This window comes from Mesorhizobium sp. C268A (genome assembly GCF_040324475.1).
Classification (GTDB): Bacteria; Pseudomonadota; Alphaproteobacteria; order Rhizobiales; family Rhizobiaceae; genus Mesorhizobium.
In genome coordinates this window covers 2441352-2499022 of the sequence record NZ_JAMYVX010000001.1, presented here as the reverse complement: position 1 = coordinate 2499022, position 57671 = coordinate 2441352, and the positions used below count along the sequence as shown (strand labels likewise).

The window sequence follows — 57671 nt, the reverse complement described above, 5'->3', positions numbered from 1 at the left end:
CGAGCCCGGCTATGCCGGGCGTATTCTCGGTGCCAGCACGCCGGTTGTGCTCTTGGTGACCCCCCTTGATCAGCGAATGGAAATCGACGCCACGTTTTACGAAAAGCGCACCGATCCCTTTCGGCCCGTGCAGCTTGTGGCCGGAGAGCGACAGCATGTCGATTGCGGTCGACTTCAGGTCCATCGGAAGCTTGCCGACCGCCTGCACAGCATCGGTATGGAATAGGGCGCCCACTTCCTTGGCCAACTCGGAAAGCCTTGCCACGGGGAAGATCACACCAGTCTCGTTGTTCGCCCACATTATTGACACGATTGCAACCTGTGGGGTGAGGGCGGCCATATAGGCGTCGAGATCGAGCCGACCACGGCAATCCACCGGGATCCTGTGCACCTTGAGGCGGCGGGTCTTCTCAAGATGCGCGCAGAGCGTCAGCACGGCGGGATGCTCGACCGCGGACGTCACGATCTCGGTTCGGTTGGGCGCCGCCTCGAGCGCTGAAAGAAGCGCTGCATTGTCGCTTTCTGTCCCACCCGAGGTGAAAGTGATCTCATCCTCGAACTCCGCGCCGATCAGAGCTTGCAACTGCCTCCGCGCCTTTCTCACCGCCGCACTGACTGAGGCGCCAAGAGCGTGTGCCGACGAAGGGTTGCCGAATTGATCCCTAAAGAACGGCAACATCGCTTGCACGACCTCAGGATCGACCCGTGTGGTTGCGTTGTTGTCGAGGTAGACAGGCTTCATAGGTGCGATCCTCAGTTAAACAGAATGACGCGAGCGCTAGACCGACTCGTTGAGCCTCTGGCGCATGCCGTTGATGACCATTTGAACTGGCAGCGCGCGCAGGCGCCCGGAGTGTTTGACGTAAACCGGATCTCCGTCGATATGGACATGTTCGCAGTGGCCGTAGGTCAGCCCGCAGGTAAGGACGCCCGAACGCGATAACGCTACCGATGAGCCGAATTTGGCGCAGCGGCGCGATTTGTCCGCAAGCAGCTCGGGTGCCACCAGGAACCGAGCTGCTTCGGGAGGCGACGTTCTTTGAATCCTACTGGGAGCGAATGGCGGTCCCGAGATCGGCTTTGACCTTGTCTTGTTTTTTAGGACGGGGACATCTGTTGTGCCGGCCATATAAGTCTCCTCTGCCGCAAAATCACTCTGTCGGCCGCACAGGCGCTTCGGGCGTTTAACTGAAGGACTTGCCGCAGCCGCACTTTTCGCGCGCATTGGGGTTATCGAAGACAAAACCGGAAGATTGGAGCCCGGTGAGGAAGTCGACGGTCATGCCGGCTACATGGGGTTGGGAGCCCGCGTCCACGAACAGCTTGACCCCATCTGTGTCAGTGATCGCGTCGCCCTCGCGCGACACGCTCTCCAGGCCCATTAAGTATTTGAAGCCTGCGCAGCCGCCGGCCTCGACCATAATGCGAAAGCCGTCCGCCGGCTCGCTGGCACGGCAAAGAGCAGTCTTGAAGGCGGCAACAGCGTTGTCGGTGAGCGTAATCATGGCTCCATTCTCCTCAGTCCGCGACCTGCTTGCCCATCACGTTGCATGCACCGTGCCAAAGCCAAAAAACGTTTCAACACAGCGCGGCATCTCTCGCACTGGTGCCTCTTGATTGCTGATAAGGTGTCGGCCAATCGACACGTGCTGTCGGGTTTGTCGGGTCCGGCACGAGGGATGTTGGCCTGAGTTCTTGGGTGAACTCACATCACCAAGGACAGAACTTCTTCTGAGCTTGCCTCGGCGCAATTGGCACGGTTTTTGAAGCTCCGTTTGGCGAGACGGCAAGAGCATGCCGATCCACAACCATGCCGTGGGTGCCATCGCGATGGATGGGCGAAGCAAGGGAGTAACATGTCAGGACGGTGGTCAGATACGCGTTGTTGGCAAAGCAGCGCCGCTCGTGGCATCCGAATGCCCGCTTGGCCGATTGCGACAACATCCATACTGGCTCACCACCGCCCAGTAGCCGCCGACCGGCTCGATGGGATGCCATCGGCATATGGCTGCTCGCCGGTTTTCGCATCGGTGCGACGCCGTGCGCACGCTGTCCAGCGACACCTTGTTCATGGGCCAGCAGCAGATCAGGATCGAGCATTTCGGCGCGCCTTATCGGCTGAAGATTCCCGGGCAGGGCAGATGATCCTCACACGTCGTAGAAACAGGGGTAAGCATGGACCAACGCGAGAAACCGTCGCCCGACGAAATACGGCGGGCGTGCAAAGACAATCCGAAAATCCGGGAGCATGATCTCGCCGCTCGATTGGGCATTTCGGAAGCCGAATTGGTCGCGGCGCATTGTGGTCACGGCGCGGTGCGCATCGAGCCGCGCGTCGATGATCTGCTGACGGGCCTCGAAGCGGTCGGCGAGGTGATGGCGCTCACCCGCAACGAAAGTGCCGTGCACCAAAAGATCGGCGTCTACGACAAAGTGGTCACCGGCAACCAGCATGCCATGGTGCTCGGCGACGACATCGACCTGCGCATCTTCCCGGAAGCGTGGGCGTATGGCTTCGCCGTCGAGAAGCGCGAGGGAGCCGAGATCCGCCGCAGCCTGCAATTCTTTGATGCCGCCGGTGAGGCGATGCACAAAGTACATCTCAGGCCCGCCTCGAACCTGCACGCCTATCAGGATCTGACGGCAGAGCTCGTATCCTACGACCAGGAGCCGATCATATCGGTCGAAGCGGGCGGTGCGCGCGATAACGCAGTGAGTCCAGACCAAGCCGCCACGGCCGACGACCTACGCGAGCACTGGAGCCGGCTGAGCGACGTGCATCAGTTCTACCATATGTTGAAGACACTGAAGCTCAGCCGCTGCCAGGCAATGCGTATGGCCGACGAAGATTACGCTTGGCTGCTCGACAATGATGCCGTTGGCGCCCTGTTCCAACAGGCGGCCGAAGACGAGATGCCTATCATGTGCTTTGTCGGCAATCGTGGTTGCATCCAGATCCATTCCGGCCCGATCAAGTCGGTCAAGCAGATCGGGCCGCGGATCAATGTGCTCGACGAGACCTTCCATCTGCATCTGAGGACCCATCACATCCGCGAGGTCTGGGCCGTGCGCAAGCCGACGAGGGACGGTCACGTCACGTCCATTGAAGCCTATGGCGCCGACGGCAAGATGATCATCCAGTTCTTCGGCACGCGCAAGGAAGGCGAACGCGAGCGCAGCGACTGGCGGTTTCTGGCCGAGAGTCTGCCACGCATTCCCGGTCCGAGCGACAGGGATGTATAGGGTGTGCCGACAGGCCCTCGGATTGAACCGGCCGCTATAGGACTCGGCACCACGTTCCGACAGCGGCTCGCGAGGAAATTTAGGTCCATGTGCGATAGTGCTTGCCGTCGTAGCGCATACGCACGCGCGCCGGAATTGACCGCGTCGATACAGGCAGGCTCGTCGTCGTCCGGACCGGTGCGCACGACTGCATCGCCGTCTGACGGAAATCCTTGCAGCGGCTACAACAACGCATATGCCATCAGCGCCGAACCGAAGCGGAAGCGCCGGGTCTTATCGGACCGCACCCGAACCGTGCACTGGATTGCGTCGTTGCTCAATCCAGGCCGTGCGAGCGATCTTCTCGCCCGTCACCGGAAGGCAGTGCAGCAGCAGCCAGGCCGAACAGGCCGATGTCGCGGACTCGAAACCGACCGTGGATGTCGGTTGTCGGACGTTGTCCTGAGAATGGTGGACAGGTGATCATCAACTTAGTGGCGGCGGGCCCAGTGCTGGCTGGCGTCGCTTGGCGCAGGCTAGCGGTACGCCTTTCCGGCACGCGACTTGCTTCGATAATTTGGTCAGCGGGGCGTCAGCAGTGCGTCACGGAGCTCAGCGGTGATTGACCACCTCTCAACCCTATCGGGGGTAAGCGGCGGCTTTGCTTCATGACCGCAGCGCGGCGGAGATGCCTTTTGATTGACTTCGCAACCGACCTCATCCGCGCTGGCAGTGGGCTGATCGGGCGACAGAATCTCGAAGGCGCCCGACACGAGACGCACCCATGCTGGATATCGACTAATGAACAGCGGTGCAATCTCGATCGAGCCATGAACGCCAATGTAGAGAAAGCAAAATGGCAACCAACCCCGTTCCAGATCATGTCCCGCCCGAAATGGTGAGGGACTTCAGCCTGTTTACATCACCAGGGATGCCACCAACACCCAACGGGGATCCACACGCAGCTGTCGCTTGCGTACATGACGGGCCTCCGATCTTTTACTCCCGCTACAACACGCAAGATGGCCGGGGTACCTGGGTCATCACCCGTGCCGCGGACCAGCGGAGGGTGCTGCAGGACGCAGAGACTTTTTCCAGCCATCGCAGCATCTTCTCCTCCATACTGGGTGAAAACTGGCCCACGATCCCGCTTGAGCTCGATCCACCGGCCCATGGCGTCTTTCGCTCACTGCTCAATCCGCTGCTTTCGCCAAAGCGGGTGTTGGCTTTGGAACCGGCTGTCCGCGAACGGGCGGTCGAGCTGATCGAAAGGATCGCCGCGTCGGGCACAAGCTGCGACGTGATGAAGGATTTTGCATTTCCTTTCGCGGTGAGCACCTTTCTTCGCTTTCTGGGGTTGCCTGATGACCGACTCGATACATTCGTCGGCTGGGGGAAAGATCTGCTCCACGGCGACGATAAGGAACGACCTGTGGCTGCCCGGACGATCGTGGCATTCATCGACGAACTTGCAGCCATGCGCCGCGATGAGGCGGTTGACGATTTCATGACCTTTATCGTGCAGGCACAGGTCGAGGGCCGCCGGCTGACGGACACCCAAGTCCGCGGCATCGGCGTGCTTGTCTTCGTCGCTGGGCTCGACACGGTCGCAGCAGCTATAGGCTTTGACTTGGCGTACCTCGCACGCAACCTCAAAGATCAGCAATTGCTGCGGAGCGAACCGGACCGCATCCCGCTCGCAACCGAAGAATTGCTGCGGGCCTATCCGCCCATTCAGTTGATCCGCGTGGCCACGAAAGATATCGACTTCGAAGGCGCGCCGATCCGGAAGGGGGACTATGTTTCCTGCGCCACTATGATTGCCAATCGTGACCCGGCGGAATTCGCATGCCCCAACACGATTGATTTGGAGCGGGAGGACAACCGCCACGCAGCGTTTGGCTATGGTCCCCACCGTTGCCTTGGCTCACACCTTGCCCGGCGGGAGATTGTCATTGGCCTGGAGGAGTGGCTGGCGCGCATCCCGGCTTTCAGGATCAAGCAGGGTACGGCGCCGATAACTTCTGGCGGCCATGTGTTCGGGATCGAAAATTTGATCCTGGACTGGTCTTAGGCCCGCCCCGAGCCGGGCACAAACAATGGAGGCAGTGCCATGCGCATCATCGTCCAAAAGGCCAAATGCCAGGGCCACGCGCGATGCGCGGCGCAAGCGCCTGACATCTTCAAACTCGATGATGACGGTTACATCCTGCTTGGTGACATTGAAGTTGCGGAAGGGGATGAACTGCCTGCATCACGAGGCGTGCGATCCTGTCCTGAACGTGCGCTGGAACTCACCCGCTGCGCGCTTTGAGGACTCATTCAACCGAGAGTCTGGCGGGCTTGAACCATGTGGCCGCACTCAGCACGCGACCTCTGTCCCGCACGGTTCACGTCCAACTCTGCAGGGGCATTTCCGGCGCCTGTGTTCCCCGTGAGGCGCAAACGGCAGGGCCCCGCGGTTCGCGAAACGCCTCCTTCCAATCGCAGAATTTACGACAGAGCCGAGTGGACCAGACGAGAATTGCCGAACTACTCGACCGCGAGGCGATCCGCGACTGCGTACACCCGAAGAACTGCCCGACCCATGTTGCGGCAGGCCGGGTCTCTGCAGAATTGATAGGACGAAACCAGGAGAACGCACCATATTTGCCCAACATTATGCCCGGCTCAGCACCGGCCAATGGCCGCACATTGAGCTGGAGAGGAGGTTCGACCAGCATGTGCTTGCCTGTGTGCTTTCACGTGCGCTCGAGGAGATCGAGGCCGGCGAGGCAACGGCGACGGAGGCAACCGGACTTTCGCGCGCCGAGCTGCGCGATGTCCTGGTCCGCTGTTTCCCTGCTTTTCCTATCAACGCGTTTGCCTTGAAAGAGGTGAGCGAGCCCGAGCCGGATCTGGAAGAAGAACTTCTGAATGGACTGCTGCTGGCGCATGCCCGACATGGCGACCCGGCGAGCGCCCGCTTCGCCAAGATCATCGCCCGGCGTGCCATGCGCAATGACCACCTCTGGCAGGACCTTGGCCTTTTCAATCGAACCGACCTCGGCCGCCTGCTCGCCTGGCATTTTCCGACGCTGGCGGCCGGCAACACCCATAACATGAAATGGAAAAAATACTTTTATCGCAAGCTCTGCGAGGCCGAAGGCTTTTCGCTGTGCAGCTCCCCCAGTTGCCGGGACTGCAATGATTTCGAAAGCTGCTTCGGCCCGGAGGAAGGCGAAAGCCGCCTCACACGGACCAAGGACAACGCCCAGGATTGAGAGCCGCTTGCGTCAGTCGTACAGCCGCAGCGCTCGCGCCGCGCCATATGTCTCTTGTCGAATGTCGACTGACGCCTTTGGGGATTGAAATGCTGTGCCTGCTGTCCGATACTCGCCATGCTCGCTTCGGCGGGCGCTGTCATCATGGCGGTGCAGGATCTAGATCCTCATCGACTTGGACGACCTCGCCCTCGAACCTAATCTTGTCGCCGGGACGGCTCCTATAGCGTATCCGCCGCGTGAACAGATTGATACGCCACTGTCCCAACTCCCGCCTCCAATCAGTTGCCGATGATTCCCCAGAGCGTCGTCGTCCAGGTCGAAGATGTTGTCGTGCACCAGCAGGCCAGGATGGCGAACCTTGGCGAATCGACCCCGCCTCACCGAGCGTTGAGAGCGTTTTCAATGTTGTGCTGAGCGGCCACCACTATGGATCGCAGCAAAACCAGCATTAGAACGTATTTGTCCATTGCGCTTAGTTCCCGGAACGTCACCTTTGGCGATCTCGACATTTTGTCGAGGAACGCCGGAATGTTCTGCCGTTCCCTAGGCGATAGCACGCTATATAAGTTCTTTGCATCCTCTGGGGTTAGATGTCTTTCGGGCTGGTGCGCGAGTTTATTTCGTAAATTGCCCACCGCACTCAACGCTGGTTTGATCTCTCCATCCAGCCCGAGGGCGAAAGCCAACGCGCAACGCTTGGCGAAGTCGAGGTTCATCGCCTTTAACTCGCTTGGCACCTTCACGCAGAGCCCGAGCAGCTTATCGAGCTCAAAATCGAGGTACGCGACACCGCGTATAATCACGGTGAAGGCGTCATCCCCGCTCATCGTAGCGTAGTATTGCTGTTCGGACGCGAGATTGATTACTGCCATGCACGTCCTTCACAAACCAAGAGCCTTGGCAACCAGCGAAATCGCGGTAAATCCGGCGGTTGATGCGGCAGTACGGGCAGCATTCGAATTGAGCCGCGATTGCAACGCGAATGTCGCGTGGAAGTCGACCCGCTCACCGTCAATCCTGGTGATTATGTAGCCGCCGAAAAGGGCGCCCATTCCGGCGGTGTTAGCCGGTGCCGGAACAGATTCTCGACTTGCCCTAAGCCAATACCAGGCAGATACGCAAGCACTCGCCGCTGCGGCCCAGGTTGCTAATGTCTCGACCAAATTCAGCCCCCCAGCAAAGCACCGCGCCGTTGTCGCCGCAAGCAATGAAAGCCACCCAGCCGGTAGCGATGCGGGATGGCCACCTGCATTATCGGCCAAGGCGGCGAACTTCATCAGCTAGCCGCTTGAGCTTTCGCATCGCGTCATCGACTTCGCTCAGGGCGCGCGTCTTGTTGTCGCTCTTAATCGCACGCTCGCAGTCATCCAGTTCATTGCGAACGACCCGTTCAATCTCCGATGCAACAGATGAAGCGCTCGACATCAGTAGCCCTCCCAATGGCTGAAACCAATCAAAGCTAATCAGACGTGGGACGTGGCGGCAAGAGAACGGCCGGGGCGACGAGGGTAAATCGCCATGCTATTCGGCTCAGGAAGCGGCGTTGCTTCAGAAGGACGTGGAGAGGCCGAGGCACCGGGTGACGGATTGTGAGGAAGCGGCTATTGTCCTGAGACGGGATTGGTAATGACGCGGTCTAGGAAAGATAACAAAAAAAAGGACGCTAGCAACAGGCGGGGGCAATGCAACCGCCGCTGGGGTGAGTTTTCAGGCTTCAGTGGCTTCGCTGATTGCCGTGCAGGGAATAGCTGGCCATTCCAGCGGACGGTCGACTCGGCCTCGGCGCTGCGTCGCCTGTGGCGCTTCGCTTCGAGACGGAGGCGCGCGTCGACGATGTGTTGGTATTCTGGAGGCTGGGTCTTTGTTCAAGCAAAGAACTCACTCAACAACTCATCCTCACTGGCCAGTGAAGTCGGGAAAACGTGCGATGAATTCGTTCGGCTATGGGAACTTGCCACTAGCGGGACTGGCAAGCGCGGCTGGGATCGACCGCTAAAAAGTGGGCAGGACGTACTCGTCATCGCGGTGGGATCAGGCACCTCTGGTAAAGTCAAAAATGATCTAGCCCAAGCGCTGGATATGTATCGCTCCGGCTCGACCGACACAATGAACGACGACCAGAAATCGACGCTCAACAAGCTTCGAACACTGCTGACGGCCGCTATCGATGCACGCGGTGCGAAGGCTGCATTTATTAGCGCCGACGAGATTCTAAGATTTGTCCACATCTTGCCGTTTGATTTTGGGGGACCGGATCGCTCCACCGGCGAGGCTTGGCTGGCGAATACTCTTGAAGCACTCTCAACCGCTCCTTCCGCCCTTGCCGTCTTAGAAAGAGAATGCGAGCGCCGGACGGCGATGCGCGACGGAATCTCGGTGCGGGGCTTTCGCGCGGGTTCTCGCAAGGGGCGGTGTAGCCGTAAAGGCACCGCCAGACTTTCACGGCGATGTTGCCACACTTCGTGAAAGAAGCACCAAGGTAGCCGGAGCCCTCTCGGATTTCGAGTGCACCCAGATGAGGGGCGCCAACCGTCACGATTGAGCGGGCCTGCACGGCCGCCTCTGTGGCTGCCGCCGCGGGAGGCTCGTTTGTCGTGTTGGGCGATCCGGGCAGTGGAAAGAGTGCCGTGATCAACGAGACTGCGCGCCTCCTTCAAGCACAGGGGAGCGAAGTCGTTCTCCTCGCAGTCGACCGCCTCCAGGTTGAAACGCTTGAGGGTCTTTCGGCGGTCCTTGGGCTAAAGCACTCTATCGACAGGGTGCTTGATAACTGGCCAGGTTCAGGCCCCGCGTTTCTGGTGCTCGATGCGCTCGACGCATGCCGATTCGGCAAAAGCGAAGCGCTCTTTCGGGCCGTCATGCAAGACGTGTCACAACACGATGGAGGCCGGTGGCATGTGATTGCATCCATACGTACCTTCGACCTTCTGGTTGGACAGGAGTTCGCGACCTTGTTCCGGGGGGTCCCTCCTGCCCCTGGATTTGTCGATCGCCAATTTCCGGCGGTTCGACATATCAAAGTGGCTGAGTGGTCGGACACAGAATTCGACGACCTTCTGAACCAGCTTCCCGCACTCCGTGTAGCCTTGAACACGGGAGGTCAGAAACTCGCCGACTTAGCACGCATGCCGTTCAACACACGGCTGTTGGCGGACCTGTTGACGGCAGGAGCAACCCCCGAAGATTTCAAAAACCTAGGCTCTCAAGTACAGCTGCTTGACCTGTATTGGAACAAGCGTGTTCGACCAATCGGCGCCGCTGCCGAACAGTGCCTTCGCAACACCGTCACTTCAATGATTGACCGCGGGCGCATGGAGGCAACTCGGGTGTCTGCAGGCGCGAGCACCGGCGCGGCGAGCGCAGAACCCGAGCGCATCGGGCACTTCTGAAGGCCGGCAAGCTTCACGGCTACCAGTTTGAATCTCTCGGAGCCGACCTTTTTGCGAAGATGATCGGCAGGGCGATTGCAGACCATCGCGAGATATTCGACGACCCTGGGCGACGGCTTTCTCTGGTCAGGGTCCTTGAGGTGTTTGTCGATGCCGGATGGCCCGCGGCGAGGCGGCTGCTCTATCGGCTGCCGGAGGCGCTCCGTTAGCGCATCAGCGGAATCATGGAAAGGATGATCATGGCTTTCAGCTAGCGCCGGAACCGCCGCGCCCTGTCCGGCATGTCACCGCGAGCCTTCAGGTGTGTCCCGGAAGTCTCTTGTGGTTGATTGACGTCCGGAATTGTCAGCACCGTCTGTGCTGCTTCTGGCAAGCTCGCGTGGTCTGTGACTACATGTCCAGAACCAGCGAAGTGTCTGCTCGGGTTACTGGCGAGAATCAGATCAAATTTGGAAGGCACGCTAGCGGGATTGTCACGGGCATCGGACCTATTGGCGGTTCCAATGCGACTCAGTTCTATTCCTGCATGGAGGGGCGAATATGACTGCTGAAATGATTGAACAAGGTGGCTTTGGCGACCGACAGCGCGGTACCTTGATCGGAGGGACCCTGAGGATGAGCCATGTTTGGCCAGAGGTCGACGAGCGTCGAAGCCGCCTCATGGCGCGCGTGCGGCAGCGTGACACAAAACCAGAAATGGTCGTGCGTCGCGTTGCGCATTCAATGGGGTCTCGATTTCGCCTTCAGCGACGGGATCTCCCAGGTCGGCCGGACCTTGTATTTCCGCGACACAGAAAGGTTATCTTTGTTCACGGGTGTTTCTGGCACTCCCACCCAGGATGCAAATTTGCAACCGTGCCTAAGACGCGAACCGACTACTGGCTTGCAAAGCTAGCGGCCAACCGAGCGCGTGACTCGCGGGTCCAAAGCGAACTCCTCGAACTGGGCTGGGCGGTGGGCATCGTCTGGGAATGTGAGACACGAAACGAGGCATTCCTCGCAGGTTTCTTGGCGAAGTTCCTTCGCGGACGTTGGACAATACCGAAGAACCCGTAGACAGTCCCGACTCAGTGGTTACGAAAAGCGAGACATGATGAAGGTTGCAGGACTGTTTGCAGGCATAGGGGGGTTGGAGATTGGCCTTGCACAATCTGGGCATCAGACTGTGCTACTTAGCGAGATTTTGCCGGGGGCTCGGGCAGTGCTATCCGCGCGCCTGCCCGGCGTGGACCTACAGGGCGACGTTTGCAAAATTTCGAGCTTGCCTGCCGACGTGGAGATCGTCGCAGCGGGATTTCCATGCCAGGATCTCAGTCAAGCAGGCTTGGCTCGTGGTCTCGATGGAGATCGTAGCGGCCTAGTGGGCGAGGTGTTCCGGCTCGCCAAGGACGCTGCACCGCGCTGGATCGTCTTGGAGAACGTCCCCTTCATGCTCCAGCTTAGACGCGGAGATGCCATGCGTCGAATCGTCGACGAACTTGAGGCGCTGGGCTATCGCTGGGCGTGGCGGGTGGTTGACACCTTCGGATTTGGACTGCCGCAACGGCGGGAGCGCGTCATTCTGGTCGCTTCCAAGACCGAAGACCCCGCTAACGTTCTATTCGCCGACGCTGCACCACTATCGAGACCTGCCACCGCCATTGGCCAGATCGCTCACGGCTTCTACTGGACGGAAGGACGCGGCGGGTTAGGATGGGCGGCTGACGCCATCCCGACGCTTAAGAACGGTTCGGCAGTGGGGATTCCATCGCCGCCTGCGATCTTGCTGCCAGAGGGCCGGATCATTAAGCCGGATATTCGGGACGCCGAACGGCTACAAGGCTTCCCTTCAGATTGGACCGTGCCTGCCGAGACAGTCGGGCGGACGTCGGCACGATGGGGGCTGATCGGGAGCGCCGTCAGCGTCCCAGTCGCCAAATGGTTAGGTTCTCGTTTGGCCCAACCCGGCCACCACGAGACCGAGCGCGACAGATCTTTCGCGGCCCAGGCGCGCTTACCTCGTGCGGCGCGTTTCGACGGCCGCGATCGCCACGCGGTTGACATCGGGCCCGATCCGCTCGGCCTCCGCCCGCCCAATCTGGTCGATTTCCTCAGACACGATGGCGCTCTGCTGAGCCCGCGGGCGACGGCCGGATTCTTGGGCCGGACGTATGTAGCCAAACTGCGGTTCGCTCCCGGCTTTATCGACGCGGTGCAGGCGCATCTGCGATTCGTCGAAGGCATTCAGATCGAGGAGAAGCGCGTCGCATAGAGATGCGCAAGGCGGCCTATGGTCTGAGCGTAGTCGTAGATCTCTGGACAATATTCCCCCGCCGCGCCGCGCTTGACCTTCACTGGCCGCCCGTCGTTGGCGCACTATATCAGGTCGATTGCAAACGCGTCGAAGCCGCTGTCCCCGGGACGGGCTCGGCGCGGCAACTCGGCCAGCTTGGCCGCCACCGAACGCCTGTCCTTAGGTTGATTGTGGTGGGAGACTACCGTCGGTTGCGAGTTGAGGGGCCATGGATTACGGATGGGCGAGACGAAACTCTCGGCCGCATTAACCAGCGCGAAGCCGGGAGCGATTGCGCCGTCGGTGTCGCGTGGATCGTGAGTTGAGACCTGTTGAGCTCGTCGTAGAGACGCGGCCTCGCTTTTGCCGAACTCTGTCATGCACGCTTTCGCCTCTAGAGCCACGAGCACCGTGGCCGGCTGGGCCAGCGGCGCGACAGGAAACTCGGCCAGGCGCCGTGTCTCTCGCTCCGACAAACGATGGTATAGGGCACGATTAAGTCCGCAAAGTTCTTGGATTTGCGGATACCTATGGCGTTGCCAGCTGCTCGACAGATGACGAGGTCGAGGTTCTTGGCGCGGTTGCGGCGAAATCCCGCATCTCATGATTGATGCCGATCGCCACCTTGCCCGTAGCGACATGGTGTCTGAGCAGTTCGGATTCCAATAGGAGATCGTACATTAGGGCCCAGCAGGCGATCTTCGAGTGACGATCACTGCGGGGGTGGTACTGCCAAGTGTTGCCGTTCTGGAACGGCTTTCTACCAGGACTCCCGCTGGTTGCGACGCTCATCGAGCGGGCGACGATGTCCAAACCGTTCATGCGGGTACCATCGTCGTGCGGAGGGTGGCAGCCGCGAGCGCCTTACGATAGCCGACGCCGCGAACGCCGTAGAGGTCGGCGATTAGATCCGGCGCGGGCTTCGGGGTAGTGACATCCATATCGACGAGCAACTTCTTGAGGGCAGCATCGACCTTCGACCATAGCGGGATTCGAACCTGCCCTAGCACGTTGCCGTCGAATCTCTTCGAACCACCGGAGAATCGGGGTGCGAGCACCTCCGCAAAAACGTCCAAGAGGCCAGACCGGAAGAGCGCAAACAGCGCGTTCAACGGCCAATCAGTGCTCGTTAGAGAGTAGAGCGCGTTCGATGGCTGCGCGCCGCCTGGCGACAAAGCGACTCGCGAGATCTTGGCCATACCAGCGACTAGGATCTTGGGAGCGGCGACTCGGGCAAGGTCGATGCGATCGATCGTCCGATACCAGTACTCGGGCCGTGTCGCGCAAGCCCGGCTTTCGAGGCTCTCGCGGTGCGCCTCCAGGTGCGCCTTCAGCTTTGGATAGCCTGCGAGGTCGACCAGTTCACCGGCGGCCGTCCAGACGTTAGCTAGATATGTAGCTGGGACCGCGCGTCCATCGTCGCTTAGGTCTCTCGTGCGTACGTAAGGCAGAAGGCGATCGGCCTCGATATCGGCATTCTCGAAGATGAAGACTGGAGCCGACCCTAAAGCCAGTCCGCAACGCACCTCGACGCCGGCGTCGCCAAGGCGGACACTCTTGTCCGCGATCTTCTGGAAGACGGCCGAAAGACTTGCTCCCGCGAGCACGGCCCCACCTCGTGCCCCCAGCGCGCGCCCCAAGGAGGCTTTGAGGGCCGGAGCGTGATTTCCCAGGCGGTGCATCAGTTGCGCTAGCGACGGAATTTCCACGACGGTCGTTCCCCCCGCTAGGTTGCGATCTAACACCGTGATGGCTGCGTAGGCACCCACCTTTCGCGTCCCGAGGAATACGGGGACTTTGTGAACTTCGAGATGCGTCGCCAGACGAACTGACTTCGCCAATTCGCCCCGAGCGGCTTCACCGTAGGCGCAGCGGAGCCAGCGATCGGCGCAGAGAAATGCCACCCTGCCGCCGTTTGGCGCGGAGAGCTCGACGGCACGCCAGACGAAGGCCAGGCAAAGGTCGCCGCGTGCCGCGTGCGACGGCAGCTTACCCTGATAAGCAATGCGTAGCACAGCCGGGAGTTTCGACCACCTCATGTAGGGCGGATTCCCTACTACGTGGGTGAAGGTCCCAAGGTCCGCCGCCAGCAAAAAGTCTTCGGAGCGAACCCAACGAAGGGCGATGCGTCCCGCGGTATCTGGGGCGAGACCAGCAGCCTCAAGCAGGTCACGCAGGCGGTTTCGTGCGCGCTCCGCTGTCTCGGCGTCGAATTCGAAAGCGAGGATAGAGTCGGACAGTTCCGCTTCGTGGAGCGCACAGCGACGACGTGCGCTCTCCAGCAGTCGCTCAGCCGCGGGCACCAAAAACGATCCATCGCCGCAGGACGGCTCAAGCAGCCTTCGGCCAGCGAGGTCAGCGTCAGCCGTCCAGCCGATCAGATCAAGGATGCCGCATGCAACCTCGGGTCGGGTGAAGACGCCGCAGTGTTCGTGGATCGCTGCGACAGCGATTCGCCGCGCCTCCTCAACCGTCGCCTCGGTTTCAACCGGACAGGTTGCCGCAGATCGCAAAGCATCGGAGAGATCCCTTGTGACCAACTTCCGAGCGCGATCCGAGATGACCGGCGCCGCGCCGACTGCGATGCGTCTCGCGGCTACCATGGGCGCGCCACACTTCGCCCGCGGCGGTCCGGAAGAGCCGCTATGGTCGCCGAATAATTTTGTAACATGCTCACCCGAGTCGATTTGGTGTCTCCACGCCAAAAACTCGCTATGTTCTCGACGTAGGCTCTCGTACGGTGTTCCTGAGCTTCTCGAATGACCGAGACGTGGCGACTGCTGGACCCAGCCGCCTGAAGCTGGCGCCATGCCTCGTGGTGCAACTCTGCAAGAACTAGATCTGCGCAGTCAGTGGGAAGAAAGGCCGTGCTAGGGATCCTCGGGATGGGCAGATTGCCTAGATTCTCAGACACTTGGAAATGCAGCTGTGGCCCCCACTGCTGGTTGTTCTTGTAGTCGAAATGGCACGGCATATTGCCATTGTCTTTGGAAATCGTCACGTGGGTTGCCGATCCGACGATCGCCCAAATCGTCGTCGCCTTCTTTACGGACTTCGGTCGATAGAAATCGCACTTGAAGCCCAATCTCAACCATGTGTCGACGTGAACGCGTCCTGGTCCGTCGTAAAGGCGACTGGGTCGAAATACAATGTCCTCCCGCGTCTGCCAGGACCACTCTGGCTGTCCCAGGTCGATTCCCGTCTTGAGCTCGCGCACGACGTCCGTCAGTCGGAGGGCCGAACGCTTATCAACGAAATCGTCGGCCAGGGCGGCGAAGGCCTCCACTTCACCGAGATATTCCGCCAGGTCGATCAGGACGCTCAACCCTCAGCGACCAGTTCGCGCTGATCCTCCTGCCGGACCTTCCGCGCCAGCGCCTTGTCTACTCTAGCCTCGGCAATCTTCACCCAACCCGGTGCAGCTTGGGATGGAAAGTGCTCGTCGGTCGCACGCACACATTCAGCCGCTGGGGCGATTTCGTCCGTCTCGATCAGATCCGCGTCCGAAACCACCACCGGATCGGCAAATTCCAACTCGACGAGGGGTACGGGCGCGAACAGTTGTCTTAACGCCTCGGACCTTTCCTCCTTCTGACGAGGAAGCGCCCACTCTAAGGCATCGATTCCAGCACCCCACCAGCGTCCTCCATCAAACTCTGACAAGATGCCTTTGTACTGAAGACGCTTGAGTCTCTTCGAGAGCCCGGTGGCGGAATTTTCAGCAGCGCTCAGACAATTCAGCGACACGCCAAGGCGCACCGCCACATGGCGATCCCGGATCAGGAAGCTCGGATAGGGCAACGCCTGCCTGAGCATCCAAGCAATGACCGTCCTGACTGAGCGAATGTCTGGGTCAACAGCAAGTTCGTCCCGGAGTGCCTGAACGCGGTGATCGCCTCCGGTTTCAAGCCATATCGGAGGTCGCCAACCGGCCACTTCCCTGATTGCCGCTCGTTGCCAATCCACGTTCCGCGGAAGATTCAGTGCTAGCCGGCATAGTTCGGCGACGTACGCTGTGGGGCTGGCATCCATCAACGGGGCAGAATTCTCTCGCAGCGCCTCGGCGGCGTCGGCCAACGCCAGAATCTCATTAATGACCTCGCCACCCTCGAAGGTCTTCGGAGCCACCCACTCGACGCCGAACTCCTCGGCGAGGATATGACGTCGAGCCAGGTTGATTTCGGAACCTAACGCCGATTCAAGATGATTGCTAACTACCATCGCCGGTGGACGGGCATCGCCGACCAACAGGCGGAACTGCTGAAAGACACTCAGCCCATTGCTGGAGGAGCCTTCGAGGGTCGGCATCTCCAGTTCCTTGTCGTCGTTGTAGAAGTCGAACACCCACAGGTTCGCCATCGCTGCACCGGGGGCCGCTTCCTTCAGATCGGGCGGCATGTAGTCGGCGAATCGCTTGCCAGCGCGATGGGTCTTGGCTGAAGCCAGCAGATGCTGGGGTTCGTCGTCGATGTAAATTATGTCGGGATCCATCCCTACCTCACCGGAATTGCGAACTGGATGGCTGAGGAGAATCCTTTGGTCGGGGGCACGAACTCGATCGTCCCTCCGTACTCTTGGACGAATGCTCTCGTAATCGTCAAACCCATTCCCATGCCTTGCCCCAGAACAGCGTCCGGCCTTTCTGTGGTAGATTGAAATGCCTCGAACAGCCTCTTCGATCTCGGTAGATCTACAGGGACTCCGGTATTCTCCATCGTCACCTTCATCATCCCGTCGCTGATGTGCGCCACCACCTTTATCCGTCCACCTTCCCCAGCGAATTTCACGGCATTCGAAACGAGATTGGTGAAAATGCCAGCGAGCTCCGACGGGAACATCAGTGGCGTTCTCTGCTCGGGAGGGATGTCATTGGACAGCTCGATACGTCGTGCCGCCAACCGAGTTTGGAACAGCGGCAAGACAGCTTCAAAGCGCTCCCGCAGTGGGAGGCGCGATCGGCGACGGCGGCCCTTGAACGACGTGGCGTCGACCAAGTATGTCGCGTTCCTTCGAATGCGGTCGGAAAGTGCCAAAGCTGTTTTTCTTGCCTTCTGGACTTGTGAGCGAGTGGCACCCGACCGCAGTTGAGGTAGCGCCTCGTCGAGTTCGGCAACGATGGTACCTGCTTCCAAAGCCAATGCGTTGATCTCATGGACGAAAGCCGCGAGTTCGGTTCCCAGACTGGCAAGGACGCGCCACATCACAGCCTCGCTGCCGAACTCATCTGACAGCGCGCGAATGTCCTGGAAATGAGGTTGCGCTGCGCTGGCCGCTTCGGCCGCTCGCGCGTAGTCGCCGGTCTGGAGGGCGGTTCGGATATCGTTCATGTGTTTTTCAGCCGCTTGAGCGTTTTCGCGCACCCGCAGAGCCGATGGCGTTTCGCTGACGTCGGCGCGCTCGGCCACCCGGCGCTGGCGTTCGCGTACCTCGCGCTTTATCTCCTTGATCTCTCGGCGAGTGGCGTATCCCAGCCTGACGATCAAGTCGGTCGTGACGCGGACCCAGTCCGCAATGAATTCCAGGCCAGGTCCTGGGAGGAACCCTTCGCGATTCACAAGCATGTCTAGCTCGGGAGAAGACGAGCGATGCAAGAAAACTGCGCCCATGTAGGCTGAGTTGCCTTGCAGCACGAGTTCCTCGTTCTCAACACCCTCTGGCAGATCGTCAATGTCCAGATTCGAAAGCGAGGTCAGTGTGCGATGGGCACGAGACTTGTAGGATCGGTCGACTCCGAGCCAGTCATCCGTAGAGTCACCGTAGGGCGGGACGCGGAAACCTTCCATGAATACCCGGATGCCTTGCACTGCGGGATCCCAGGTGGTGCCGGAACGCTGAAGTATGCGCGCACGAAAAGAGGGGCCTGAGCGCGGCGCGAGCTTCTTGTCCAAACGAAATCCTTCTGAGGACGGGAAAGTCCGCATTGCCAAGGCGGTCGGCGAGATTGCAACCCTCAGAAGGCCCGTCTCTCGTTCGAAGTCGATCTCTGCGATCCAACTCGCAGACTCAGCGACGTCCGGCGCGAGAACTTCCGGTACGGCCAGCTCTCCAGTGAAGCTGATACGAAACCCTGGATCCGACGACATCTGGTCTCGCACAGGTACTCGCTCGAAAAGCAAGGGCTCCGAAACAACGCCATTGGGCAGGCGATCCCAGAGCACCTGAGTCGGCGCGAGTGTAACCGCCTCCTTCAGGAAGGCATCGATCATGCGCTGGGTCCATCCCCGACGCAGAGGCGACATTGTCAGCGTTGTGCCGCTCTCCAGCACTCGGTTTGGCTTTGGTATCCGCCGATTAAGCTCGACCGCATTATAACTAGCGATCTGGTCGAGGGTCTCAAGCGCCTCGATGGCGTCCCAGTCTATCGATGCACGTATGATCTTGGTCGTTGGCGGAAGCTCTGCGGCTCCACGTTCAGCATGACCAGCCTTGCGGGAATAGATTTCCACCTTCCGTGCGAGCTTGTGTGCCGCGAGTCGGCCTACGCCTTTTTCGCCGGTGTAGCGGCGACCGAAGACAGGCGACTTCCGGTCGGACATGATCTTCGATCGTCCGGCTATCCGCAGAAAGCCACTCTCGAATTCCTCGGCGGTCATGCCTAGCCCGTTGTCTTTGACGACGATTTGACCGTTCGCGGCGTCACGGAGATACGTGCCGTGTACTGTCACCAGTTCGGCGTCGGCATCGTAGGCGTTTTTGATGAGTTCGACCAAAGCAGTCGCTTCTTTGGCGACGAGCAGCTCACCAAGTTCCTGAAACAACTTCGTGTCTACGGTAAACGCCGCCAATCACAATTTCCTTTCCGTGGATCTGCGCGCAGCGGCGTGATCGAAGTCTTATTGCTGTAGATTGGTTAATGTCAGCCCAATTCGAGGACTGAAATTCTGACCTGCAACCTAACCACTCGCCAATTTCCCCCTTTGGTGATCGGCGCCTTCTTCGATGACGAAAGCGCAGCCGAAGCTGCTCCAACCGAATCGTATGTCTTGGCCATATGAGGGCGTTCGGTAAGCTCCGGCTGCCCTTGATGCTCATGCATGGCAACGAATACTGGCCCATCTGAGGGGCCGGCCGCGAGTGCAAAGTGCACTTCTTCCTTCGTAAAATTCGTCATTCGCAAGTGCCTGTTAGGCGCTCTGAACATAGCGTGCAGCACAGCATGTGTCGCCGGCTTATGCGTTTGCGCAGTTCGAATTCCATTTTTCTCCGAGCCCATCGCCGTTAACCATGCCGACGCCTTGCGCTTGAGATCCGATACGGATCCCGATCGATTGCGCCTGCTTCGCTCGCGGAGCAACAGAAATCGGCCGCCGTTGGTGCTGGTACACCGACGGAGGCCTAACCCGCAACCTAGTGAGAGGTCTTGGGCTATGAGAGATGATAGATTGCAATTCGGCCGTACGGAAGGGGACCAGCGGAGCCCAACGGTGAAGCTGCCGGGTTATCGAAGACATTTGGGACAATCGACAGGTTGCTGCCTCCTGGCGCCTTCGACAACGGCGGGCTAATCCTGGACATCAAGCGAAGCCTCGGCTCCTATCGCCTCAGGAAGTGGACCGGCTGCGGTTCAGGATGCTGGCGGTGGCGGCGATAGCGCCGGAATGGTTGGCTGAACACCAGGGGCCGCTCTTAGTGAAGATCGAGACCGCTATCGTCGACGGTGCCGATCTGGGGTCCGATCCCGAGCGGGGTGTCTTCCGGCTTTCCGAGATCGACGACCTTCTCGAATCCGAGGGCGCTGCCGACTCCATCAGGCGGGTCCGTGAAGCGTTCTCCGGCCGGGTCCAGGATGAACTCGCCCACCGGTGCCGGACGCTGGTGGGCGACCACGCCGAACCTGACAAGTTCGTCGACGGAGCGAATCCAGCGGGCGCCCATCCACCAGTTGGGTACGAGCTGCCCTCTGTCGTACCGTTGCAGACGTCCGTACCGCAACAGCCTCGGGCATCACTGCCCGCCCGATACATTCAACGCGTTATGTTTATTTTCCATCATGGTTCCAACTACGCGGTCCCCAAAGTTCCGCGACTCGAAGGTCGCAGCTACCCGGTTTCCACGGACCGAACGGCCCTCGACAACATGGCTTCGGGACGGCCCGATGCGCCATTGAGCTTTCACCGCAAGGCGGCTTAGGCTCGAATTAGTATAACATCAAACTCGTTGCCTTCATGTGGCACGAGAATATCTTAGTCGTGGGCACGCGTTTCTGCCAAGTGTTGCTAATTCTGTCGACGCCCCATCGCAAATCGGGCCCCGAGCGGCAACAACTCGAAACCGTCCGCGCGGCTTCGGGATCAAAGCTTAGCCCGCTCGGCTTCGCGCCACCAGTCTTCCAATTTGAACCGAGTTCCCGCAGCCCCGGCTGCAAACAATGTTGAGGCTGGCGCCGTTGGGGGGGGTCACAAGCGTAGCTGTGGGCGCTCCTTCGTCCCAGGCAGGGCATACCTCAGCATCTTGAGCGGACTTGACACGCTGCCCCGTCTATTGCAGATTGCCGGCAATCGGCAATAGACGTCGATGCGGCAGAAAGTGAGAGTCATGCGAAGCGGTGAGCGGGAACAGGGAAATCTCAACAGCAGCCTGCAACTGCTCCGGAACGTCTCTATTTCGGAACTGGTCTATCGGCAGGTGCACGAAAAGATCCTGTTAGGTGAGCTTCTTCCCGGAGAGCATATGAACGAGAACCGACTGGCCGCCTCGCTCGGCGTGAGCAGGCCCTCCGTCCGAGAGGCGCTCCGGCAACTGGAGAAGGACGGGTTGATCGAAATCACCAAGAACAAGGGCCCGTTCGTCCGTGACATGCCGCAGGAAGAGGCCTGGGAGCTTTACGACATCCGCGCTTCCTTGGAAGCGCTTGCTGCAGAGCTTGCTGCGAAAAACCGCACTGACGAGGATCTAAAATTGCTGACGCAGTGCCTCAGGAATATGGACCGCGCAATCGAGCGTGGGGAAGAACCCGCGATATTTGATCAAGCCGTCAACTTTCATCGGCTCGTTGCGGCCATGTCCGGCAGTCAGAGCCTGGTCGACATGCTGAAGAGCGTTTGGGGCCGGCTTGTCCTGTTCCGCAGCAAGTTTTCGCGCCTCCATCTTGGTGAGTCGGGCAACGCCGAGGAGAGGCGCATCTTAGCAGCCATTCAAGAACGAAATGCCGAAGCAGCATCAACTCTGATGAAAGCTCATATCATTGGAGGGAAAGAAGCCTTGATGAAGCATGCACAAGAGCATGAAGTAGCAGTCGGGACGGCGGCGGCTGCAAGTGCGAGGAAACAAACATGAAGCCGTCAGGCCTGGTTCTCGCAGCTGTTTCACAGGGCGCTTACACCCGAAAGGCACGGCAATGCCCAATATTGGTGTGAACAGTAACGATCGACCGACCTTGGTTGCAGAGGACATTTACAAGAACTTCGGCGCTCTCGAGGTGCTGAAGGGAATATCCATTGAGGCCAACCGAGGCGACGTGATCTCGGTCATCGGCAGTTCGGGCTCCGGCAAGAGCACCTTTTTGCGTTGCATGAATTTCCTCGAAATGCCGAGCAAAGGCCGGATTGCGATTGGTGACGACGAAATCAGAGTGGAAACAGACCCAAAGGGTCGTCTGATCGGGCTCGATCGCAAGAAGATCGACCGGATGCGCATGCAGCTCGGCATGGTGTTTCAGAGCTTCAATCTCTGGTCGCACATGACCGTCCTTCAGAATGTCATGGAAGGACCAATCCACGTGCTCAAGCTGCGGAAGAACGAAGCGGGCGACAGAGCCATGGATTATCTCAGCAAGGTTGGCATTGCCGAAAAACATGCAAGCTATCCGTCCGAACTGTCCGGTGGGCAGCAGCAGCGCGTCAGCATTGCTCGTGCGCTCGCGATGCAGCCAGCCGCCCTTCTATTCGACGAACCGACGTCTGCGCTCGATCCCGAGCTGGTGGGTGAAGTCCTCAAAGTGGTGCGGCAGCTGGCTGAAGAAGGTCGCACCATGGTCGTGGTCACGCACGAAATGGGCTTTGCCCGCGACGTCTCAAACAAGGTCGTCTTTCTCGAAAAGGGGAGGATCGAGGAACAGGGCACACCAGACCAGGTATTCCGAAACCCTTCTTCTCCGCGATGTCGCGAATTCCTCGCAAGCGTCTTGTGACGAGCGCCATCGCGGTGGGAACGACCCACATCCGACAAAAACAACGGACTGACAGAGGTGATCACATGAAAATCTCCAAATTGAATACCTTGCTCGCGATGCTCACTGGCACGCTGGTTCTCACTGGGCCGGCAGCGGCCAAGGACTACAAGAGCATCACGTTTGCAACCGACGCTACATATGCGCCCTTCGAATACAAGGACGCCAGCGGCAACCTGATGGGTTTTGATATCGATCTGAGCAAGGACCTGTGCAGCCGCATCAAGATTGAATGCCCGGTGATCGAGCAGGCATGGGATGGGATCATACCGTCCCTCATCGCCGGACGTTACGATGCGATCCTTGCCGCCATGGATATCAATACCGAGCGGGAAAAGGTCATTTCTTTCACCCAGCCCTATATCAAGACTCCGATACGTTTCATTGCGCCAAAAGGCAGCTCACTGCTGGAATTCAAGGGGAGCCCGGACAGTCTGACGCTCGATGACGTGAGCCCAGAGGAACGGGCAGAGTTGGACAAGCTGGCTGCTGCATTCAAAGGAAAGAGGATCGGCGTGCAATCGAGCACGACGGCCGAATCCTTCGTGAAAGAGTTTCTGCCCAACGTAGAACTCGCAAGTTACGATACACCTGACAACATGGTCCTTGATCTTAACGCGGGCCGCATCGACGCGAGCCTGTCCACACTTGCTCGCCTCAAGCCGCTACTTGAGAAGCCTGAAGGCAAGGATCTTGCCATCTTCGGGCCGAACATGACTGGCGGACCGTTTGGCAAGGGCACGGGCATTGGCCTGAGCAAGGAAGACAGTCAGCTCCGCGACATGTTGAATAAAGCCATCGCCGAAGCCGTCGCCGACGGCACGATCGAAAAGCTTTCGATGAAGTGGCTTGGCTTCGACGGCACTCCCAAGCAGTAGACCGAACTGATGCCGGGGGATGGGCTGCATTCGTCCGCTCCTCCGGCATCACAATCTCCCGCAATAGAGTTTATATCATGGATCTCACGCTGTTTGGATGGGGCGATGCCGGCTGGGCCGATGAACTGACCCGTGGAGCGGTCATGACAATCGTGGTCGCGGCTTGCGCTTTCGCACTGGGCATCGCTATCGGATCGCTTTTTGCAGCAGCAAAATTGTCGAGGTTCCGGTCACTTCGACTGCTCGGCGACGTCTACACGACTGTTGTTCGGGGTGTACCGGAACTGTTGATCATCTTTCTCGTGTTTTTCGGTGGGGGATCGCTGCTCCGCTATGTGACCAATGCACTCTTCGGCTTCGAGGGCTACATTGAACCGCCGGTCTTTGCCATCGGCATCATGTGCATCGGTGTCAGCGCGGGCGCCTATTCCACCGAGGTAATCCGCGCTGCAGTTCTCGCCATTCCCAAAGGACAGATCGAAGCGGCGAAAGCAATCGGGATGACACCAGCCTTGCGATTGCGCCGTATCATCGTCCCGCAGGCGGCGAGGTTTGCGCTGCCCGGCATGGGTAACGTCTGGCAGTACACCTTGAAGGATACGTCCCTGATCTCGGTCGTCGGCCTCGTCGAGATCATGCGAGCCGCCGCGGTCGGCGCGGGTTCAACGAAAGAGCCGTTCACGTTCTATCTCGCGGCCTTCGTTCTCTTCCTCTTGCTGACCTCCGCGTCCAACCAGGGATTTATCCGGGCTGAAAAATGGGCAAACCGCGGAGTAAGGAGCCAGTAATGGATTTCGACCTTATGCGGGAAGCGTTCCCGAAGCTTCTGGCTGCCGTGCCCACGACACTCGCGTTGGCATCGATTTCGCTCTGTCTCGGCTTTGCGCTCGCCGTACCTTTGGCGTTGATGCGCGTTTCGAAAAACCGCCTGCTTTACGTTATCGCTTATGGCTACGTATATGTCATCCGATCGACACCGCTCCTGGTGCAGATGTTTTTGATCTATTATGGATCCGGCCAGTTCAGAGCCTTCTTCGAGCAGGTCGGTTTATGGACGCTCTTTAGAGACGCGTGGTTCTGCGCGATCCTTGCCCTCACCCTTAGTACCGCCGCCTATAGCACCGAGATCATAAGAGGTGCGATACAGGCTGTACCCTTAGGTCAAATCGAAGCGGCCCGCGCTGTCGGAATGTCGGGCGTCCTGCAGTTCCGTCGCATCGTTTTTCCGATCGCGATGCGTCTGGCGCTGCCCGCCTACGGCAACGAGATCATCCTCATGGTCAAGTCGACGTCGCTTGCTTCGACAATCACCATCTTGGAAGTGACCGGTGTCGCCAAACAAATCATCTCCAACACCTATCGACCAGTCGAGGTCTTCATCATCGCTGGAGCGATCTACTTGTCGATCAACTTCATCGTCACTCGGTCGGTCATGCTGATCGAACTGTGGCTCAATCCTCATCGTCGCTCCGAACGCGGTGTGACCGGCGCCCCTGCTGCAGCCGCGCATTGAAACCAGCACACGAGCCGCGTTCTGCATGACATGGCCAGCTTTCAGGAATGGGATAGGAATTGAAAAAATGAACGAGAAATTGTGCCGCACGACCATGGTGCCGATTGTGAGCGCCGAAGTGTTCGAGGTCGAGGCAAAGCTGTGCACGCCCTACAAGCTCACCGAAGGGGTCCTGGTCGCAACACAGGCGGTGCTTGTGAAGCTCACAGATGCCGACGGTTTCGTGGGGTGGGGAGAAGCCAATCCTGCTGAAACCGTGGACGGCGAGACGCCAGCCGGCGTTCTGACTATTCTGAAGGACAAGCTTCTGCCCATTGTTCTCGCTACGCCGGAGCCAGCGCCGGGCACCATCGATGCTCTGGTCGACGTGGTCATCCCGAGCCATCTTTGCGCCAAAGGCGCGATTACTATGGCGCTGCTCGACATTCTCGGCAAACGGCTGAACGTCGCCGTGGCGACGCTTCTGGGCGGGCCGCTTCGCCGCTCATTACCGGTCTTGTGGCCGTTGAGCAATGGTACCGCACAAGAGGACATCCCCATCATTGAAGAGCGCGCCGCCCAGGGCTTCTCCAGTTTCATGTTGAAGATGGGCACATCGCCGATCACCAGTGAGATCAAGCGCGTCGCTGCGTTGGATGCTCGTTATGGAGAGCGGGTCAAGTTCATCGCGGATGCCAACCAGGGATGGAGTTTGGGTCAAGCCCGGGAATTCCTGGCGGGAATTGCCGGCTCGAAAGTCGCCTTCGTCGAAGAACCTCTGGCAACAGACATTATTGCGGGCATGGCGCAACTGTCCAATGCAAGTCAGCTTCCACTGTCGGCCGATGAATCCATCATAGATCTTACCGATGCTGCCCAACTGGCTCGCACCGGCGCTGCGACGGTCTTCAGCATCAAGAGCAGCAAGAACGGAGGCCCCCTGCGGGCGCAGCGCATTGCCGCCACTGCGGAAGCCTTCGGGATCAGCTGCTACATGAATTCGATGATCGAATTCGGCATCACCCAGGCCGCGTCGCTCCAACATGCCGTCACCGTCAGAAACCTTGTCGATGCCGGGCACGCTTTCATGTCGACCATGCGGTTGGTTGAGGACCCGACGGATTTCTCGTCCTTTGTGCGCAACGGCATCGTGCATCTGCCGGACCGCGCGGGCCTAGGCGTGGAAATCGACGAGGATCATGTGCGCCGACTGACGACCGCTCGTTTCGTGCTCGGGGCTGAGAAATGACCCGCTCTCCATCCCACAACATGGTGGTACCGAGCGATGCTAGACGCTGACCTGACCATAATTGGCGGCGGCCTTGTTGGCGCGGCCATTGCGTGGGGACTTGCCCGCATAGGTGTGAAGCCACTCGTCCTTGATGGCTCGGATCTGGACCTCAGGGCGTCGAGAGCGAACTTCGCATTAGTCTGGGTACAAGGCAAAGGCCTGCATTCGCCCCATTATGCGCTTTGGTCGGACAAGTCTGCGAAGATGTGGCCGACGATGGCCGCAGCGCTCTATGAGGACAGCGGCATCGACGTAGGTCTCATCCAATACGGCGGCTTCACTTTTGCACTTTCGGATGAGGAGCTCGAGGCCATTCGAGCGGACATGGAGTGCATCGCCTCCGAAACGGGAGGCGATGCACCGGCCTACGAAGTGCTGAACGAATGTCAGACACGCGAGTGCCTGACGCAAATTGGGCCTGATGTCGTGGGGTCTATCTATTCCCCAGCGGACGGCCACGTAAACGCGCTTCGGTTGTTTCATGCGCTGCACGCGGCCATGATCAGAAGAGGGGTGAGCTATCGGCCCAATCACAGGGTAGACGCCATACAGCCGGTGACGGGCGGTTTCATCCTGAGGGGCGATGGCTTTTCCATTTTGTCCAAGAAGATTGTGCTCGCGGCCGGTCTCGACAATGAAAGGCTCGCCCCGATGGTCCGCCTTTCCTGTCCGCTGAAACGAAGCAAGGGGCAAATTCTCGTCACCGAGAAGTGCAACCCCTTTCTTCCTTGTCTGTCCCCAACGATCCGCCAAACCGATGAAGGCGGCATCATGATCGGCGACAGCGAAGAGACCGACACGACCAGCATCGCGAGCTCCTCCGACATCAGCGCCGTCCTTGCAAGCCGGGCCGTCCGGGTTTTCCCGATTCTGGCGGATTTAAACGTGGTGCGTAGTTGGACCGGCTTCAGGGTCAAGACGGCCGATGGCGTGCCGATTTACGATCATTCAGCGCGCCATCCTGGCGCGTTCCTCGTCGCCTGCCATTCAGGCGTGACGTTGGCGGCGAACCATGCGCTCGTCGTGGCGCCGCAGATCGCTGCCTCTGATCTCAGCAAAGATCTGTCCTCATTTTCGGCAAGGAGGTTTCATGCTGAGCAGATTGCGTGAGATCGAGCAGCCCGTTCATTTCACATTCGACGGCGTGCCACTGCGGGCAGAGCGCGGGGACATGCTGGCCACCGCCCTGCTCGCAGTCGGCGTGCAACAGGTCCGTCGATCGGTCGTCAGCGGAGCGCCCCGTGGCCCATTTTGCCTTATGGGTGTCTGCTTCGAATGCCTCATCACGATCGATGGCGTTCAAAACCGCCAAGCTTGCCTCATTGAAGTCGAGGATGGGATGACGGTGCTCAGCCAACATGGCGCATCGAGCTTGCCTACACGTTCCAGCGTCGACGAAGGGCAGGCGTCATGACATTGCGGATTGTGTCCAGGGCAGAAGACCTGCTCCCCGTCTACGACGTCCTGATCGTTGGGGCGGGGCCGGCGGGAATGGCGGCTGCGACAGAAGTATCCAATGCGGGTGCACGAGTTGTCGTGGTGGACGAAAACCCTCGCCCCGGTGGTCAGATATACCGTGAGATCACGCGCAACGGGCCAGACGCGCGCAGCTACCTCGGACCCGACTACTGGAAGGGAAAACCGCTCGCCGATTCCTTCGCCGAGAGCAACGGGGACTATGCCGCGAAAGCGACCGTGTGGAGCGTCGAGCGCACCGAAGACGTGGAGGCGGAGGCGAAGGATCATCATCGCGTGGGGCTAACGGTAGCTGGTGTTGCGCGTATCATCGAGGCCGCTGCCGTTGTCCTTGCGACCGGTGCTCAGGAAAGACCTATGTCTGTGCCCGGTTGGACTATGCTGGGTGTAATGACGGCTGGTGCAGCTCAGATTGCGCTCAAATCCTCCGGCGCTGTGCCGACTGCTCCAGTCGTACTCGCAGGCTGCGGGCCGCTTCTATATCTGTTGGCGAGCCAGCTCGTCGACACAGGCGCGCGAGATATGACACTTCTCGACACGTCGCACTCACTCTTCCGATGGGATGCGCTGCGCCACCTCTCAGGCTTTCTGGGGTCACCTTACCTTATGAAGGGGCTTGGCCTGCTCCTCAAAACGAAACGCAATATTCGTGTGGTGACCAGAGTTCAATCGCTCGCGATTTTGGGGCAAGACAGTGTCGAGGGCGTTCGTTTCGCGACTCGCCGGGAAACTGAAACACTTCAGGCCGAGACCGTTCTGCTGCATCAGGGCGTTGTCCCGGCCATCAATCTTGCAGCTGCCGCCGGTTGCCCATTGACGTGGAACGAGCGCCAACGCGCTTTTCAGCCCGTAACGGACGCCGAGGGGCGAACACCAAGGCGTGGCATTCTCATCGCGGGAGACGGCGCCGGCATCGGGGGCGCTCAAGCAGCTGAAATTGGCGGACGGATTGCCGCCTTGGCTGCTCTTTCGGACCTCGGCCTCACAAAGTCGGCTTCATCGATCAGGGATCTTCTGCGACGGCGCCAGCGCTTCTTTCAGGGGAGAGACTTCTTGGATGCGCTGTACTCGCCTCGGCCTGCCTTTCTCGCCCCCCCCGATCCAGAAACGATCGTGTGTCGCTGTGAAGAGATTTCGGCGGGCAAGCTTCGCGAGGTCATTGCGCTCGGCCCCCCCGGTCCGAACCAATTGAAGACTTTTGTTCGCTGCGGAATGGGACCATGCCAGGGGCGCCTCTGCGCCGCGACTGTCACCGAAATCATGGCGGCCGAAAAAGGGATGAATCCGAGGGAGATAGGCACCTATCGTCTGCGCTCCCCCGTAAAGCCGGTTCGCCTGGCTGAGCTGGCGGCCCTTCCACATGTGCCGCGCGCCTTGAAGGCCGTGACCGGCAGAGATCCGGCTGATCACCAATTGAATGAAGGAGGACACCCGTCATGACCGAACGGCTGCTTCGTGCGCCCAGCCTTCATCGCGTCGTCAAGCACAACGGCATAGCCTATATCGGCGGTATCGTCGCCGATGACGACAGCCAGGACATGGGCGGCCAGACACGGGAAGTGTTGGCCAAGCTCGACACGTACCTGAAAGAGGCGAAATCCGATCGATCGAAGCTGCTCTCAGCAACGATCTTCATCACAGATATGAATGTCAAACCTGACATGGACGCGGTGTGGAAAGAGTGGTTCGCGCCCGACGAGCTGCCCGCGCGGGCAACGATCGGTGTTGCTGACCTCGGCGAGCGGACTCTGATAGAGCTCATTGCCACTGCGCACTATTGAGGACCAGCTTTCGAGCGATCGAGGTGCCAGCCGTCCTTGCGTCTTCATCGCAAAGCCAGATCCAGAAGATTCGTGATCGAGAAGTCGTCCGCGCGGTCGAGCTCGTTGCGAGCATCATAGGCCGACGCATCTCTCGGCTTCACAGGAGCTATTGAACCTATGCAAGAAAAACTGAATGTCGTCCCCTTCGTCAGCGTCGATCACATGATGAAGCTCGTGCTAGCGATCCGCGTTGAACGCTTCCTCATCGAACTTGCCGCTTATATCGAAGAAGACTTCCGGCGCTGGGAGTGTTTCGACAAGACGCCGCGCGTCGCGTCCCATAGCGCCGACGGTGTCATCGAACTGATGCCCACCAGCGACGGGGAGACCTACGGTTTCAAATACGTCAACGGCCATCCGAAGAACACCCACTCTGGACGACAGACAGTCACCGCTTTTGGTATGCTCGCCGATGTCGGCAATGGCTACCCAATGCTACTGACCGAGATGACCATCCTGACCGCACTCAGGACTGCAGCGATGTCTGCGGTCGCAGCCAAATTCCTGGCACCCAAGGGCGCTCGCACGATGGCCATGATTGGCAACGGCGCCCAATCGGAGTTCCAGGCGATCGCCTTCAAGGCAATCCTCGGCGTCGACAAGCTCCGTCTTTACGACGTCGATGCTTCCGCCACGGCCCGCTGCCAGAAGAACCTCGCCGGCATGGGCTTTGAGATCAAGGCCTGCACCTCCTCGCAGGATGCCGTCGAAGGGGCCGAGATCGTCACCACCGTCACTGCCGACAAGCAGTACGCGACGATTCTCAGCGACAACATGGTCGGCTCTGGCATTCACATCAACGCGGTGGGTGGCGACTGCCCCGGCAAAACGGAACTTCACCGCGACATTCTTCTGCGCTCGGACATCTTTGTCGAATACCCGCCACAGACGCGGATCGAAGGCGAAATCCAGCAACTCGATCCCGATCATCCGGTGATAGAGCTCTGGCAGGTGATCGCGGGAAAGGTGCCAGGCCGCTCGGGCGACCGCCAGATCACGCTGTTCGATTCGGTGGGCTTTGCCATTGAGGACTTCTCCGCGCTTCGCTACGTCCGCGACCGGCTCAAGGACACGGGCTTTTACGAGGAGCTTGATCTCCTTGCCGATCCCGACGAGCCGCGCGATCTCTTCGGCATGATTCTGCGCGCGGGAAAGGCCGCTCCTGCAGCGCTCAAAGCTGGAGCCCTCTGATGAGCAGACAGTCCGTACAAGCCCCCAGGGGCGTTGTAATGATCCGGCCGCATCATTTCACGCCAAACCCGACGACCGCCGCTGACAACTCGTTTCAGTCCAATGACGAGAAGCGTGGCGCCGCGGCGGTCGCGAGCGCGGCATACGACGAGGTGACGCGTATGGCAGAGGGTCTCGCCGCTGCCGGCGTCATCGTCTATGTCTTCGAGGATACAGCGGCCACAACGCCCGATTCCGTATTTCCCAACAACTGGTTTTCGACCCACTCGGGCGGACATGTCGCCGTCTATCCGATGTACTCAGCCAATCGGCAAAAAGAGCGCCGCGGTGACGTGATCGAGATGCTGAAGAACGAATATCGGGTCCAGGACGTCATCGACTACTCAGGACTAGAGAAAGATAATGTCTATCTCGAGGGCACTGGCGCCATGGTTCTCGACCACATCGGTCGGATTGCTTATGCCATACGTTCAAACCGCACCAACGAAGTGGCGCTCGAACGGTTCTGCACGCACTTCAACTTCGAGCCGATGGTCTTCAACGCCGTCGATCGCAGCGGCAAGCCGATCTATCACACCAACGTGCTGATGTGCATCGGAACCGATTTCGCGCTGCTCGGGACGCTGATGATTCCCGATCTCCGACGGCGGCAGGAGATTGTCGAGAGGCTCAAGGAAACCGGCCGCGAAGTCATTGAACTCTCCAGCGGCCAGATCGAGAACTTCGCCGGCAATGCCATAGAGCTGGAGGGTAGTTACGGTCGCGTCCTAGCGCTTTCGGCTCGTGCCCACGCAGCCCTGGATCGGGAGCAGATCGCGGCGGTTGCGCGCTCGGCAAAGCTGCTGCCGTTCGATGTCTCGACGATCGAGCTTGCCGGAGGCTCGGTGCGGTGCATGCTCGCCGGAATTCACCTGTCGCGGCGCACTGCACCAACGGAACGCCTGTTGTTGCAGCAGAATGAGCGCCGCGGAGTCAAACATCTTTACACTAGGATAGCCAACAATGTCGCAGACCAGATCAGTCTATGAGTTCAACTCGGCCATCGTCCGGGAGCCATCCACCTCCGTTGTCAACGGACTGCGCGCCGACGGTCGTGACGGCCCGACTTACGAAGGTGTCAAGGCCGAGCACGAAATCTATATCTCGGCCCTACGCAATGCCGGCGTCGCGGTCACGGTCCTTCCGCCGCTTGAGGCCTTCCCTGACTCTATCTTCGTCGAGGACCCGGCTCTCGTGTTTACCGACGGCGCGATCCTACTTCGTCCCGGCACGCCAAGCCGCGTCAACGAGACAGCGGAGATCGCGCCGATCCTACGCGAAAGGTTTGAGACCGTGCTGGAGCTGCCGGCTCCCGGCCAGGCGGACGGCGGCGACATCATGTATACGCCGAAGGGGGTGCTTATTGGCCTCTCTGCACGCACCGATAGGATAGGCGCGGAGGCGCTCATTGGCTGCATCGAAAGACTCGGCGGAAAAGCCCAAGTTGCCGAGACACCAAAGGGCGTTTTGCATTTCAAAACGGCATCGTCGCTGCTCGACGATGAAACCGTGATTTCGACGGCGGCACTTGCAGGGGCTGCCGCGTTCGAGGGATTCCGCAGGATCGTCGTTCCGAACGGCGAAGAGCCAGCCGCGAACGTGCTTCGGGTCAACGACGTCGTTTTCGCCAGTGCCCATTACCCTCGCACTCTTGAGATTCTTGACACGGAGGGCTACAAGGTCGTGCCGCTCAAGACTGTCGAAATTGAGAAGATCGACGCCGGGCTTTCGTGTATGTCGCTCCGCTGGTATCGAAACAGCAAATAGGCTGTTCTACGACATCCGGACCCGAAGGCAGTTCTTCAAATTCGAAGCGCCGAGGAACAACATCTCAATTATGCTGCTCGGCAGAAGACGCGGACACGTTCTTTCCTGCAGATAAATCATATCGGAAGCAATTCGATCAACCCTGTTTTATCCCCCCTCAAAGTGTAATGCCGCCCAGATTCGACCGGAATAGGTTCTCGCAAAGGGTGAAAGGCCGCTAGCCAATGCCCCCTCCGATCCTTGGAGCTGACTATGAATTTCCCAAAATGGGCATCAAAATATGACGTCATTCCATGGCACAGTCCCGAATTGTGGGCCACGATATGGTGTTCTACTGGATCCAGACTGTTCGAATCTAGATAGTCGTAGCTCCTGAAAAGCACGGCTGGCGAGAGATATACCGGATCATGCAGCATCTGGATCACAGGGAAATACGAACGTTCGGCGAACAGGTTAAAACCCGAAAGATCAAATCCACATTGATTAAATACGGAGTTCTTTTCAAAGGCTTTGACGTCATTGCAGAGGAAACCGAACTGCTGGACCCGATACGGCATCACTAGTGTAGTAGGACTGGCGATCTCGCGAATGTCTTCAGCGATCGCTTCATATCCCTCGCCAACGACTCCGGCGTCCAACGTCTCCGTGAAAATGATGTCGGGTGCCGAAGGAAGGTCGCCGTCCAGAATTGCCTGCCTTGAGGATTTTGCAATCACCGCGATGCGATCTTGCAATTCGTTGGCCCAGATAATCTCCCGTGCAGCATCAGCAATTCGCTCGTCCATCTCGCATGAGAATACCTTGCGAGCCCCGTATCTGGCGAAGAGCATCGCCGGTAGGCCAGCCCCAGTTCCGATTTCAACAATGGTTTTCCCTTCGACATCACAAGATGCAATCGCCGCTTCTATTGCCGCATTTCGTGCGGAGTCGCGCATCATTGTGAAATGCCACCTAGGAACTTTAGAATCGGCGTGGGCGAGCGAATTGATTTCGTTCATTTTGATCTTTCCAGAGTGTGGTTGTGGGTGAACGATCTCAGGGGGGGCGAGAACGCTAGTTGGGTGTCCCGCAAGCATTCAAAACGCGTCTTCCAACACCACAGCAAAAATCGTGCCGGCCACCGAAACGAAATTGTCACCGAAAGAAACTTGTTCGGGTTGCACACCGCCCCCTTTGCCGCGCTGTAAACGCTAAAACCGACAGGGAAGGCTTTGGTCGAGCCTTCAATGTCTGGAGCGAAGTCGACGGGACGACCAGACAACGAACTGCGGGCAGTCATGGACGCGCTCCTTTGCATCGCCTCCTCAAGCTGGCGGCGGCATTGCCGGACCGCTTCCCGCAAATTTAAGGGTTCAACGCTGGACCTGGCGGACAATGAGACAATGGGCTGTGCAGGACGGTACAACGTCCGCAGGTGGCAGCAGCACGCCTCGCCCTCGGTCGCGAGGCGAGCCCGAGCGCTCCACCATTTACAGCCAAAAAGCCGGGCAACCGACACCCACCGTCGGTTTTGTCGAGTTCGCGACACGATGAGTTCACCGCTCTGCGGATCCCATCTCCTTGATTCGTAATAGGGACACTTATCATGTGCCTTTCTCCTCGCTATTTGGCACAGTTTTTGCTCATCTCGTGCAGGGGCTTTTTATCGCCGCACAGGAATCTCGCCGCTGCCTGGCGGACAATCGTCACCAGGGAAGAGAGAGCAACAGTGGGTTCCAAAATGCGAGTTTCAATCATTGGTGCCGGAAATTGTGGATGCGCGTTCGCAGCTGATTTGATAAACCGTGGCTTCAGCGTCCTTCTTTACGGTCATCCTAACCACCGCCGTAACATCGATGCGATCCGGCGAGATGGTCACCTGACGGCTCGGATGAAGATTGAGGGACGGTTCGAGCCGACTGTCACCACCGAGATGGCTACTGCCGTAGAATTTTCTCGTATTCTTGTGGTCACCGTTCCATCGTATGGGCACGACGACATCATTAGCGAACTGAAGGGCTTCGACCTATGTCGCCACATCATTGTGGCTATCAACGCCAATTTCTTCGCCTTGGCCGGTTCAAAGGAACTGAAGGCTCTGACTATCTTGGAAACCAATGCGTCCCCATATGCATCTTGGATCCAGAAGGGTGAAGTTTTGGTCGCGGGTATCAAGGCCAGTCTGCCGATCGCCGCCTTCCCTAATGCTCTCGATGAGAACCAGTGGTCGCAGATCGCGGATATATTCCCCCAGCCGCTCCAATGGTGCAATAATGTTTTCGAGATTGGGATGCAGTCCAACAATGGGGTGATACATCCGGTTGCAGCGATCCTCAACACTGGGAGGATCGAAAGCACAAAAGGAGACTTCTTGTTCTATCGCGACGGAATTTCATCCTCCGTCGGGAAAGTCATCGAGGCTGTCGACGTAGAGCGCCTGAAGATCGCCGATGCTTTGGGTTTCCGACTCCAGACATTCCTGGAAGAAATGGTCGGCTTCTACGGCGGGGCTTTCGACAAATTCTCAGATTTTGCGTTTCATACGCGCGTTCACAACGCAACCAAGGCAACACCCGCCCACATGCAAGACAGATATGTGGTTGAGGACATACCGTATATTTTAGTCCCTTGGTACGAGCTTGGCACCAAAGTAGGCATAAATGCCCCAACCATCAAGGCTTTCGTCGACATCGCGTCAGCCATCAATGGCATCAAATATTTTGAGAGCGGCCGTAACCTCAAGCGCCTGGGCATGGCTCACATGTCGAGAAGGGAACTCTTGCAGTTCGTCGAGAACGCAACATGCCGTTCACCGTCGTCTTCGACGTCCGCCATTCACCATAATTGAAGAGAACCACATTTGCTTCGGCAGCTTCGGAAGCGTTGGGATTTGGGCTTAAGAGAGAAGGGCCTATGGAGAACAGCGTGGCGAGGCAGGAAAATGTTAGCAATAGCCTCAGACTGCTCCGAAGAGTGTCGATCTCGGAACTCGTCTACGAGCAAGTTCATGAAAAGATCCTGTCGGGCGGATTGCAGCCCGGCGAACATATGAACGAGAACCGGCTGGCTGCCTCGCTAGGCGTGAGTAGGGCCTCCGTTCGCGAAGCTCTTCGACAGCTCGAAAAAGACGGTTTGGTAGAAATCACCAAGAACAAAGGGCCTTTTGTGCGTGACATGCCACTTGAAGAGGCGTGGGATCTCTATGACGTACGCGCCTCTTTGGAGGCGCTCGCTGCGGAACTGGCCGCGAAAAACCGCACCGATGATGATCTAAGACTTTTGGCGCAATGTCTTCAGAGCTCAGAGCACTCGATCAGTCTCGGGGACGCGGCATCGGTGTTTCATTCCGCGGTTAATTTTCACCGGCTTGTTGCGGTTATGTCCGGCAGCCGGAACGTTCTTCAGATGCTGAAGGGGATCTGGGGGCAGATTACCTTATTTCGCAGAAAATTCCCGCGACTTAGTCCGGGGAAGTCGAACGACAGCGTAGAAAAACGGATATTGTCAGCAATTCAGAATCAAAACGCGGAAGAAGCGTCTGCTCTGATGAGGGCCTACGTCTTGGACGCTAAAGATGAGATGATCAAGCTCACCGGGAATTCTCCAGAAGAACACCGCACCAACGGTGTTGCGATGACCGCTTGAGTCGTATGCGCCAGGCCTCTTTTGCGGCGCATGAGGTGAATGGGCGAAGAAGCCTCCCGATCGCTAGAGACGGACGGCCTACGTGGGAGCAGGCGCCAAAATGGACGTCCCATTGGGCGTTCCAACAGCTGGCTACGCAGGCCTGCTCGAAGTTCTAGACGGTCCAACAACGGGACGGCGGGTTCGCGGGAGGCCAAAGATGGAGCCCGGATTGCGGCCGGCACACGCTGGGTCGTTGGGACCGAGCCTGGATCGAGAGTTGATTGTGTGGCGCGATTTCGCATGCGGATCTAGAAATGCAACAATAGTCGCGGAGTCTGGCCGGCGGACGGCGAACTCGACCGCGACGCCGCCGATCTGAAAGTCGACGCGTCCCAGCCGGATGCCGAGCTCTGCCATCGTACGATGTCATCGCGCAGCCGGCGGGTACGGGACCGCAGCGAACATCGGTCAAGGCACGCACGTTCAAGAAGGGAGCAGCTTACGTGCAGTATCTCGGCTCGAATGACTTCGATTGGCTTGCCATTGTAATTCTGGCGGATGACGGTGCCAACAAGAGGACAATTTATATCGTGCCAAGGGCCGAGGTTGACCGGCAGGCTCAGCGAAACGCACCAACCACGAAAACGGCAGACGTTCGGTATTTGACAAATTGCCAGCTCGAACGGCGCTTTGGCAGCTATCGAGACAATTTCGAACTGAAGACGCTGAGTTTAGCCCCAGTGCCTTCGCCAATGCCCGCCTAGCCACCCCAAGACGCGCCTCGTCACCCCGCATAGTTCTCCCCAACGCTAGCCGAGGACCCAGAACAACATCTGGTCAGACTTGCTGACGCTGACCAAGCGTAGGCGGTCCTCCATGAGGTGGCGAAGCGAGTGGGTCGTCGCCTTTGGATCAGTCACACAGGCCGAACATGCTTGCCCAAGGCGGCCGATGCTGAGGATGCACCCTCAGGACGTCCGTAGGTTGGGAACAGCATTGCCGCATGCCGACGCCTTTGATGGCTTCCTTTGCGGCTTTCAGAGCGTCCCCGATCAACGGCACGTTGCGGCGCGAGATGGCATTCTTGATATGACGTCGTCGTGCCATTCGACACTGATGTGCCGTGGCGTAGTCGAGGTGTACGTCTGTTGCCGTCAGGCCCGACACTTCAGCGAGCCGGCACCGGCCTTGAGCAGCCGCCAAACGTGTTGGAGGTCGGCCTTGGCATACGATATTGTGTCGCAGTGCTTGGATAAGGACGTAACCAAACGCCGATGGCTGAGCAACTTGTTCGGTTGTGCGAGGCACTTTGCTATGGGACCTCGTCTTATAGGTATGGAACAGTGACAGCGTTGCCCGGAATAACAGGGCAGAAGGCTTCACCTTGATGTGGCATCCTAAATATTTTTATGGGTCAGCGTCAGCGTCAGCGTCAGCGTCAGTGGCCGTCGGCTCTCGGGTGTGGTTTGGGCGCGATTCCTGCGAACCGTGGGACCGAGCTTTTCCAATGGTTAAGGCACTATAGCCTAGTATTTAAATGCAGCCGGTGCCTTGGCCGTTCTTGTTTCGCCGGTCGAGTGTCGGATCATATAGATAAGCGCAGCAGATGGGAGCTTGCTGATCGGCTTACAGGTCGCCGCAAACGTGCGGGACACTTCGCCGCCGAGATGGTCAAAGCGGCTGCGGCGGGCCACAAACTCGCTGCCACATAAAGAGCGCTCTTTCCACACGTCAGAACGAGCGAGCCCAGCTTTCGTCGCAGAGGCGGCACCGGACTATAGTGCGTTGCGTAGTCACAAGTTCAGGAAGGTCACTGTCTGAAGACGATGTGCTCTTTTCAGTCGGTCTGTTCGCGTTCGTTGCGGCCAATCATTTTTCGTTTGAGGTTGCCGAGCCCTTTGAGGGGTCCGCGTCTCTTGCACTTCTGGAGCCGGCCGACCTCGCACGTGCACACCCCCGCAATAGTGGGCCCTACAATTCAATGACACAGACGAATTCGCCTACTATCTTGGCGATAGGCAAGACAATTGCCCGTTGGACAACCAAGCCAAGTCGCCCTTGCACGCGGGTTGCAGCTACCCTGCACAAGATGTGGCTGACCGGCGAGCCGTTCCGGTGCCAGAAAGCGGCGCTTGCCAACGTTTAGTCGAGGATGTCGAACAACCGTATCCGCTGCGGCGGAAGTCCCGGCAGGGGACCGCGTGAGGGTGAGAGCGACTGTCCGGTGTGCCGGCGGCCGACCAAGGAACGCCGTGAATAAGATGGCGGTTCGCGTGTCTGGCGGCGAAGGTCGCGTGGCTCGGAGGTGAAGCCGGCGAGCAGCTTGCGCTGGTCCAGCGGAGGATCGCGCCGCGCCGTGCATCGCATCTCTCGTCCCGCTGCGCTGCTGAGATCTCTCCTGTTAGGCGGTCTAGGTTTCGCGCTTCGGGCCGAGCACGAACACTATGAGGGCAGCGACGAACGTGGCAACGGCACTGTAGGCAATGGCGCTGGTAATCCCGGCATTCTCCACCAATAGTCCGCCGAAAATCGCGCCGGCTGCGATTGCCACTTGGAATACTGTGACCAGCAGCACACCGGCGCTTTGGGCCTGCTCGGGAACGGCCCTCCGTACCATCCACGTCTGCAATCCCACTGGCACCGCGCCGAAGGCAAACCCCCACGCGGCAACAGCAATCGCCGAGGCCAAGGCCGATGCTCCCGCTGTCAGCAGCGAAACAGCGGCTATCGCTATGAGCAGCGGTGCAAGGGCCGCGACTGCCTTGAGACTGTACTCGGCCAGAAGCCCGCCGGCCAGATTGCCGAAGAATCCGCTGATGCCAAAAGCCAGCAACACAAGCGAGATCGTCTCGACATCCAGCGCGGGAATCTTCTCGAGGAAGGCGCGGATATAGGTGATTCCGGCGAAGTGGCCGGAAGCGACCAGCAGGACGACCAAAAGCGCTATTTTGACCATCGGAATCTTGGCCACATCCAGCAGGCTTCGGAAGCTAGCCACTCCAATCGGAGGCAGTCTCGGAATGGTTATGAGTTGCACGAGCAGTGTAGCGGCGGCGCCGGCTGCGGCGAGCATGAAGGCGCTTCGCCATCCCCAGATATCGCCGACATAAGCGCCGATTGGAGCTGCGCAGACGGTAGCTACGGAAACGCCGGTAAGGATGATCGACATAGCGCGCGGCAGGAGGTGGCTTGGAACGAGCCGCATCGCCAGTGCTGCCGACATCGACCAGAAGCCTCCGAGCGCTATGCCGAGCACGACGCGTGCAGTCAGGAGAACCGCCAGCGACCACGCGCCGGCCGCCAGAACGTCCGACAGGATCAGCAGCAGCGTCATGGTCCACATGACGGTCCTGCGGTCCAGGCGCTTTGTGATGATGGCCACCGTCGGCGCCGAGATCGCCCCGACGATAGCTGTCGCCGTCATCGCCTGTCCAGCCGCTCCCTCGCTGATACCGAGATCATGCGAGAGGGGCGTGAGCAGGCTGACAGGCAGAAACTCTGCCGTGACCAGCCCGAATGTGCCCAAGGAAAGCGAAATGACCGCACCCCATGCGGGACCAGACGGTGGGACGGGCTTTTCTGGGTCGTGCAGAACAGCGTCCATGACGCATGCCGCGGATTGGGTCATGAACGAAGTCTCCACTTTGATGCAATGCAACGTGATGTTGGCTGCCTTGACCCAAATCTAAAAACACAAGCGCATTTCCCGGCGGCGTTGCACGGAGGAGGGGATGTTCATTGCTTCTCGATATTTTGTGACGGTGCGGCGCGCAACATCGATGCCGGTTTCCTTCAGCCGGACAGCGATGTCCTCATCGGAAAGCACGTCGCCGGGAGATTCTGCGGCAATGATCGCTTTGATCCGATGCCGGACAGCTTCGGCGGAGTGCGCATCGCCGCCTTGGCAGGACGCGATCGCGACGGTGAAAAAATACTTCAGTTCAAAGACTCCGCGCGGGGTAAGCATGTACTTGTTCGAGGTCACCCGGCTTACCGTCGACTCGTGCACGCCGATCGCGTCAGCGACGGTTCTAAGATTGAGAGGCCGCAGGTGGGCGACGCCATGTTCCAAAAAGGCATCCTGCTGACGCACGATTTCAGCCGCAACCTTAACAATCGTCTTGGCGCGCTGATCGAGGCTGCGGATTAGCCAGTTCGCGTTTTGCAAGCATTCGTCGAGAAATGCTTGATCTTTCGAATTTTGGGCAGTTTGACGCGTGACTTCGGCATAATAGGTTTGGTTGATCAGCAGCTTTGGCAGCGTGGCGGGATCAAGTTCGATCTGCCACCCGCCTTGCGGCGAGGGCGTGACCCAGACGTCGGGTATGATTGATTCAGACGCACCGGATTCGAATCTGTTCCCAGGCTTGGGATCGAGCGCCCGAATCTCATGCATCATGTCGAGAAGGTCTTCTTCATCGACGCCGCAATGCTGCTTCAGTGCCTCAAAATCCCGTCGCGCAAGCTTTTCAAGATGGGCAACCAAAGCTGCCATTGCCGGGTCGAGCCGATTTCGCTCGCGCAACTGAATCTCGAGGCATTCTCTGAGACTTCGCGCGAAAACTCCCGGTGGATCAAATTGCTGCAAGGTTCCGAGAACCCGTTCCACAACAGCCTCATGGACATTCAGGCTCTCGGCCAGCTCCAAAAGGTTTGCCCGAAGATAGCCAGTGTCTTCCAGATCGGCGGCAAGCTGGCCAGCGATCAGCCGCTCCTGTGGTGTGAACGCAGTGAGGGCGATCTGACGAGCGACATGGTCGTGCAATGTTTCGGCGAGGGTGGCATACTCGTCGAGGGAAGGGCCATTGCCGGGCGGGTTGTTGGTCGTGTTGCGAAGTGATTTCCATTGCCCGAGCCGTTCAGGCGAACCTCCCCCGGTCGGTCCTTCAACGGCGTTTGCCCCAGGGCCGACAGGCTGATCCGCTCCCGAAATCGAAACGTCGTCAAAAGGCCCGCCATCGCTTGATGCAGATTCCAAGAGCGGGTTCTTCTCAATTTCCCGCTCCACGAACTGATGCAGTTCAGTATGCGCCAGTTGCAGCAAGCGAATCGACTCAATGAGTTGAGGCGATGCCACCATGGATTGCTTCTGGCGTTGAAGCAGGCTTGCTGAGGATTGCATGGTGAGCGCGATAATCCTGTCGAGGAGCCTCTTGGGGCCGGCACTGGCACCAGTGAGACGTTTTCTAGGTCAAGCGGCGGCTTTCAGCATTTCGAGAACGTTTTGCGGGGATGAGACGCCATAGGGGTCGGCCTCGCAGTTGTCGGAGAAACCTTCCTCCTCGAACCAGTGCTCCACCACGCCATTGTTGATCAGGGCGGCGTAGCGCCAAGAGCGCATCCCGAAGCCGAGATTGTCCTTGGCGACCAGCATGCCCATTTTGCGTGTGAACTCGCCTGAGCCATCGGGGATGAGCTCGACCTGCTTCAGGCCCAAGGACTTCCCCCACGCATTCATGACGAAGGCGTCGTTGACTGAGAGGCAGTAAATCGCGTCAATTCCCTCCTTCTCAAACTCATCATAGAGCTCTTCGAACTGGGGCAATTGGTAGGTCGAGCAGGTTGGTGTGAAGGCGCCAGGCAGCGAGAACAGGATGACCCGCTTGCCGGCAAAGTAGTCGTCAGATGTCTTTTCTTCCCAGCGATATGGATTTGGCCCCTGGACTGACTTATCGTGAACGCGCGTGAGAAAGGTGACGAAGGGAACTTTCTTTTGAACTGTCATCAAGTTGCTCCTGAAGAAGAAAACTGCCGTTGAATTCTGGCATAGGCTGGCGCAATTCCGAGCAAAGGCTCGTATGCTCGGGCACGGAATGAGGGCCTCGGCGGCTGGCAACTTCCTTTTCCATCCCGACGTATGGGAACGTCTTGGCGGCTGGTCTTGGCCACGCGAACGCAATCGATCTGAGCGAGCTGGAGACCGTCGAGCCGCTTGCTTTCCACGGCTATGGCGCCGGAAGCGGGATCAGTCACCCGCGATCGTGCCCGGGGAAAAGGGATAGCGGCCGGAAGTAGCCAATATCGCAAGCATGTGGCGACCTGAAATGTCACTTCACGCAGACTCGGGTCACTGGACTGGTTCAGCGTGTTGTCGATATGTGGCAGTGACCCGCCGGCCTTAGCTTGGGTGACCCTTTGACGGGGCCCTTGGGCACTCCCATGCTGAACAGAACCGGTAAACGGCATTTGCGCGAGCGGCCCGTGTTGGCGTGCCGGCATCGGACCAGCCATGCGCAAAGCGGCCACCGAGAACGGCCTTCCGGAGGAGACGATGTCCCGATGTTCAGCGGGAACGGGCACCGTCTCCTCAGGCCACTGTCTAGAGCTTCGCGCGTCGGGCATGGTGCAAGTCGCTTTCATCGTAATTTGATGGTGCTCTAACCAGGAGCAGCAAGCGGCGTGCCATTTCAAATAGAGGTGCTGTTGGACCGCCCCCTTCTTCTCGGAGGCCGTGTCTTAGAAGACCGGGAGCGCGCTATGCCGCCTTGTCACATAGGCAACAACGATGCTGTATGGTGCGGATATTCGGCGCTTCAGCCCCGGCTGGGCAAAGAAGAACCGGAAGCCGAGCCGATGCACCACCTGAGGCTGGCGGGCACTCCAGTCGTAGCGTGTGCCGCTAGCGTTCATGGGTGCGCAGCACGGCTATCGCGAACACGCGCCTCTCGCAGCAACATGAGCGCGCGCTCTTGGGCAAGCGCCTTGGCGCCGTGAGGATCGAATTCCCCAATCGTGTCTGTTTGCCGCCCTATTATGTTCGAAATTGGACCAGAATGTCGCAGGCCCGACCTAAAGGTCGCCCGAGGCGTTCTGTCCGACACTGTTCCGTCGCCTTTGTTGGCCCGCGACACCGGCTTATTTCGCCTAGTTCTTCTCTGGCCTCACGCTAAGCCGCTGAGAAGCTGCCACGATTTTTTCTGCTGCGGCCAAATTGGCACGAGATTTGAAGCACCTTCGTTGCGGGCCGGGAGCCGCCGACCGACTTTCATTTCGTGGATGACACGAATGGAACGAAGAAAGAAAAGCAAAATGTCAAATCCGCGTCGGATAGCGTCTATGGGGGGGCCTCGGCGAAAGCCCTTACCCAACAGCTCGCCGCCCTTGTCGACGCTTGCGCAGGAAATCTTGGCCGGCGGCGAGTCAAAGGCCCACCACACGGACTTTACCCTGACCTCGAAGGTACAGGATAATGTTCTGCATCTCGCCGCGCGACGTGCCTAGACAGTTACGCGTTAGCCGATCTTGATAATCGGTCTGCCTCCGGACGACGTCGTCTACATGCCATCTTAGGTCTTCGCTGCCGCAGCGTCCGCCGGTCACCTTCCGCCCTTCCATCGCTATAGAGTGAAGTGCCAGCATGTCCGAACAACTTTTGCCGACGCTGCCGATGTGGCGCGTCGATCACATTGAGCCCTCGCCTGAGATGTTGGCGCTGCGGGCCAACGGTCCGATCCACCGCGTGCGCTTCCCGTCCGGGCACGAAGGCTGGTGGGTCACAGGCTATGACGAGGCCAAGGCGGTGTTGTCCGACGCGGCGTTCCGGCCCGCGGGAATGCCGCCGGCCGCATTCACCCCGGATTCTGTGATTCTCGGTTCGCCAGGATGGCTGGTCTCGCACGAGGGGGGCGAGCATACGCGGCTACGCACGATCGTGGCGCCGGCCTTCAGCAACGGCAGGGTGAAGCAGCTCGCGCAGCAAGTGGAGGCGATCGCCGCGCAGTTGTTCGAGACGCTGGCGGCCCAGCCCCAGCCCGCCGATCTGCGGCGCCACCTCTCCTTTCCGCTTCCTGCGATGGTCATTGGCGCGCTGATGGGCGTGCTCTACGAGGATCACGCCTTTTTTGCAGGGCTGTCCGACGAGGTGATGACGCACCAGCATGAAAGCGGCCCGCGAAGCGCGTCGCGCTTGGCCTGGGAAGAACTCCGCGCCTACATTCGCGGCAAGATGCGGGACAAGCGCCAGGATCCGGGCGACAACGTGCTGACGGATCTGCTCGCGGCGGTCGACCAGGGCAAGGCGACCGAGGAAGAGGCGATCGGCCTGGCGGCGGGCATGCTGGTGGCCGGGCACGAGAGCACCGTCGCGCAGATCGAATTCGGCCTGCTGGCCATGTTCCGCCATCCGCAACAGCGCGAACGTCTGATCGGCGATCCATCCCTGGTGGACAAGGCGGTGGAGGAAATCCTGCGCATGTACCCGCCGGGCGGCGGCTGGGACGGCATCATGCGCTATCCGAGGACCGACGTGACCATCGCGGGCGTGCATGTTCCCGCGGAGAGCAAGGTGCTGGTCGGCCTGCCGGCGACGTCATTCGATCCGCGCCATTTCGACGACCCGGAAATCTTCGACATCGGACGTGACGAAAACCCGCACCTGGCGTTCTCCTACGGGCCGCACAGCTGCATCGGCTTGGCGCTAGCCAGGCTGGAACTCAAAGCGGTGTTCGGTTCGATCTTCCAGCGCTTTCCCGCGCTGCGCCTGGCGGTGGCGCCCGAAGAACTGGAGTTGCGCAAGGAAATCATCACTGGCGGGTTCGAGGAGTTCCCGGTGCTCTGGTGATGCGCGGACGCCACGAGGAATCGCGATGTCCTCGAATTGCCCGCGCGACTGCCGCGCGCCGATCAGATCAGCCAACCAACAGGTGACCAAGATGGACGTGCAAGAAACCACGGCAGCATGCCGGGACGCCTTCGCCGAACTGGCGTCGCCAGCGTGCATTCAGGACCCGTACCCATTCATGCGGTGGTTGCGCGAGCACGATCCGGTACATCGCGCGGTGTCGGGCCTCTTTCTGTTGAGCCGCCACGCCGACATCTACTGGGCGCTTAAAGCCACTGGCGATGCTTTTCGGGGGCCGGCACCAGGCGAACTGGCGCGCTATTTCCCGCGTGCGGCGACCAGCCTGTCGCTAAGTTTGTTGGCGTCTACTTTAGCGATGAAGGAACCTCCAACGCATACGCGTCTGCGCCGGCTGATCTCGCGCGATTTCACCATAGGCCAGATCGACAAGCTGAGGCCGGCCATCGCTCGCATTGTCGCAGCGCGCCTGGACGGCATGGCGCCCGCACTGGAGCGCGGGGAGGCAGTGGACCTGCATCAGGAATTCGCGCTGGCCTTGCCCATGCTGGTTTTCGGCGAACTGTTCGGCATGCCCCCGGACGACATTCTCGGGCTCGTCACCGGCATCAGCGCCATTCTGGAAGGCCTGAGCCCGCACGCCAGCGATCCCCAGCTCGCCGCGGCGGACTCGGCCAGCGCCAGGGTGCAGGCCTACTTCGGCGACCTCATACAGCGCAAGCGCTCCGATTCCAGCCACGACATCGTGTCAATGCTGGTCGGCGCACACGACGGCGATGCCGAGATGCTGTCGGATACGGAATTGATCAGCATGCTCTGGGGCATGTTGCTGGGCGGCTTCGCCACCACTGCCGCGGCCATCGGCCATGCTGTCCTGGCGATGCTGGCGTATCCCGAACAGCGGCACTGGCTGAAAGGTGATGCCATGGGAGTAAAGGCATTCGTCGAAGAAGCCCTGCGCTACGACGCGCCCGCCATGTTCAGCTCCATTCCGCGTATCGCCCAGCGCGACATCGAACTGGGCGGCGTGGTGATCCCGAAGAACGCGGACGTGCGCGTTCTGATCGCGGCCGGCAATCGCGACCCGGACGCCTTCGCCGATCCGGACCGCTTCGATCCCGTGCGGTTCTACGGCACTAGTCCTGGCATTTCGATCGACGGGAAGATCATGCTGGCCTTCGGCCACGGCATCCACTTCTGCCTTGGCGCGCAACTGGCCCGGGTGCAGTTGGCCGAGAGCCTGCCGCGGATCCAGGCGCGCTTCCCCACGCTGGCATTGGCCGAGCAGCCGACCCGGGAGCCCTCCGCGTTCCTTAGGACGTTCCGCGCGCTGCCGGTGCGGCTGCATCGGCAGGAGGGTTAAGATGCGGGTCGTGGTCGATCAGGATCTGTGCGGAACTACCGGGCAGTGCGTGCTGACGCTGCCGGGCGCCTTTCGCCAGCGCGAACCGGACGGGGTGGCCGAAGTGTGCGTGGCGACGGTCCCGCAGGCGCTGCACGCCGCCGTGCGGCTTGCGGCCAACCAGTGCCCGGTCGCCGCCATTCGGGTCATCGAAAGCGACGCTAGCCATGACGAGAGCGCCAGTGCCGACCCTGCGCCTTCTCCGGCGCAGGCCGAGCGGCATGCTGCGAAAGACCAATGCAATTCAGGAGACACGATGGCAAGGTTTAAAGGCAAGGTGGCCGTGGTGACCGGCGCCGGCGCCGGCATCGGCAAGGCATGCGCTCTCGCCATCGCGCGCGGGGGCGGCAGAGTGGTGGTGGCCGACATTGATGGCTCGGCGGCCATCGCCTGCACCGCGCAGATCGCGGCCGAAGCAGGCCACGCGCTGCCCATAGCCATGGATATCGCCGATGAGCAGGCGGTGGCAGCGCTGTTCGAGACGGCGGAGCGGCACTTCGGGGGGGTCGACCTGCTGGTTAACAATGCGAGCGCGATGCATCTGACCCCGCGCGACTGCGCGATCCTCGACCTGGACTTGGCAGTCTGGGACCAGACCATGGCGACCAATCTGCGCGGCACGCTGCTCTGCTGCCGGCAGGCCATCCCACGGATGATCGCCCGCGGCGGTGGCGCGATCGTCAACATGTCGTCGTGCCAAGGGCTCAGCGGTGACACGGCGCAGACGTCCTATGGCGCGTCGAAGGCGGCGATGAACATGCTCTCGGCTTCGCTCGCCACCCAGTACGGTCATGCGCAGATTCGCTGCAACGCGGTTGCGCCGGGTCTTATCATGACCGAGCGTCTCCTCGCCAAGCTGGACGAGTGCATGCAACGGCATCTGCGCCGGCACCAGCTCCTGCAGCGCGTCGGCCGCCCCGAGGACGTGGCCGCGCTCGTGGCGTTCCTGCTCTCCGCCGATGCTGCGTTCATCACCGGCCAGGTCGTGTGCATCGATGGCGGCATGCTGGCGCATGTGCCGACATACGCGGACGGTGGCAACAGCTGCGCCGCGCGCCCTGCCGGCGACACCGAATCGGCGACGGCGGCGCGCTGCTGATGGACATACTGCTCAACCCGGTCAACCGTCGGCACCGGCTGCGATCCGACATCCCGGTCATGCCCGGCGCTTTCCCCCTGGTAGGGCATCTTCCCGCCATTGTCTGCGACCTGCCGCGCCTGCTGCAACGCGCAGAACGGACGCTGGGCAGCCACTTCTGGCTGGATTTCGGCCCTGCCGGACATCTGATGACCTGTGTGGATCCGGACGCATTCTCTCTGCTCAAGCACAAGGACGTGTCCTCGGCGCTGATCGAAGAGATCGCGCCCGAATTGCTTGGCGGAACGTTGGTTGCCCTGGACGGCGGCGCGCACCGGCAGGCGCGCGATGCCATCAAGGCAGCGTTCTTGCCCAAGGGGCTGACCCAGGCCGGGATCGGCGACCTGTTCGCGCCGGTCATCCAGGCGCGGGTGCAGGCGTGGCGCGCCCGCGGCGAGGTAACTATCCTGCGCGAGACCGGCGACCTGATGCTGAAGCTCATCTTCAGCCTCATGGGAATCCCCGCGCAGGACCTGCCGGAATGGCATCGCAAGTACCGGCAATTGCTGCAGTTGATCATCGCGCCACCGGTCGACCTGCCCGGATTGCCTTTGCGGCGCGGCCGCTCCGCCCGCGACTGGATCGACGCGCAGTTGCGCCGGTTCGTCCGCGATGCGCGCGCGCATGCCGCGCGCACCGGGTTCATCAACGACATGGTGAGCGCTTTTGACAGCAGCGACGGTCCGCTCTCCGATGACGTCCTGGTCGCGAACATTCGCTTGCTGCTGCTTGCCGGTCACGACACCACTGCCTCGACGATGGCCTGGATCGTGATCGAGCTGGCGAGGCAGCCTGTGCTGTGGGACGCCCTGGTCGAGGAGGCGCAACGCGTGGGCGCGGTGCCGACCCGGCACGCGGACCTGGCGCAGTGTCCGGTCGCCGAGGCCCTGTTTCGCGAGACACTGCGCCTGCATCCGGCGACCACGCTCCTGCCGCGTCGCGCGCTGCAGGAATTGCAACTCGGCCAACGGCGCATTTCCGCGGGCACCCACCTATGCATCCCGCTGCTGCATTTCTCGACCTCGGCGCTGCTGCACCAGGCGCCTGATCAGTTCCGCCTGGCGCGGTGGCTGCTACGCACAGAACCGATCCGGCCCGTGGACATGCTGCAGTTCGGTACCGGTCCACACGTCTGCATCGGCTACCACCTGGTATGGCTGGAAATGGTGCAGTTCTGCATCGCCTTGGCGCTGACCATGCACAAGGCCGGGGTGCGGCCGCAGTTGCTGAGCGACGTCGAAAAAGGCCGGCGCTACTACCCGACCGCACATCCGTCCATGGCAATCCGCATAGGCTTCTCATGAGCTGGGCACGCCCTGTGTGGCAAGGCAGCGGCGCCGGCGGGGCGCGACATTGCTGCACTCAGCGCACGCACTCGTGTGACGACTTGCGCTCGCCGTGGCCGTCTCAGCTACAAGGACATGAACAACATGCAGACCGGTTCCACAATACACGACGACCGAACTGGCGTTTCCGCATTCGGCGGGTTGGGCGCGCAGGCGCGCGGCGCATCTGGCGGGCTGCTCCCGGAGATCTGGATGCAGGACGGCGCACAGCGGGTCGAACAGGCGCTGGCGCGTCTGCTCTGCGCCGAAGACGACGGTAAGACAGAGCTGATGGCAGCCATGCGCTACGCCACCTTGCATGGCGGGAAGCGCACCAGAGCCTTGCTCTGTCTGGCTGCCGGCGCACTGGCGGGCACGCCGGCGCACATGCTCGACGACGTCGGTGCCGCCATCGAGATGATGCACGCCTGTACCCTGGTCCACGACGACCTGCCCGCGATGGACGACGACGTGCTTCGCCGCGGCCTTCCGACCGTGCACGTAAAGTTCGGCGAAGCCACTGCGATCCTGGTCGGCGATGCGCTGCAGGCCCACGCCTTCCTGACCCTGGCGAACCTGGATGCGCCGGGCGACAATCGTATCGCGCTCGTGCGTGAACTGGCGCAGGCGGTGTCCGCCGAGGGTGCCGCAGGCGGGCAGGCCATGGATCTGTCGCTGGTCGGAAAGCACGCTGGGCTGGACAGGATCCTGGCGATGCACCGGATGAAAACCGGAGCGCTAGTGCGCGCGTCGGTTCGCATGGGCGCGCTATACTCCATCGCGGAGGATGCCGCGCACACTACGCTGTACAGTGCGCTCGATCGCTACACCGCCTGTTATGGCCTGGCGTTGCAGGTGGCCGACGACATTCTCGACGCGACGGCGAATACCGCGACTCTTGGCAAGACCCCCGGCAAGGACGCGGCCGCGCAGAAGCCGACCTGCGCGTCGATCATGGGGTTGCAGGCAGCGCGCCAGTTCGCGCTGTTTTTGTTGCACGACGCCGGGGAGGCCATCGCCCCTCTGGGGGCGCGTGCGGAAGGGTTGGCGCAGATGCTGCAGCGGGCCAACGTCTATCTGTCCGCGCCATACGCATGAGCGCGCCCATCCATAAGGACTTGCCGCTGTGCTGCTGCGATCGGCCGGCGGGCGCTGCATGCTGCACTGTGTTCGTGTCGGCGGCGACGTGCGCGGCGTCTGCCCGTTTCTGTTCTCATAGCCCTCTGCAGAAGGAAAATCCCGCGTGAACGCGCTGTCCGAACAGATCCTTTCCGAATTGCGCCACCTGCTGAGCGAGATGAGCGACGGCGGCAGCGTCGGTCCGTCCGTATACGACACGGCGCGAGCTCTGCAGTTCGACGGCAAAGTCACCGGTCGGCACGAGGCATACGCGTGGCTCATCGCGCAGCAACAGGCCGATGGCGGATGGGGAGGTGCGGACTTCCCGCTGTTTCGCCATGCGCCCACCTGGGCGGCGCTGCTGGCATTGCAGCGTGCCGATCCTCTTCCCGGCGCCCCCGACGCAGTCCAGGCTGCAATCCGGTTCCTCGAGCGCCAGCCCGATCCCTACGCGCATGCGGTGCCGGAAGACGCGCCCATCGGCGCGGAGCTGATCCTGCCGCAGTTGTGCGGGCAGGCCGCATCCTTGCTGGGCGCCTTGGCGTTTCCGCGCCACCCGGCGCTGTTGCCGTTGCGGCAAGCACGCCTGGTCAAGCTGGGGGCTGTGGCGACCTTGCCGAGCGGCCATCCGTTGCTGCACTCCTGGGAAGCCTGGGGGGCGTCGCCGGCCACCGCATGCCCGGACGACGACGGCAGCATCGGCATCAGTCCGGCGGCCACCGCCGCGTGGCGTGCGCACGCCGTGACACAGGGAAGAACGCCGCAGGTCGGGCGCACCGACGGGTATCTGCAGGCGGCATCGCGGGCAACGCGCACCGGCATCGAAGGTGTCGTTCCCAACGTCTGGCCGATCAATGTGTTCGAGCCATGCTGGTCGCTGTACACCCTGCATCTGGCCGGTCTGTTCGCGCATCCCGCGCTCGCCGAGGCGGTGCAAGTGATCATCGCGCAGCTCGACGCCCGCCTCGGCGTGCGCGGTCTGGGCCCGGCCTTGCACTTCGCGGCCGATGCGGACGACACCGCCGTTGCGTTGTGCGTCCTTCGCCTTGCAGGCCGCGACCCGGCGGTCGATGCATTGCGCCATTTCGAAACCGGCGAGCTGTTCGTCACCTTCCCCGGCGAGCGCAATGCCTCGGTGTCGACCAACATCCATGCCCTGCATGCGTTGCGAATGTTGGGAAAACCCGCCGCTGGCACCAGCGCCTACGTCGAGGCCAATCGCAACCCGCACGGTCTATGGGACAACGAAAAATGGCACGTTTCGTGGCTGTATCCAACCGCGCATGCGGTCGCTGCGCTGGCGCAAGGCAACCCCCAGTGGCGCGACGAGCGCGCGCTGGCGGGGCTGCTGAAGGCGCAGCGCGACGACGGCGGCTGGGGCGCTGGTCGCGCGTCCACATTCGAGGAAACCGCCTATGCGCTGTTCGCGTTGCACGTGATGGACGGGAGCGAAGAGCCGACCCGGCGCCGGGGCATCGCGCAGGCGGTGGCGCGGGCGCTGAAGTGGATGCTCGCCTGCCACGTGGCGCATTCACTGCCCCAGACGCCGCTGTGGATCGGCAAGGAACTGTATTGCCCGACCCGGGTGGTGCGCGTGGCCGAACTCGCCGGGTTGTGGCTGGCGCTTCGTTGGGGGCGGCATGTTTTGGCCGAGGGAACAGGAGCCGGGCCATGATCCCGACCGATCGCGCGCTGCAGCAGGTGCTGGAATGGGGGCGTTCCCTGACCGGGTTCGCCGACGAGCATGGCCTGGAAGCAGTCAGGGGCGGCCAGTATATCCTACAGCGCATCCATCCGAGCCTGCGCGACACCAGCGCCCGCACCGGCCGCGATCCGCTGGACGAAACGCTGATCGTGGCCTTCTATCGCGAACTGGCGCTGCTGTTCTGGCTGGACGATTGCAACGACCTTGACCTGATCGCGCAGGAGCAGCTCGCCGCGGTGGAGCAGGCGCTGGGGCAGGGCGTGCCGTGCGCGCTACCAGGATTCGAGGGCTGTGCTGTGCTGCGCGCTTCGCTCGCCGCGCTCGCCTACGATCGTCGCGACTATGCACAGCTTCTCGAGGATACCCGGTGCTACTGCGCGGCGCTGCGCGCCGGACACGCGCAGGCGGCAGGGGCAGAGCGCTGGTCCTACGCCGAGTACTTGCAGAACGGCGTGGATTCGATCGCCTACACGAACGTGTTCTGTTGCCTGTCGTTGCTGTGGGGGCTGGACATGGCGACCTTGCGCGCGCATCCGGCGTTTCGCCAGGTCCTGCGGCTCATCTCCGCGATAGGGCGCTTGCAGAACGATCTGCATGGACAAGAAAAGGATAGGTCGGCCGGCGAGGCCAACAACGCGGCGATCCTGCTGCTGCAGCGCTATCCGGCCATGCCTGTCGTGGAGTTCCTCAAGGACGAGCTGGCCGGCCACACACGCATGCTGCACCGGGTGATGGCGCAAGAACGCTTTCCCCGGCCGTGGGGACCGCTGATCGAAGCCATGGCGGCCATCCGCGTGCAGTACTACCAGACCTCAAACAGTCGCTACCGCAGCGACCCTGCGGGGGCAGCCCAGCGTGCGCCGGCCTGAACGAGCGGAAAATGGCGGCGTGCGCGCGCTGCCGTCGGTCCGACCCGACGCAACGCCGTCGCCCGATGACGCGGATGGAGCGAGCATCAGCGACACCAAGTTGAGCCGGCGCAAGGACGACCATCTGGACATAGTGCTGAATCGGCGAACGGCACGGGCCAAGGCCGCCGGCTGGGAGTACATCCGTTTCGAACACTGCGCATTGCCCGAGTTGGACCTGACGCAGATCGACCTCAGCGCCTCGCTGCTGGGCAAGACCATGCGCGCGCCTCTGCTGATCAGCTCCATGACTGGGGGCATGCCACGCGCCGAGGCCATCAACCGGCATCTGAGCGAGGCAGCGCAAGCCTTGGGGATCGCCATGTGCGTCGGTTCGCAGCGCGTGAGCCTGCAATCCCGCAACTCCCAGGGGCTGACGCGCGCGTTGCGCCGCCTGGCCCCAGACGTTCCCTTGCTGGCCAATATCGGCGCCGCGCAACTGCGCGAGGCCGACGGCCTGGACCTCGCGCGCCGGGCGGTGGATGCACTAGAGGCCGATGGACTCATTGTCCATCTCAATTCGCTGCAGGAAGCGGTACAGCCGGAGGGCGACCGCGACTGGCGCGGCGTCCTGGCCCAGATCGCTCGCGCCGCACGTAGCGTCGGCGTGCCGATCGTGGCCAAGGAAGTGGGGTCGGGCCTCTCTGCCTCGGTGGCTTGTGCGCTCGTTCAGGCGGGCGTGGCGGTGATCGATGTCGCCGGCGCCGGCGGCACCAGTTGGGCCGCGGTGGAGGGCGAGCGGGCCCCCGATGCCGCCGACCGTACAGTTGCGATGGCGTTCGCCGATTGGGGGATCCCGACCCCGGCCAGCGTGCAGGCGGTACGTCGGGCGCTGCCAGCGGTGAAGCTGATCGCGTCGGGCGGGGTCAGCGACGGCGTCGACGTGGCCAAGGCTATCCGCCTGGGCGCGGACATCGCCGGGCAGGCAGCCGGCGTGCTGCGCGCGGCTACGGTATCCACCGAGGCGGTTGTCGCGCATTTCGAGATCGTCATCCGCCAGTTGGCCGTCGCCTGCTTCTGCACCGGCTCGGCTGATCTGGCGGCGTTGCGTCAGGCGCGCTTGTTGCCCTGGGCGCATCTGCCCTCCGGTTGATGCCGGCGGCGCCCGTACGGTGCGGCGGGCGCTAGTCTTACTGAGTGAGAAGATCGCGGACCGCCGGGCCATTCGCGCTGGTCGCCGGGTTTTTCGGGTGCTGCTTCGTGATCAAGGACGCGTTCCGCCATATGGACAGCCGCGAGTAAGCGTATTCGACGGCTATCTCGATGCTCGATCAGGGTGACCGGTCACGCCGAAGATGAGCCCTAAAAGGGTCGGAACACCAGGTGCGGCGGGAGACCGATAGGAGCAGTGGTACAAAGGCATTGCCATCAAGGAGTGGCGATCACATTGACCCAGTCAGCGCGGACGCGATTTCAGCTGCCGGACCGCCTGATTTAACGTTCCGATGATTTCGGAGCGCTGATCGGGCGTCCGTTTCGACGGCGCCATCGTCCGGCGCCAAATGCAGGATAGTTGATCTCTTTTCATATCATAGAGCTGATGCATGATACGCGAACAGATCATGACGTGTTGACTCGATCGCTGGATAAGGTACTCTGCCATATCATCTAGCATTGGAATGGATCGTTTACGTATCATATGGACTCTCAATCGCAAATTCTGCGCGAAATCGGTGGGTTTTTCAGGCAGGCGAGGCTGGCCGCTGCCATGACGCAGGAGCAGGTCGCTGACTTGGCGGGTATATCCCGTCCCCGATATCGCGACATCGAAAAGGGAGCCGCGGCCGCGCGTGCAACGACGCTCATGAATATCGCTCGCGCGCTCGGTCTGGAAATGATGCTGGTTCCGCAAGTCATGGTGCCGGCTGTCCAGGCTCTATTGCGTCCGCATGATGATAACGATCGACCCGCCTTTGTTTCTCAACCTGACGATGACGATCATGGCCCCAGTCTTTCGCGCACCTAAGACGATCCCGTCGCTGGACGTGCTCTTGAACGCAGTGAAGATCGGCACAATCGTCAGGACGCCGGGCGATTTCAATGCATTTAACTTCGATGAGGCCTACCGCGCGACGGGCGGCTTTCCGGTTCTCAGCCTGTCGTTCCGGGCAGCGACGGGAGGATTGCGGAAAGATCCGAAGCCTCTGGCAAGCGCCTTGCCCGCTTTCTTCGCGAACCTCCTGCCGGAGGAGAAATTGCGCGAGGCGATGGAAAGGCACCACGAAGGCAATGTGCGGCCAGGCAATGACTTCGATCTTTTAGCGGCACTAGGCGCCGATCTGCCGGGAGCCGTACGGGCGTTGCCCAGTGACGGCGCGATAGCGGTTTCGCAGGATGCTTCAAAGGATCAGCCCAAGGCACGGTTCTCGCTTGCCGGCGTGCAGATGAAGCTGTCGGTCATGAAGAACATTGGAAAAGGCGGCGGCCTTACCTTGCCGATGGACGACGAGCAGGGCCGGTACATTGCCAAGTTCCCTTCGACGGCCTTTCCGGGCGTTTCCGAGAACGAATTCGCCAACCTGGCGCTGGCAGCAGCAATCGGCATGGACGTTCCTGAATGCGAACTGGTCGAGAAGTCCGATTTTGAGGGCGTTCCAGAAGAATTCAACACGCTGTCTGACGGCAAGGTCCTTCTCGTCAAACGCTTCGATCGCGGCGCCGGTGGCGAGAGGATACACATCGAGGATTTCGCTCAGGTCTTCGGTGTCTACCCCTCGCGCAAATATGAGGGAGCTGCTTATCATGACATAGCCTTGGCTCTTGGCGTGGCCGTCTCGCTTACGGCGGCTCTCGAGTTCGTCCGCCGCCTGGCACTGATCGTCATCACCGGCAACGGCGACATGCACCTGAAGAACTGGTCTTTGATCTATCCCGGTAAGGGCGACAAGCCGGCGCTTGCACCAATCTACGACCTCCTATCCACCGTGCCATATATTCCCGCCGACGCCATGGCGCTGTCGCTTGGAGGAGAGCGCTCGTTCAAGGCGCTAGCAGCACCGCGATGGAAAGCATTTGCGAACCGTGCACGGCTTCCGGAGCCAGCAGTCCTGAAGGCAGTGGTCGAGACAGCCAAACTCGTCAACGAACACTGGTGGCATCTGCCTGAGCGCGACCTTGTCGCAGCGAAAGTGCTCGAGCGGATCGACGGACATGTGAAGGCGATGACGCCGATACTGAACTCCTGCGCCGAGAAGTAAACCGAGTCCCTCGTGTTGATATAGCGGAACTATTCGCCCGTGGCCCCGGATGAGTGGCCGTGGATCGGTGGTATGCTAGGATCGCGCGCAAAGTCGGCGGAGTGTCCACTTGGACACGCGTTGAGCAAGCACGTCAGCTCGTGGGCACAGAAGAGTTCGCAGCATCCCGCAGAGGGTCGATATGCTGTTCGTCCACCTCAATACAACGATGGGGTTCAACCGAATGCGGTGACTGAGGATCGCGATCCGACGCTTTGTGTCGCCAATGTCGCGTCCGCTACACGGGCTGTTCCGACGATCCTTTCTTGGAACTCAAGCTAAACCCCTGAAAAGCAACCATGAAATTATTCTTCGGTTCGATCAGCCAAATTGGCATGAGTCTTGAGATCCTTAGGTGCGAGGCGGCTAGAGCTGCCCGACCGGCATTCAAGTCGCGGCAGCCGCGATGAATGGGAACGAAGGAAGGAAAGCTACATGTCAGGTTTGCGTCAGATCGCCTTTTACGGCAAGGGCGGCATCGGCAAGTCCACCACCTCCCAAAATACGCTCGCCGCCCTGGTCGACCTCGGGCAGAGAATCCTGATCGTCGGCTGCGACCCCAAAGCCGACTCCACCCGCCTGATCCTGAACGCGAAGGCGCAGGATACCGTCCTGCATCTCGCGGCAGAGGAAGGTTCGGTGGAAGACCTGGAACTCGCGGACGTGCTCAAGGTCGGGTACAAAGGCATCAAATGCGTGGAGTCGGGCGGACCCGAGCCGGGTGTCGGCTGCGCCGGCCGCGGCGTGATCACCTCGATCAACTTCCTCGAGGAGAACGGCGCCTACGACGATGTCGACTATGTCTCCTACGACGTGCTCGGGGATGTGGTGTGCGGCGGTTTCGCGATGCCGATCCGCGAGAACAAGGCCCAGGAAATCTATATCGTCATGTCCGGCGAGATGATGGCGCTCTATGCCGCCAACAACATCGCCAAGGGTATCCTGAAATACGCCCATTCGGGCGGCGTGCGGCTCGGCGGCCTGATATGCAACGAGCGCCAAACTGACCGCGAACTCGACCTCGCCGAGGCGCTTGCTTCCAGGCTCAATTCCAAACTTATCCACTTCGTGCCGCGCGACAACATCGTCCAGCACGCCGAGCTCAGGAAGATGTCTGTGATCCAGTATTCGCCGGACTCCAAGCAGGCCGGCGAATACAGGGCGCTGGCCGAGAAGATTCATGGGAATTCGGGCCAGGGCACCATCCCGACCCCGATCACCATGGAGGAGCTCGAGGACATGCTGCTCGACTTCGGCATCATGAAGACGGACGAGCAGATGCTTGCCGAGCTTCAGGTCAAGGAAGCGGCTAAGGCGGCCGCACAGTAGCGACCGCTGCCGACATGAGGCGCCGCCTGACCTGGTGCGTCTTTCAAAGAACGGCGCCTCGTCGGTGAGGCGTCACCCTGAACCTTGAAAGGGGTCCCATGAGCCTGGAATACGAGAATGACGGTGGCCTCCATGCGAGGCTTATCGAGGAAGTGCTGTCGCAATATCCTGACAAGTCGGCGAAGCGGCGCAGAAAGCACCTCAGCGTGGCAAAGAGCGGCGACGAGGCTGGCGAGGAAAGCGAGGTCCTTTCCGAATGCGAGGTCAAATCGAACATCAAGTCCATCCCAGGCGTGATGACAATTCGCGGCTGCGCCTATGCCGGCTCGAAAGGCGTGGTGTGGGGTCCAGTTAAGGATATGGTCCATATCTCGCACGGCCCGGTCGGCTGCGGGCAATATTCCTGGTCTCAGCGCCGCAACTACTACGTCGGCACGACCGGCATCGACACGTTCGTCACCATGCAGTTCACCTCCGACTTCCAGGAGAAGGATATTGTTTTCGGCGGCGACAAGAAGCTCGAACGGATCATCGATGAGATCGAGGAACTGTTTCCGCTGAACAAGGGCATGACTGTGCAATCCGAATGCCCGATTGGCCTGATTGGCGACGACACCGAAGCTGTGTCCCGCAACAAGACCAAGGAGCACGAAAAGACAATCGTGCCGGTGCGCTGCGAGGGCTTCCGCGGCGTCTCGCAATCCCTCGGCCACCACATCGCCAACGACGCGATCCGCGACTGGGTGTTCGATAAGAAGGACCTCGAGTTCGAGGCCGGCCCGTACGATGTCAATGTGGTCGGCGACTATAATATCGGCGGCGACGCCTGGGCTTCGCGCATCCTGCTCGAGGAGATGGGCCTGCGCGTGGTCGGCAACTGGTCGGGCGACGCTACGCTGGCCGAAATAGAGCGGGCGCCAAAGGCGAAACTCAATCTCATCCATTGCTACAGGTCGATGAACTACATCTGCCGGCACATGGAGGAAAAGTATGGCATTGCCTGGATGGAGTACAATTTCTTCGGCCCCTCCCAGACCGAAGCCTCTCTGCG

Annotated in this window: 56 protein-coding genes and 1 pseudogene (2 of these 57 cut by a window edge); 39 read left to right on the top strand and 18 right to left on the bottom strand. The window is 60.4% G+C overall.

Translation table 11 applies throughout. The features are described 5' to 3' along the window. The 4 genes from nifS to NKL06_RS12080 all read right to left on the bottom strand — a co-directional run. Positions 1-742, bottom strand: the 5' portion of a protein-coding gene (gene nifS, locus NKL06_RS12095) for a cysteine desulfurase NifS (protein ID WP_023685015.1). Its footprint begins 425 nt before the window's first position; the window shows 742 of its 1167 coding nt (coding positions 1-742); it begins with the start codon at positions 740-742; the stop codon falls past the left edge of the window. 36 nt (positions 743-778) lie between these two features. Then, positions 779-1006 (bottom strand): hypothetical protein, encoded by a 228-nt coding sequence (locus tag NKL06_RS12090; protein WP_023694294.1) that lies wholly within the window; start codon positions 1004-1006, stop codon positions 779-781. A gap of 178 nt (positions 1007-1184) precedes the next feature. Next, a complete protein-coding gene (locus tag NKL06_RS12085) occupies positions 1185-1505 on the bottom strand; it encodes a HesB/IscA family protein (RefSeq protein WP_023685013.1) in 321 nt (106 codons plus the stop codon). 205 nt (positions 1506-1710) lie between these two features. Continuing rightward, positions 1711-2100, bottom strand: coding sequence for a hypothetical protein (locus NKL06_RS12080; protein ID WP_245267180.1), 390 nt, complete (start codon positions 2098-2100; stop codon positions 1711-1713). Between NKL06_RS12080 and NKL06_RS12075 the strand changes: the two genes are divergently transcribed. The 5 genes from NKL06_RS12075 (at position 2071) to NKL06_RS12055 (ending at position 6485) form a co-directional block, all read left to right on the top strand. Further along, positions 2071-2145 carry a hypothetical protein gene (locus NKL06_RS12075; protein ID WP_156941050.1) on the top strand — a complete coding sequence of 25 codons (75 nt, stop codon included), beginning with the start codon at positions 2071-2073 and terminating at the stop codon, positions 2143-2145. The two genes, NKL06_RS12080 and NKL06_RS12075, sit on opposite strands and share 30 nt — an antisense overlap. Positions 2146-2175: 30 nt before the next feature. Further along, complete coding sequence (locus NKL06_RS12070; protein ID WP_031210704.1) at positions 2176-3243, top strand: hemin-degrading factor; 1068 nt, start codon at positions 2176-2178, stop codon at positions 3241-3243. Between the two features lie 835 nt (positions 3244-4078). Next, complete coding sequence (locus NKL06_RS12065; RefSeq protein ID WP_031210705.1) at positions 4079-5296, top strand: cytochrome P450; 1218 nt, start codon at positions 4079-4081, stop codon at positions 5294-5296. 39 nt (positions 5297-5335) lie between these two features. Beyond that, on the top strand, positions 5336-5536 hold the full coding sequence (locus tag NKL06_RS12060) for a ferredoxin (protein WP_084567744.1): 201 nt from the start codon (positions 5336-5338) through the stop codon (positions 5534-5536). Between the two features lie 331 nt (positions 5537-5867). After that, positions 5868-6485: a nitrogen fixation protein NifQ gene (locus NKL06_RS12055; protein WP_084567745.1), complete on the top strand. Its 618-nt coding sequence runs from the start codon at positions 5868-5870 to the stop codon at positions 6483-6485. Positions 6486-6865: 380 nt separating this feature from the next. On the opposite strand, the gene NKL06_RS12050 is transcribed toward NKL06_RS12055, so the two are convergent. Genes NKL06_RS12050 through NKL06_RS12040 form a run of 3 tightly spaced genes read right to left on the bottom strand, consistent with a single transcriptional unit; the run spans position 6866 to position 7913 of the window. Continuing rightward, positions 6866-7360, bottom strand: coding sequence for a hypothetical protein (locus tag NKL06_RS12050; protein ID WP_023694299.1), 495 nt, complete (start codon positions 7358-7360; stop codon positions 6866-6868). A 9-nt stretch (positions 7361-7369) separates the two neighbouring features. Beyond that, the gene (locus NKL06_RS12045; RefSeq protein ID WP_156939175.1) at positions 7370-7765 is read right to left on the bottom strand and encodes a hypothetical protein; all 396 of its coding nucleotides are present in this window, start codon (positions 7763-7765) and stop codon (positions 7370-7372) included. Then, positions 7740-7913 carry a hypothetical protein gene (locus NKL06_RS12040; protein ID WP_023694301.1) on the bottom strand — a complete coding sequence of 58 codons (174 nt, stop codon included), beginning with the start codon at positions 7911-7913 and terminating at the stop codon, positions 7740-7742. Before NKL06_RS12040 ends, NKL06_RS12045 begins: the two co-directional genes overlap by 26 nt. A gap of 408 nt (positions 7914-8321) precedes the next feature. Between NKL06_RS12040 and NKL06_RS12035 the strand changes: the two genes are divergently transcribed. Next, positions 8322-8954 (top strand): hypothetical protein, encoded by a 633-nt coding sequence (locus NKL06_RS12035; RefSeq protein WP_156939176.1) that lies wholly within the window; start codon positions 8322-8324, stop codon positions 8952-8954. Between the two features lie 161 nt (positions 8955-9115). After that, positions 9116-9877 (top strand): hypothetical protein, encoded by a 762-nt coding sequence (locus tag NKL06_RS12030; protein ID WP_156939177.1) that lies wholly within the window; start codon positions 9116-9118, stop codon positions 9875-9877. Between the two features lie 516 nt (positions 9878-10393). Here the strand turns inward: NKL06_RS12030 and NKL06_RS12025 are convergent. Next, a complete protein-coding gene (locus NKL06_RS12025) occupies positions 10394-10597 on the bottom strand; it encodes a hypothetical protein (RefSeq protein ID WP_023694304.1) in 204 nt (67 codons plus the stop codon). On the opposite strand from NKL06_RS12025, the gene NKL06_RS12020 reads away from it, so the two are divergent. Together NKL06_RS12020 and NKL06_RS12015 are read left to right on the top strand one after the other, a co-directional pair. Next, positions 10538-10933 (top strand): very short patch repair endonuclease, encoded by a 396-nt coding sequence (locus NKL06_RS12020; RefSeq protein ID WP_352581198.1) that lies wholly within the window; start codon positions 10538-10540, stop codon positions 10931-10933. The genes NKL06_RS12025 and NKL06_RS12020 overlap by 60 nt on opposite strands. A gap of 34 nt (positions 10934-10967) precedes the next feature. After that, the gene (locus NKL06_RS12015) at positions 10968-12128 is read left to right on the top strand and encodes a DNA cytosine methyltransferase (RefSeq protein ID WP_023694305.1); all 1161 of its coding nucleotides are present in this window, start codon (positions 10968-10970) and stop codon (positions 12126-12128) included. 104 nt (positions 12129-12232) lie between these two features. On the opposite strand, the gene NKL06_RS12010 is transcribed toward NKL06_RS12015, so the two are convergent. The 6 genes from NKL06_RS12010 to NKL06_RS11985 form a co-directional block, all read right to left on the bottom strand. Continuing rightward, positions 12233-12529 carry a hypothetical protein gene (locus NKL06_RS12010; RefSeq protein ID WP_156939178.1) on the bottom strand — a complete coding sequence of 99 codons (297 nt, stop codon included), beginning with the start codon at positions 12527-12529 and terminating at the stop codon, positions 12233-12235. Positions 12530-12677: 148 nt separating this feature from the next. Further along, a complete protein-coding gene (locus NKL06_RS12005) occupies positions 12678-12971 on the bottom strand; it encodes a hypothetical protein (RefSeq protein ID WP_031210708.1) in 294 nt (97 codons plus the stop codon). Continuing rightward, positions 12968-14752: an Eco57I restriction-modification methylase domain-containing protein gene (locus NKL06_RS12000; protein ID WP_023694308.1), complete on the bottom strand. Its 1785-nt coding sequence runs from the start codon at positions 14750-14752 to the stop codon at positions 12968-12970. Before NKL06_RS12000 ends, NKL06_RS12005 begins: the two co-directional genes overlap by 4 nt. Continuing rightward, positions 14746-15474, bottom strand: a complete 729-nt coding sequence (locus NKL06_RS11995; protein ID WP_023694309.1) for a hypothetical protein — start codon at positions 15472-15474, stop codon at positions 14746-14748. Before NKL06_RS11995 ends, NKL06_RS12000 begins: the two co-directional genes overlap by 7 nt. Further along, a complete protein-coding gene (locus tag NKL06_RS11990; protein ID WP_023694310.1) occupies positions 15471-16640 on the bottom strand; it encodes a hypothetical protein in 1170 nt (389 codons plus the stop codon). Before NKL06_RS11990 ends, NKL06_RS11995 begins: the two co-directional genes overlap by 4 nt. Positions 16641-16642: 2 nt before the next feature. Beyond that, positions 16643-18934: an ATP-binding protein gene (locus NKL06_RS11985; protein ID WP_023694311.1), complete on the bottom strand. Its 2292-nt coding sequence runs from the start codon at positions 18932-18934 to the stop codon at positions 16643-16645. Between the two features lie 793 nt (positions 18935-19727). Here NKL06_RS11985 and NKL06_RS11980 point away from each other — a divergent pair. From NKL06_RS11980 to NKL06_RS11915, 14 genes are all read left to right on the top strand, one after another. Then, a complete protein-coding gene (locus NKL06_RS11980) occupies positions 19728-20279 on the top strand; it encodes a hypothetical protein (RefSeq protein ID WP_156939179.1) in 552 nt (183 codons plus the stop codon). A 405-nt stretch (positions 20280-20684) separates the two neighbouring features. After that, on the top strand, positions 20685-21425 hold the full coding sequence (locus tag NKL06_RS11975; RefSeq protein WP_198027085.1) for a GntR family transcriptional regulator: 741 nt from the start codon (positions 20685-20687) through the stop codon (positions 21423-21425). 61 nt (positions 21426-21486) lie between these two features. Further along, the gene (locus NKL06_RS11970; protein ID WP_050587152.1) at positions 21487-22278 is read left to right on the top strand and encodes an ABC transporter ATP-binding protein; all 792 of its coding nucleotides are present in this window, start codon (positions 21487-21489) and stop codon (positions 22276-22278) included. Between the two features lie 65 nt (positions 22279-22343). Next, complete coding sequence (locus NKL06_RS11965) at positions 22344-23195, top strand: lysine/arginine/ornithine ABC transporter substrate-binding protein (RefSeq protein WP_023694315.1); 852 nt, start codon at positions 22344-22346, stop codon at positions 23193-23195. 77 nt (positions 23196-23272) lie between these two features. Continuing rightward, positions 23273-23983, top strand: a complete 711-nt coding sequence (locus NKL06_RS11960) for an ABC transporter permease (protein WP_023694316.1) — start codon at positions 23273-23275, stop codon at positions 23981-23983. After that, positions 23983-24708: an ABC transporter permease gene (locus NKL06_RS11955; RefSeq protein ID WP_023694317.1), complete on the top strand. Its 726-nt coding sequence runs from the start codon at positions 23983-23985 to the stop codon at positions 24706-24708. Before NKL06_RS11960 ends, NKL06_RS11955 begins: the two co-directional genes overlap by 1 nt. Positions 24709-24775: 67 nt before the next feature. Continuing rightward, on the top strand, positions 24776-25936 hold the full coding sequence (locus tag NKL06_RS11950) for an enolase C-terminal domain-like protein (RefSeq protein ID WP_023694318.1): 1161 nt from the start codon (positions 24776-24778) through the stop codon (positions 25934-25936). Between the two features lie 36 nt (positions 25937-25972). Continuing rightward, positions 25973-27088: an NAD(P)/FAD-dependent oxidoreductase gene (locus NKL06_RS11945; protein WP_023694319.1), complete on the top strand. Its 1116-nt coding sequence runs from the start codon at positions 25973-25975 to the stop codon at positions 27086-27088. Next, on the top strand, positions 27069-27392 hold the full coding sequence (locus NKL06_RS11940) for a (2Fe-2S)-binding protein (protein WP_023694320.1): 324 nt from the start codon (positions 27069-27071) through the stop codon (positions 27390-27392). Before NKL06_RS11945 ends, NKL06_RS11940 begins: the two co-directional genes overlap by 20 nt. Then, complete coding sequence (locus NKL06_RS11935; protein ID WP_023694321.1) at positions 27389-28894, top strand: FAD-dependent oxidoreductase; 1506 nt, start codon at positions 27389-27391, stop codon at positions 28892-28894. The genes NKL06_RS11940 and NKL06_RS11935 overlap by 4 nt, the downstream gene beginning before the upstream one ends. Then, complete coding sequence (locus NKL06_RS11930) at positions 28891-29235, top strand: RidA family protein (RefSeq protein ID WP_023694322.1); 345 nt, start codon at positions 28891-28893, stop codon at positions 29233-29235. Before NKL06_RS11935 ends, NKL06_RS11930 begins: the two co-directional genes overlap by 4 nt. 159 nt (positions 29236-29394) lie before the next feature. Then, positions 29395-30468 (top strand): ornithine cyclodeaminase, encoded by a 1074-nt coding sequence (gene ocd, locus NKL06_RS11925; protein ID WP_023694324.1) that lies wholly within the window; start codon positions 29395-29397, stop codon positions 30466-30468. Then, a complete protein-coding gene (ctlX, locus tag NKL06_RS11920; RefSeq protein WP_050587153.1) occupies positions 30468-31496 on the top strand; it encodes a citrulline utilization hydrolase CtlX in 1029 nt (342 codons plus the stop codon). The genes ocd and ctlX overlap by 1 nt, the downstream gene beginning before the upstream one ends. Then, complete coding sequence (locus NKL06_RS11915) at positions 31471-32274, top strand: arginine deiminase family protein (RefSeq protein ID WP_023694326.1); 804 nt, start codon at positions 31471-31473, stop codon at positions 32272-32274. Before ctlX ends, NKL06_RS11915 begins: the two co-directional genes overlap by 26 nt. A gap of 116 nt (positions 32275-32390) precedes the next feature. Here NKL06_RS11915 and NKL06_RS11910 read toward each other — a convergent pair whose 3' ends face one another. After that, positions 32391-33272, bottom strand: coding sequence for an SAM-dependent methyltransferase (locus tag NKL06_RS11910; protein WP_031210711.1), 882 nt, complete (start codon positions 33270-33272; stop codon positions 32391-32393). A 710-nt stretch (positions 33273-33982) separates the two neighbouring features. On the opposite strand from NKL06_RS11910, the gene NKL06_RS11905 reads away from it, so the two are divergent. The 3 genes from NKL06_RS11905 to NKL06_RS11895 all read left to right on the top strand — a co-directional run bounded on the left by NKL06_RS11905 (position 33983) and on the right by NKL06_RS11895 (position 36644). Next, a complete protein-coding gene (locus NKL06_RS11905) occupies positions 33983-35101 on the top strand; it encodes an NAD/NADP octopine/nopaline dehydrogenase family protein (RefSeq protein ID WP_352580310.1) in 1119 nt (372 codons plus the stop codon). Positions 35102-35166: 65 nt separating this feature from the next. Further along, positions 35167-35898 carry a GntR family transcriptional regulator gene (locus NKL06_RS11900; protein WP_023694330.1) on the top strand — a complete coding sequence of 244 codons (732 nt, stop codon included), beginning with the start codon at positions 35167-35169 and terminating at the stop codon, positions 35896-35898. Between the two features lie 485 nt (positions 35899-36383). Then, positions 36384-36644, top strand: coding sequence for a hypothetical protein (locus NKL06_RS11895; protein WP_156939180.1), 261 nt, complete (start codon positions 36384-36386; stop codon positions 36642-36644). 1646 nt (positions 36645-38290) lie between these two features. Here NKL06_RS11895 and NKL06_RS11890 read toward each other — a convergent pair. From NKL06_RS11890 to NKL06_RS11880, 3 genes are all read right to left on the bottom strand, one after another. Next, positions 38291-39508, bottom strand: coding sequence for an MFS transporter (locus tag NKL06_RS11890; RefSeq protein ID WP_352580307.1), 1218 nt, complete (start codon positions 39506-39508; stop codon positions 38291-38293). Positions 39509-39565: 57 nt separating this feature from the next. Further along, the gene (rpoN, locus tag NKL06_RS11885; RefSeq protein WP_031210715.1) at positions 39566-41002 is read right to left on the bottom strand and encodes an RNA polymerase factor sigma-54; all 1437 of its coding nucleotides are present in this window, start codon (positions 41000-41002) and stop codon (positions 39566-39568) included. 69 nt (positions 41003-41071) lie between these two features. Continuing rightward, entirely contained in the window at positions 41072-41605 is a 534-nt protein-coding gene (locus tag NKL06_RS11880; RefSeq protein WP_023694335.1) for a peroxiredoxin, read from the bottom strand. Between the two features lie 1632 nt (positions 41606-43237). Between NKL06_RS11880 and NKL06_RS11875 the strand changes: the two genes are divergently transcribed. The 13 genes and pseudogenes from NKL06_RS11875 to nifD all read left to right on the top strand — a co-directional run. Continuing rightward, positions 43238-44440, top strand: a complete 1203-nt coding sequence (locus NKL06_RS11875) for a cytochrome P450 (protein WP_023694337.1) — start codon at positions 43238-43240, stop codon at positions 44438-44440. 91 nt (positions 44441-44531) lie between these two features. After that, positions 44532-45821, top strand: coding sequence for a cytochrome P450 (locus NKL06_RS11870; protein WP_031210716.1), 1290 nt, complete (start codon positions 44532-44534; stop codon positions 45819-45821). 1 nt (position 45822) lies between these two features. Next, positions 45823-45948, top strand: a pseudogene (locus NKL06_RS11865) (ferredoxin); the annotation flags it as partial. Positions 45949-46116: 168 nt separating this feature from the next. Then, the gene (locus tag NKL06_RS11860) at positions 46117-46959 is read left to right on the top strand and encodes a glucose 1-dehydrogenase (RefSeq protein WP_031210717.1); all 843 of its coding nucleotides are present in this window, start codon (positions 46117-46119) and stop codon (positions 46957-46959) included. Then, on the top strand, positions 46959-48302 hold the full coding sequence (locus NKL06_RS11855) for a cytochrome P450 (RefSeq protein ID WP_023694340.1): 1344 nt from the start codon (positions 46959-46961) through the stop codon (positions 48300-48302). The genes NKL06_RS11860 and NKL06_RS11855 overlap by 1 nt, the downstream gene beginning before the upstream one ends. Positions 48303-48419: 117 nt before the next feature. Continuing rightward, positions 48420-49421 (top strand): polyprenyl synthetase family protein, encoded by a 1002-nt coding sequence (locus NKL06_RS11850; RefSeq protein WP_023694341.1) that lies wholly within the window; start codon positions 48420-48422, stop codon positions 49419-49421. Between the two features lie 145 nt (positions 49422-49566). After that, complete coding sequence (locus tag NKL06_RS11845; RefSeq protein ID WP_023694342.1) at positions 49567-51117, top strand: hypothetical protein; 1551 nt, start codon at positions 49567-49569, stop codon at positions 51115-51117. After that, entirely contained in the window at positions 51114-52016 is a 903-nt protein-coding gene (locus NKL06_RS11840; protein ID WP_023694343.1) for a terpene synthase family protein, read from the top strand. Before NKL06_RS11845 ends, NKL06_RS11840 begins: the two co-directional genes overlap by 4 nt. Before the next feature lie 28 nt (positions 52017-52044). Then, positions 52045-53148, top strand: coding sequence for a type 2 isopentenyl-diphosphate Delta-isomerase (gene fni / locus NKL06_RS11835; protein ID WP_502903786.1), 1104 nt, complete (start codon positions 52045-52047; stop codon positions 53146-53148). Positions 53149-53694: 546 nt separating this feature from the next. Beyond that, positions 53695-54021, top strand: a complete 327-nt coding sequence (locus tag NKL06_RS11830) for a helix-turn-helix domain-containing protein (RefSeq protein ID WP_023694346.1) — start codon at positions 53695-53697, stop codon at positions 54019-54021. Next, positions 53996-55252 carry a type II toxin-antitoxin system HipA family toxin gene (locus NKL06_RS11825; RefSeq protein WP_031210720.1) on the top strand — a complete coding sequence of 419 codons (1257 nt, stop codon included), beginning with the start codon at positions 53996-53998 and terminating at the stop codon, positions 55250-55252. Before NKL06_RS11830 ends, NKL06_RS11825 begins: the two co-directional genes overlap by 26 nt. Before the next feature lie 474 nt (positions 55253-55726). Further along, positions 55727-56620 carry a nitrogenase iron protein gene (nifH, locus tag NKL06_RS11820; RefSeq protein WP_023694348.1) on the top strand — a complete coding sequence of 298 codons (894 nt, stop codon included), beginning with the start codon at positions 55727-55729 and terminating at the stop codon, positions 56618-56620. A gap of 98 nt (positions 56621-56718) precedes the next feature. Continuing rightward, a protein-coding gene (gene nifD, locus NKL06_RS11815) for a nitrogenase molybdenum-iron protein alpha chain (protein WP_023694349.1) crosses the window boundary here: on the top strand, positions 56719-57671 show its 5' portion. The gene runs 550 nt beyond the window's last position; the window shows 953 of its 1503 coding nt (coding positions 1-953); it begins with the start codon at positions 56719-56721; its stop codon lies beyond the right edge, outside the window.

Excerpts from the sequence above, each read along its gene's own strand:
- NKL06_RS12085 (WP_023685013.1), bottom strand. The coding sequence starts at position 1,505 with ATGATTACGCTCACCGACAACGCTGTTGCCGCCTTCAAGACTGCTCTT.
- NKL06_RS12080 (WP_245267180.1), bottom strand. The coding sequence starts at position 2,100 with ATGCTCGATCCTGATCTGCTGCTGGCCCATGAACAAGGTGTCGCTGGA.
- NKL06_RS12070 (WP_031210704.1), top strand. The coding sequence starts at position 2,176 with ATGGACCAACGCGAGAAACCGTCGCCCGACGAAATACGGCGGGCGTGC.
- NKL06_RS12065 (WP_031210705.1), top strand. The coding sequence starts at position 4,079 with ATGGCAACCAACCCCGTTCCAGATCATGTCCCGCCCGAAATGGTGAGG.
- NKL06_RS12060 (WP_084567744.1), top strand. The coding sequence starts at position 5,336 with ATGCGCATCATCGTCCAAAAGGCCAAATGCCAGGGCCACGCGCGATGC.
- NKL06_RS12050 (WP_023694299.1), bottom strand. The coding sequence starts at position 7,360 with ATGGCAGTAATCAATCTCGCGTCCGAACAGCAATACTACGCTACGATG.
- NKL06_RS12045 (WP_156939175.1), bottom strand. The coding sequence starts at position 7,765 with ATGAAGTTCGCCGCCTTGGCCGATAATGCAGGTGGCCATCCCGCATCG.
- NKL06_RS12040 (WP_023694301.1), bottom strand. The coding sequence starts at position 7,913 with ATGTCGAGCGCTTCATCTGTTGCATCGGAGATTGAACGGGTCGTTCGC.
- NKL06_RS12035 (WP_156939176.1), top strand. The coding sequence starts at position 8,322 with ATGTGTTGGTATTCTGGAGGCTGGGTCTTTGTTCAAGCAAAGAACTCA.
- NKL06_RS12020 (WP_352581198.1), top strand. The coding sequence starts at position 10,538 with ATGGCGCGCGTGCGGCAGCGTGACACAAAACCAGAAATGGTCGTGCGT.
- NKL06_RS12025 (WP_023694304.1), bottom strand. The coding sequence starts at position 10,597 with ATGCGCAACGCGACGCACGACCATTTCTGGTTTTGTGTCACGCTGCCG.
- NKL06_RS12015 (WP_023694305.1), top strand. The coding sequence starts at position 10,968 with ATGATGAAGGTTGCAGGACTGTTTGCAGGCATAGGGGGGTTGGAGATT.
- NKL06_RS12010 (WP_156939178.1), bottom strand. The coding sequence starts at position 12,529 with ATGACAGAGTTCGGCAAAAGCGAGGCCGCGTCTCTACGACGAGCTCAA.
- NKL06_RS12005 (WP_031210708.1), bottom strand. The coding sequence starts at position 12,971 with ATGAACGGTTTGGACATCGTCGCCCGCTCGATGAGCGTCGCAACCAGC.
- NKL06_RS12000 (WP_023694308.1), bottom strand. The coding sequence starts at position 14,752 with ATGGTAGCCGCGAGACGCATCGCAGTCGGCGCGGCGCCGGTCATCTCG.
- NKL06_RS11990 (WP_023694310.1), bottom strand. The coding sequence starts at position 16,640 with ATGGATCCCGACATAATTTACATCGACGACGAACCCCAGCATCTGCTG.
- NKL06_RS11975 (WP_198027085.1), top strand. The coding sequence starts at position 20,685 with ATGCGAAGCGGTGAGCGGGAACAGGGAAATCTCAACAGCAGCCTGCAA.
- NKL06_RS11970 (WP_050587152.1), top strand. The coding sequence starts at position 21,487 with ATGCCCAATATTGGTGTGAACAGTAACGATCGACCGACCTTGGTTGCA.
- NKL06_RS11965 (WP_023694315.1), top strand. The coding sequence starts at position 22,344 with ATGAAAATCTCCAAATTGAATACCTTGCTCGCGATGCTCACTGGCACG.
- NKL06_RS11960 (WP_023694316.1), top strand. The coding sequence starts at position 23,273 with ATGGATCTCACGCTGTTTGGATGGGGCGATGCCGGCTGGGCCGATGAA.
- NKL06_RS11955 (WP_023694317.1), top strand. The coding sequence starts at position 23,983 with ATGGATTTCGACCTTATGCGGGAAGCGTTCCCGAAGCTTCTGGCTGCC.
- NKL06_RS11950 (WP_023694318.1), top strand. The coding sequence starts at position 24,776 with ATGAACGAGAAATTGTGCCGCACGACCATGGTGCCGATTGTGAGCGCC.
- NKL06_RS11945 (WP_023694319.1), top strand. The coding sequence starts at position 25,973 with ATGCTAGACGCTGACCTGACCATAATTGGCGGCGGCCTTGTTGGCGCG.
- NKL06_RS11940 (WP_023694320.1), top strand. The coding sequence starts at position 27,069 with ATGCTGAGCAGATTGCGTGAGATCGAGCAGCCCGTTCATTTCACATTC.
- NKL06_RS11935 (WP_023694321.1), top strand. The coding sequence starts at position 27,389 with ATGACATTGCGGATTGTGTCCAGGGCAGAAGACCTGCTCCCCGTCTAC.
- NKL06_RS11930 (WP_023694322.1), top strand. The coding sequence starts at position 28,891 with ATGACCGAACGGCTGCTTCGTGCGCCCAGCCTTCATCGCGTCGTCAAG.
- ocd (WP_023694324.1), top strand. The coding sequence starts at position 29,395 with ATGCAAGAAAAACTGAATGTCGTCCCCTTCGTCAGCGTCGATCACATG.
- ctlX (WP_050587153.1), top strand. The coding sequence starts at position 30,468 with ATGAGCAGACAGTCCGTACAAGCCCCCAGGGGCGTTGTAATGATCCGG.
- NKL06_RS11915 (WP_023694326.1), top strand. The coding sequence starts at position 31,471 with ATGTCGCAGACCAGATCAGTCTATGAGTTCAACTCGGCCATCGTCCGG.
- NKL06_RS11910 (WP_031210711.1), bottom strand. The coding sequence starts at position 33,272 with ATGAACGAAATCAATTCGCTCGCCCACGCCGATTCTAAAGTTCCTAGG.
- NKL06_RS11900 (WP_023694330.1), top strand. The coding sequence starts at position 35,167 with ATGGAGAACAGCGTGGCGAGGCAGGAAAATGTTAGCAATAGCCTCAGA.
- NKL06_RS11890 (WP_352580307.1), bottom strand. The coding sequence starts at position 39,508 with ATGACCCAATCCGCGGCATGCGTCATGGACGCTGTTCTGCACGACCCA.
- rpoN (WP_031210715.1), bottom strand. The coding sequence starts at position 41,002 with ATGCAATCCTCAGCAAGCCTGCTTCAACGCCAGAAGCAATCCATGGTG.
- NKL06_RS11880 (WP_023694335.1), bottom strand. The coding sequence starts at position 41,605 with ATGACAGTTCAAAAGAAAGTTCCCTTCGTCACCTTTCTCACGCGCGTT.
- NKL06_RS11875 (WP_023694337.1), top strand. The coding sequence starts at position 43,238 with ATGTCCGAACAACTTTTGCCGACGCTGCCGATGTGGCGCGTCGATCAC.
- NKL06_RS11870 (WP_031210716.1), top strand. The coding sequence starts at position 44,532 with ATGGACGTGCAAGAAACCACGGCAGCATGCCGGGACGCCTTCGCCGAA.
- NKL06_RS11860 (WP_031210717.1), top strand. The coding sequence starts at position 46,117 with ATGGCAAGGTTTAAAGGCAAGGTGGCCGTGGTGACCGGCGCCGGCGCC.
- NKL06_RS11855 (WP_023694340.1), top strand. The coding sequence starts at position 46,959 with ATGGACATACTGCTCAACCCGGTCAACCGTCGGCACCGGCTGCGATCC.
- NKL06_RS11850 (WP_023694341.1), top strand. The coding sequence starts at position 48,420 with ATGAACAACATGCAGACCGGTTCCACAATACACGACGACCGAACTGGC.
- NKL06_RS11840 (WP_023694343.1), top strand. The coding sequence starts at position 51,114 with ATGATCCCGACCGATCGCGCGCTGCAGCAGGTGCTGGAATGGGGGCGT.
- NKL06_RS11830 (WP_023694346.1), top strand. The coding sequence starts at position 53,695 with ATGGACTCTCAATCGCAAATTCTGCGCGAAATCGGTGGGTTTTTCAGG.
- NKL06_RS11825 (WP_031210720.1), top strand. The coding sequence starts at position 53,996 with ATGGCCCCAGTCTTTCGCGCACCTAAGACGATCCCGTCGCTGGACGTG.
- nifH (WP_023694348.1), top strand. The coding sequence starts at position 55,727 with ATGTCAGGTTTGCGTCAGATCGCCTTTTACGGCAAGGGCGGCATCGGC.